Source organism: Streptomyces sp. LHD-70 (assembly GCF_031157275.1).
Lineage (GTDB): Bacteria > Actinomycetota > Actinomycetes > Streptomycetales > Streptomycetaceae > Streptomyces.
Genome location: NZ_JAVIFW010000022.1, coordinates 57,672 through 115,342 on the forward strand (window position 1 = coordinate 57,672; position 57,671 = coordinate 115,342).

At 68.1% G+C, this 57,671-nt stretch carries 44 protein-coding genes and 6 pseudogenes (2 of these 50 cut by a window edge); 33 read left to right on the top strand and 17 right to left on the bottom strand.

The genetic code is table 11. The features are described 5' to 3' along the window. The 7 genes and pseudogenes from RCO28_RS39520 to RCO28_RS32330 all read left to right on the top strand — a co-directional run. A pseudogene (locus RCO28_RS39520) lies at positions 1 to 108 on the top strand (type IV secretion protein Rhs); its annotated part reaches 561 nt to the left of the window's first position; the annotation flags it as partial. A gap of 99 nt (positions 109 to 207) precedes the next feature. Next, positions 208 to 1,953, top strand: a complete 1,746-nt coding sequence (locus RCO28_RS32305) for an RHS repeat-associated core domain-containing protein (protein WP_308944882.1) — start codon at positions 208 to 210, stop codon at positions 1,951 to 1,953. 8 nt (positions 1,954 to 1,961) lie between these two features. Continuing rightward, positions 1,962 to 2,588: a hypothetical protein gene (locus tag RCO28_RS32310; protein ID WP_308944883.1), complete on the top strand. Its 627-nt coding sequence runs from the start codon at positions 1,962 to 1,964 to the stop codon at positions 2,586 to 2,588. A gap of 142 nt (positions 2,589 to 2,730) precedes the next feature. Next, positions 2,731 to 3,111 carry a hypothetical protein gene (locus RCO28_RS32315; RefSeq protein ID WP_308944884.1) on the top strand — a complete coding sequence of 127 codons (381 nt, stop codon included), beginning with the start codon at positions 2,731 to 2,733 and terminating at the stop codon, positions 3,109 to 3,111. A gap of 217 nt (positions 3,112 to 3,328) precedes the next feature. After that, complete coding sequence (locus tag RCO28_RS32320; protein ID WP_308944885.1) at positions 3,329 to 3,691, top strand: hypothetical protein; 363 nt, start codon at positions 3,329 to 3,331, stop codon at positions 3,689 to 3,691. Between the two features lie 878 nt (positions 3,692 to 4,569). Further along, positions 4,570 to 6,101 (top strand): annotated as a pseudogene (locus RCO28_RS32325) (ISAzo13 family transposase). A gap of 109 nt (positions 6,102 to 6,210) precedes the next feature. Next, complete coding sequence (locus RCO28_RS32330; RefSeq protein ID WP_308944886.1) at positions 6,211 to 6,510, top strand: hypothetical protein; 300 nt, start codon at positions 6,211 to 6,213, stop codon at positions 6,508 to 6,510. Between the two features lie 15 nt (positions 6,511 to 6,525). Here RCO28_RS32330 and RCO28_RS32335 read toward each other — a convergent pair. Beyond that, a pseudogene (locus RCO28_RS32335) lies at positions 6,526 to 7,361 on the bottom strand (IS5 family transposase). Positions 7,362 to 7,581: 220 nt separating this feature from the next. Here RCO28_RS32335 and RCO28_RS32340 point away from each other — a divergent pair. From RCO28_RS32340 to RCO28_RS32350, 3 genes are all read left to right on the top strand, one after another. After that, positions 7,582 to 7,785: a hypothetical protein gene (locus RCO28_RS32340; RefSeq protein ID WP_308944887.1), complete on the top strand. Its 204-nt coding sequence runs from the start codon at positions 7,582 to 7,584 to the stop codon at positions 7,783 to 7,785. A 549-nt stretch (positions 7,786 to 8,334) separates the two neighbouring features. Then, positions 8,335 to 8,586: a hypothetical protein gene (locus tag RCO28_RS32345; protein ID WP_308944888.1), complete on the top strand. Its 252-nt coding sequence runs from the start codon at positions 8,335 to 8,337 to the stop codon at positions 8,584 to 8,586. Beyond that, positions 8,525 to 9,454: an amidohydrolase family protein gene (locus RCO28_RS32350; protein WP_308944889.1), complete on the top strand. Its 930-nt coding sequence runs from the start codon at positions 8,525 to 8,527 to the stop codon at positions 9,452 to 9,454. Before RCO28_RS32345 ends, RCO28_RS32350 begins: the two co-directional genes overlap by 62 nt. Positions 9,455 to 9,769: 315 nt before the next feature. Here RCO28_RS32350 and RCO28_RS32360 read toward each other — a convergent pair. Together RCO28_RS32360 and RCO28_RS32365 are read right to left on the bottom strand one after the other, a co-directional pair. Beyond that, positions 9,770 to 10,042 (bottom strand): annotated as a pseudogene (locus RCO28_RS32360) (Glu/Leu/Phe/Val dehydrogenase dimerization domain-containing protein); the annotation flags it as partial. A 131-nt stretch (positions 10,043 to 10,173) separates the two neighbouring features. Continuing rightward, positions 10,174 to 10,788 (bottom strand): SDR family oxidoreductase, encoded by a 615-nt coding sequence (locus tag RCO28_RS32365; protein WP_308944935.1) that lies wholly within the window; start codon positions 10,786 to 10,788, stop codon positions 10,174 to 10,176. Positions 10,789 to 10,796: 8 nt separating this feature from the next. Here RCO28_RS32365 and RCO28_RS32370 point away from each other — a divergent pair, with 8 nt between their 5' ends. Continuing rightward, on the top strand, positions 10,797 to 11,264 hold the full coding sequence (locus RCO28_RS32370) for a LysR family transcriptional regulator substrate-binding protein (RefSeq protein ID WP_308944890.1): 468 nt from the start codon (positions 10,797 to 10,799) through the stop codon (positions 11,262 to 11,264). A 246-nt stretch (positions 11,265 to 11,510) separates the two neighbouring features. Further along, the gene (locus tag RCO28_RS32375; RefSeq protein WP_308944891.1) at positions 11,511 to 12,827 is read left to right on the top strand and encodes an NAD(P)-binding domain-containing protein; all 1,317 of its coding nucleotides are present in this window, start codon (positions 11,511 to 11,513) and stop codon (positions 12,825 to 12,827) included. A 280-nt stretch (positions 12,828 to 13,107) separates the two neighbouring features. Here RCO28_RS32375 and RCO28_RS32380 read toward each other — a convergent pair whose 3' ends face one another. After that, the gene (locus tag RCO28_RS32380; protein WP_308944892.1) at positions 13,108 to 13,800 is read right to left on the bottom strand and encodes a GntR family transcriptional regulator; all 693 of its coding nucleotides are present in this window, start codon (positions 13,798 to 13,800) and stop codon (positions 13,108 to 13,110) included. A 91-nt stretch (positions 13,801 to 13,891) separates the two neighbouring features. On the opposite strand from RCO28_RS32380, the gene RCO28_RS32385 reads away from it, so the two are divergent. After that, positions 13,892 to 14,812, top strand: coding sequence for an ornithine cyclodeaminase family protein (locus RCO28_RS32385; protein ID WP_308944893.1), 921 nt, complete (start codon positions 13,892 to 13,894; stop codon positions 14,810 to 14,812). Positions 14,813 to 15,341: 529 nt separating this feature from the next. Next, positions 15,342 to 16,667, top strand: coding sequence for an MFS transporter (locus tag RCO28_RS32390; RefSeq protein WP_308944894.1), 1,326 nt, complete (start codon positions 15,342 to 15,344; stop codon positions 16,665 to 16,667). 236 nt (positions 16,668 to 16,903) lie between these two features. On the opposite strand, the pseudogene RCO28_RS32395 reads toward RCO28_RS32390, so the two are convergent. The 3 genes and pseudogenes from RCO28_RS32395 to RCO28_RS32410 all read right to left on the bottom strand — a co-directional run. Beyond that, positions 16,904 to 17,399: pseudogene (locus tag RCO28_RS32395) on the bottom strand (hypothetical protein); the annotation flags it as partial. Positions 17,400 to 17,905: 506 nt separating this feature from the next. Next, complete coding sequence (locus RCO28_RS32405) at positions 17,906 to 18,619, bottom strand: GntR family transcriptional regulator (protein ID WP_308944895.1); 714 nt, start codon at positions 18,617 to 18,619, stop codon at positions 17,906 to 17,908. Between the two features lie 106 nt (positions 18,620 to 18,725). Further along, positions 18,726 to 19,586: a LysR substrate-binding domain-containing protein gene (locus RCO28_RS32410; protein ID WP_308944896.1), complete on the bottom strand. Its 861-nt coding sequence runs from the start codon at positions 19,584 to 19,586 to the stop codon at positions 18,726 to 18,728. 70 nt (positions 19,587 to 19,656) lie between these two features. Here RCO28_RS32410 and RCO28_RS32415 point away from each other — a divergent pair, with 70 nt between their 5' ends. The 9 genes and pseudogenes from RCO28_RS32415 to RCO28_RS32455 all read left to right on the top strand — a co-directional run bounded on the left by RCO28_RS32415 (position 19,657) and on the right by RCO28_RS32455 (position 31,903). Beyond that, positions 19,657 to 20,253, top strand: coding sequence for a short chain dehydrogenase (locus RCO28_RS32415; protein ID WP_308944897.1), 597 nt, complete (start codon positions 19,657 to 19,659; stop codon positions 20,251 to 20,253). Between the two features lie 278 nt (positions 20,254 to 20,531). Continuing rightward, positions 20,532 to 21,776: an FAD-dependent oxidoreductase gene (locus RCO28_RS32420; RefSeq protein ID WP_308944898.1), complete on the top strand. Its 1,245-nt coding sequence runs from the start codon at positions 20,532 to 20,534 to the stop codon at positions 21,774 to 21,776. A 254-nt stretch (positions 21,777 to 22,030) separates the two neighbouring features. Beyond that, positions 22,031 to 22,948: a dihydrodipicolinate synthase family protein gene (locus RCO28_RS32425; protein WP_308944899.1), complete on the top strand. Its 918-nt coding sequence runs from the start codon at positions 22,031 to 22,033 to the stop codon at positions 22,946 to 22,948. Then, positions 22,948 to 24,051: a proline racemase family protein gene (locus tag RCO28_RS32430; protein WP_308944900.1), complete on the top strand. Its 1,104-nt coding sequence runs from the start codon at positions 22,948 to 22,950 to the stop codon at positions 24,049 to 24,051. Before RCO28_RS32425 ends, RCO28_RS32430 begins: the two co-directional genes overlap by 1 nt. Then, positions 24,051 to 25,541, top strand: coding sequence for a gamma-aminobutyraldehyde dehydrogenase (locus RCO28_RS32435; protein WP_308944901.1), 1,491 nt, complete (start codon positions 24,051 to 24,053; stop codon positions 25,539 to 25,541). The genes RCO28_RS32430 and RCO28_RS32435 overlap by 1 nt, the downstream gene beginning before the upstream one ends. Positions 25,542 to 25,871: 330 nt before the next feature. Further along, the gene (locus tag RCO28_RS32440) at positions 25,872 to 27,317 is read left to right on the top strand and encodes an alanine/glycine:cation symporter family protein (protein ID WP_308944902.1); all 1,446 of its coding nucleotides are present in this window, start codon (positions 25,872 to 25,874) and stop codon (positions 27,315 to 27,317) included. A 118-nt stretch (positions 27,318 to 27,435) separates the two neighbouring features. Beyond that, positions 27,436 to 28,212, top strand: coding sequence for an SDR family NAD(P)-dependent oxidoreductase (locus RCO28_RS32445; protein WP_308944903.1), 777 nt, complete (start codon positions 27,436 to 27,438; stop codon positions 28,210 to 28,212). Further along, positions 28,209 to 28,859 (top strand): SDR family oxidoreductase, encoded by a 651-nt coding sequence (locus tag RCO28_RS32450; RefSeq protein WP_308944904.1) that lies wholly within the window; start codon positions 28,209 to 28,211, stop codon positions 28,857 to 28,859. Before RCO28_RS32445 ends, RCO28_RS32450 begins: the two co-directional genes overlap by 4 nt. Positions 28,860 to 29,145: 286 nt before the next feature. Next, a pseudogene (locus RCO28_RS32455) lies at positions 29,146 to 31,903 on the top strand (SpoIIE family protein phosphatase). Between the two features lie 18 nt (positions 31,904 to 31,921). Here RCO28_RS32455 and RCO28_RS39525 read toward each other — a convergent pair. Together RCO28_RS39525 and RCO28_RS39530 are read right to left on the bottom strand one after the other, a co-directional pair. Then, the gene (locus RCO28_RS39525; RefSeq protein WP_374991291.1) at positions 31,922 to 32,212 is read right to left on the bottom strand and encodes a hypothetical protein; all 291 of its coding nucleotides are present in this window, start codon (positions 32,210 to 32,212) and stop codon (positions 31,922 to 31,924) included. Positions 32,213 to 32,265: 53 nt separating this feature from the next. Then, positions 32,266 to 32,688, bottom strand: a complete 423-nt coding sequence (locus RCO28_RS39530) for an aminotransferase class III-fold pyridoxal phosphate-dependent enzyme (protein ID WP_374991292.1) — start codon at positions 32,686 to 32,688, stop codon at positions 32,266 to 32,268. On the opposite strand from RCO28_RS39530, the gene RCO28_RS32465 reads away from it, so the two are divergent. The 5 genes from RCO28_RS32465 (at position 32,689) to RCO28_RS32485 (ending at position 37,183) form a co-directional block, all read left to right on the top strand. Then, positions 32,689 to 32,856, top strand: a complete 168-nt coding sequence (locus RCO28_RS32465) for a helix-turn-helix domain-containing protein (RefSeq protein WP_308944936.1) — start codon at positions 32,689 to 32,691, stop codon at positions 32,854 to 32,856. A 363-nt stretch (positions 32,857 to 33,219) separates the two neighbouring features. Then, positions 33,220 to 33,561: a hypothetical protein gene (locus RCO28_RS32470; RefSeq protein ID WP_308944905.1), complete on the top strand. Its 342-nt coding sequence runs from the start codon at positions 33,220 to 33,222 to the stop codon at positions 33,559 to 33,561. Between the two features lie 277 nt (positions 33,562 to 33,838). After that, the gene (locus RCO28_RS32475; RefSeq protein ID WP_308944906.1) at positions 33,839 to 34,297 is read left to right on the top strand and encodes a nucleoside deaminase; all 459 of its coding nucleotides are present in this window, start codon (positions 33,839 to 33,841) and stop codon (positions 34,295 to 34,297) included. Positions 34,298 to 34,661: 364 nt separating this feature from the next. Further along, complete coding sequence (pruA, locus tag RCO28_RS32480; protein WP_308944907.1) at positions 34,662 to 36,290, top strand: L-glutamate gamma-semialdehyde dehydrogenase; 1,629 nt, start codon at positions 34,662 to 34,664, stop codon at positions 36,288 to 36,290. A 449-nt stretch (positions 36,291 to 36,739) separates the two neighbouring features. Further along, positions 36,740 to 37,183 (top strand): subtilase-type protease inhibitor, encoded by a 444-nt coding sequence (locus RCO28_RS32485; RefSeq protein ID WP_308944937.1) that lies wholly within the window; start codon positions 36,740 to 36,742, stop codon positions 37,181 to 37,183. Between the two features lie 144 nt (positions 37,184 to 37,327). Here the strand turns inward: RCO28_RS32485 and RCO28_RS32490 are convergent, their stop codons facing one another. After that, entirely contained in the window at positions 37,328 to 39,760 is a 2,433-nt protein-coding gene (locus RCO28_RS32490) for a SpoIIE family protein phosphatase (protein WP_308944908.1), read from the bottom strand. 137 nt (positions 39,761 to 39,897) lie between these two features. Here RCO28_RS32490 and polX point away from each other — a divergent pair, with 137 nt between their 5' ends. Continuing rightward, a complete protein-coding gene (gene polX, locus RCO28_RS32495; RefSeq protein WP_308944909.1) occupies positions 39,898 to 41,646 on the top strand; it encodes a DNA polymerase/3'-5' exonuclease PolX in 1,749 nt (582 codons plus the stop codon). Here the strand turns inward: polX and RCO28_RS32500 are convergent. The 3 genes from RCO28_RS32500 to RCO28_RS32510 form a co-directional block, all read right to left on the bottom strand. Further along, entirely contained in the window at positions 41,582 to 43,450 is a 1,869-nt protein-coding gene (locus RCO28_RS32500; protein WP_308944910.1) for a toll/interleukin-1 receptor domain-containing protein, read from the bottom strand. The two genes, polX and RCO28_RS32500, sit on opposite strands and share 65 nt — an antisense overlap. Beyond that, complete coding sequence (locus RCO28_RS32505; RefSeq protein ID WP_308944941.1) at positions 43,344 to 43,637, bottom strand: hypothetical protein; 294 nt, start codon at positions 43,635 to 43,637, stop codon at positions 43,344 to 43,346. The genes RCO28_RS32500 and RCO28_RS32505 overlap by 107 nt, the downstream gene beginning before the upstream one ends. A gap of 62 nt (positions 43,638 to 43,699) precedes the next feature. Then, complete coding sequence (locus tag RCO28_RS32510; RefSeq protein WP_308944911.1) at positions 43,700 to 44,077, bottom strand: hypothetical protein; 378 nt, start codon at positions 44,075 to 44,077, stop codon at positions 43,700 to 43,702. A gap of 670 nt (positions 44,078 to 44,747) precedes the next feature. On the opposite strand from RCO28_RS32510, the gene RCO28_RS32515 reads away from it, so the two are divergent. The 3 genes from RCO28_RS32515 (at position 44,748) to RCO28_RS32525 (ending at position 49,558) form a co-directional block, all read left to right on the top strand. Then, positions 44,748 to 45,359: a hypothetical protein gene (locus RCO28_RS32515; RefSeq protein WP_308944912.1), complete on the top strand. Its 612-nt coding sequence runs from the start codon at positions 44,748 to 44,750 to the stop codon at positions 45,357 to 45,359. Further along, positions 45,356 to 48,247 carry a TIR domain-containing protein gene (locus RCO28_RS32520; RefSeq protein ID WP_308944913.1) on the top strand — a complete coding sequence of 964 codons (2,892 nt, stop codon included), beginning with the start codon at positions 45,356 to 45,358 and terminating at the stop codon, positions 48,245 to 48,247. The genes RCO28_RS32515 and RCO28_RS32520 overlap by 4 nt, the downstream gene beginning before the upstream one ends. A gap of 114 nt (positions 48,248 to 48,361) precedes the next feature. Beyond that, positions 48,362 to 49,558, top strand: coding sequence for a serine hydrolase domain-containing protein (locus RCO28_RS32525; RefSeq protein WP_308944914.1), 1,197 nt, complete (start codon positions 48,362 to 48,364; stop codon positions 49,556 to 49,558). Between the two features lie 133 nt (positions 49,559 to 49,691). Here the strand turns inward: RCO28_RS32525 and RCO28_RS32530 are convergent, their stop codons facing one another. The 3 genes from RCO28_RS32530 to RCO28_RS32540 form a co-directional block, all read right to left on the bottom strand. Then, positions 49,692 to 50,525 carry a PIG-L family deacetylase gene (locus RCO28_RS32530; RefSeq protein ID WP_308944915.1) on the bottom strand — a complete coding sequence of 278 codons (834 nt, stop codon included), beginning with the start codon at positions 50,523 to 50,525 and terminating at the stop codon, positions 49,692 to 49,694. Positions 50,526 to 51,878: 1,353 nt separating this feature from the next. Next, a complete protein-coding gene (locus tag RCO28_RS32535) occupies positions 51,879 to 53,468 on the bottom strand; it encodes an amino acid permease (protein WP_308944916.1) in 1,590 nt (529 codons plus the stop codon). After that, entirely contained in the window at positions 53,465 to 54,934 is a 1,470-nt protein-coding gene (locus tag RCO28_RS32540) for an aldehyde dehydrogenase family protein (protein WP_308944917.1), read from the bottom strand. Before RCO28_RS32540 ends, RCO28_RS32535 begins: the two co-directional genes overlap by 4 nt. A 613-nt stretch (positions 54,935 to 55,547) precedes the next feature. On the opposite strand from RCO28_RS32540, the gene RCO28_RS32545 reads away from it, so the two are divergent. After that, positions 55,548 to 56,930 carry a tannase/feruloyl esterase family alpha/beta hydrolase gene (locus tag RCO28_RS32545; RefSeq protein WP_308944918.1) on the top strand — a complete coding sequence of 461 codons (1,383 nt, stop codon included), beginning with the start codon at positions 55,548 to 55,550 and terminating at the stop codon, positions 56,928 to 56,930. 118 nt (positions 56,931 to 57,048) lie between these two features. Here the strand turns inward: RCO28_RS32545 and RCO28_RS32550 are convergent, their stop codons facing one another. Next, positions 57,049 to 57,671, bottom strand: partial view of a TetR family transcriptional regulator gene (locus RCO28_RS32550; protein WP_308944919.1) — the 3' portion only. The gene runs 55 nt beyond the window's last position; the window shows 623 of its 678 coding nt (coding positions 56-678); the start codon falls outside the window, past its right edge; its stop codon occupies positions 57,049 to 57,051.

Genomic DNA, 57,671 nt, shown 5'->3' on the forward strand with positions numbered 1-57,671 from the left:
GAGGCCCGCACCGAACCGGACGGCACCCGGCACGAATTCGGCTACGACACCGAGCTGCGCCTACGCCGAGTCACCAACCCCCAGGGCCTGACCTGGAATTACGAGTACGACCCCACTGGCCTCGTCACCGCCGAGACCGACTTCGACGGCCGTCGGCTCCACTACGCCCACGACAAAGCCGGCCGCCTGTGGCAGCGGTCGAACCCCATGGGGCAGACCGTCACCTACACACGCGACCCCCACGGGCGCATCACAGTCAAGAACTCCGACGGCGATGAGACGCGCTACACCTACGACCCCGCGGGTCGCCTCGCCACGGCCACGACCCTGGAGTCCGAACTCGTCCTGCAGCACGACGCCATGGGCAGGTTGTGCATCGAGATGCACGCAGGCCGCATCCTCGCCTTCGACCGCGACGCACTCGGCCGCCCGGTCCGGCGCACCACCCCGTCCGGATCCGTCACCTCCTACGCGTACGACACCGCGGGCAACCGCATCAGCCTCGACATCGACGGCCACACCCTCGACTCCACCTACGACGCCGCAGGTCGCGAAACCCAGCGACACATCGACACAGCGCTGATCTGGGCCAACGAATGGGACCTGGCCGGACGCCTCCTGAGCCGGACCGTCACCGCGGACGGCATCACGGGCGACCCACGCGCCGCCACGCACCCACACGCCACGGTCGTCCAGGAGCAGTCGTACGAGTACCGGGCCGACGGCTACCTGCTGGGGATGGGCGACCGACTCAACGGTTCTCGGCGTTTCCGTCTTGACCGTGTCGGCCGTGTCACCCAGGTCACCGGCGAGAACTGGACGGAGACCTACGCATACGACGCCACCGGCAACCTCACCCAGGCCGCTTGGCCTGCCTCGCACGGCGAATCAGCGGCCGGAGAGCGTGAGTTCAGCGGGACGCGGGTGCTGCGGGCCGGGCGCTGGACGTACCTCCACGACGAGGCGGGGCGCGTCGTGGAGCGCCGGAAGACGCGGCTGTCGCGCAAGCCGGACCTCTGGAGGTACGCATGGGATGCCGAGGACCGGCTGACCTCGTGCACCACACCGGACGGGGTGGTGTGGACGTACCGGTACGACCCGCTGGGTCGCCGGAGCGCAAAGCAGCGTCTCGACGCGTCGGGGGCGGTCGTCGAGGAGACGGTCTTCACCTGGGACGGCACACAGGTCATCGAGCAGAGCACGGAGCAGGGGGCGGGTGACGGCTCCGGTCATGGCTCCCCTTCCGGGGAACGCACTCGGGCGGTCGCCCTCACCTGGGAGTACGACGGCCTGACACCCGTCGCGCAGGCGGAACGCATCGTGGAGGCGGACAGCCAACGCACTGTGGACGCCCGCTTCTTCGCGATCATCACGGACCTGGTGGGCACTCCGACGGAACTGGTGGCGCCGGACGGCTCGCTGGCATGGCGCACGCGAAGCACGCTGTGGGGCACTACGGCCGTAGCCCGGGGCAGTACGGCACACACGCCGCTCCGCCACCCCGGCCAGTACGCCGACCCGGAGACGGGCCTCCACTACAACCTCCACCGCCACTACGACCCGGCGACGGCGAGGTACGCCAGCCCGGACCCGCTGGGCCTGGAGCCCGCGCCGAACCCGGTGGCCTGGGTGACCAACCCGCATGTCTGGGTGGACCCGCTGGGGCTGAAGTGCGAGCCGGGGGACGGTGATGCTTCGAAGTACGAGGACATCACCAAGCCAGGGGCTCGTATGCTGAACAAGCTTACGGACGTCGGCCCTCGGGAATTTGGCGAGAACCTCGAGGCAAATGGATGGACCCGCACAGACAAGGGACCGAACATCATGTACGAGAAAGACGGTGCGCGGTACTTCCTTCGCGGCAAGGCCAATAGCTACGAGGGATGGACGGCCGATTACTATAGTCCCGGCTCAAAGAAGGCGGATATCAAAATCAGACTCGGAGAGGAGTGACCCTGAGAGTGGGTTCCTTCGTGACCGGCAGTGAGCACTATGCAGAGGTCTCTTCTGCTGTGGGTAACGTATTCGATGTCGGTGCCAGGCTTCCGGACCAGGTATTCAAGCGGGTGGCCGGCGATTACTTGTTCTGCGAGTTCGATATCGTTCTGTCCCCGGAAATTTGGCCAGCGCTTACCGCAATGGCCCGATGGCACGGGGATGACAGGGTCGAGCTGTTGGCCCTGGACCCGAGTCGCGACAACTTCTACGTTCCCGACTACGGAGTGCACCCCGCTATTTCGCTGCCTGTCGACACGGACAGTGATGGCTATTGGGAAGCCATTGGATACGAACCTGGCGGCGACGTCATGGGTTCAATCGCGATCTCAGCCAATGTGGTTGCCATCGTCGGCCCTTCTGGCAATTGGGGGTGCTGGGGGGAGAGAGATGCTGAAGTAGCAGTGTTCAGCGGATTTCCCAGCGCAGCTGGTCGTGCTGAGTGGCGCGATCGGTTCGGGCCGTTCCTGGAGGCGCCAGAAGCGCTGGATTCGTACCTCTCGATGGCTTTTCGGGGGCGGACTGTTCCCGACGAGTATGCAGGCAGGTTGACGCTCAACTACGGCTGTCGATCCGATAACTCGGAGAAGTGACAGGTCGGCGGTAGTGGTGCGTGCGCTGCTCGAAGTTCGCCGAGATGGTGGAACAGGGGCGGCTTCAGGCGGTCCGAGTTGGTGAGCGAGGGACCGTGCGGTACGACCGCGGTGCCGATCCAGTGAGGAAAGGAGCGGGCCAGTGCGGCTGACGGGTTTGGACGTTACGGATGTGCGAGCGATTGTCTACGCTCCTTCCTCGGAGGGGGAAGCAGAGGCGATTGAGCTCAGAGTGGGGGAGAGGAATTCTGTCGTCATCACCTCCGGGACGGACTGGACTCTCAGGGGCGACCCGGGAGTATGGGGTGTTCTCCCTGGCTGGTGCTACCCTCCTGAAAGCTGGCGCCGGGAAGACATTCCCGAATTGGGCGGAGCCGGGGAACTCGGCCCCATCCTGGAGGAGGAAATCCTCAGGGATCCGGCTGGTGAAGCAGACGGGGTTCGACTGGGATTCAAGTCCTGCGAGTTCACCATCATGTGCGGGGATCCGTTCTCGTTTGAAATCCACCGGAAGGCAAGTTGACCCGGAAGGGTTTGGATTCTGGGTCGCCGGTGGAAATTTTGGCCGACGATCCGGTCGTGGGTCTGCTGCCACTCGAACACAGAACCCGCAAGCAGTGAGCAGCCATGCAGCCGTCAGGATCAATTCTACCTGTGTGACTACGTCGATCAACTTTGGGCGTATGTGCGTCGGGCGGCAAGGGTGAAGTTCATCCCCGGGAAGAAGTATTGCGTGAGCCGTGCCGAACAAGGAAAGGGTTGACGGCGTGCAGTACGAATCCCCCGGGGTGATCACGCCCGCCTCTGCGGCGGAGGATATTTTCCGGCACGGGCGACCGGAGGAAGTGAGCAGGGCGCTCATTACCGCAGCTCTCAGTGGTGAGAACCGGCTGTGGACGGAGCAGTGGATCATCCAACTGTCACGGCATAACGAGTCCAGCGTGCGATGCTCGTCCGCAGTCAGCCTCGGGCATCTTGCGCGCCTCCACGGAGAAGTGTCTCAAGAGGCCATGAAGGCAGTTGCCGCACTCCGCGGTGACGGCGCTACGGTCGACGCGGCGGGGAGCTCGCTGGAGGACATCGAAATCTTCTGCAGGAAATGAATTCGGGTGCCCCGGGAATTGTTACCCGGGGTGCAGTCGAGACCTCATCGCCCCACGACCAAGCGGCGCTTGAGCCGGAGACGGCACAAGGTCTCCGACAGCCAGCTCGGGCTTGCGAATTGCGAGGCATGTGGGTCGCCAGTGATGCCGTCCGCGGTGACGGTCCGGCGAAGGAGGTGTTCGGCCGCGCCGCCTCGACGCGTGCCTCACCCAGGCTATGCCCCGGGCGTTTCAACAACGCCCCGACCACACCGTGACCGGCTGCTCGCCCGGCGCGCCCGGCGCACACGTGGCTCAAGCCCCGGCCCCATGAATTCGACTCCGAACGGCTCGCACTTGGTGGGCCCCACCGATTGGCGGCGCACAGCGGGCGGGGATTCGCAATGGATTTGTGGACTTCCCCGTTAGGAAAGGAGTGCGCTCGTCTCAAGGTCGGAGGATGCCCATCGGTTTCGCCGTCGGCTCGTCCACTCGCCGCTGCGACGCGCGACGCCCGGTGGTCCGAGGTCGGCGGAGCTATCGCTTCCGTCGTCCTGATCGCTGGTTCGGACCGTGGACACCGCTTTGACCCTGGCCACTGACAACTGAAGCGCTGTAGCAGAGGGGAACGGCGTGGGTGGGAGCGGCTGATGAGATCGTGCTCGGTGCAAGTGGTCTGCCGGCGGCCAACTCAGGTGAGTTCCTTGCGGGCGGCTGAAGGCAGCCTTGAGTGGAGTAGGTTGCGGTTAACCTAAGGGCTTGCAGATCATTAACGTGTTGCTTCCCGTCCTGGGATTCGTTGAGGTGGTATGCGCATCCCGGACGAGACTCGTGCCCAACTCTCGGTGAAGTTCGCCGTGTTGTTCCCGCACCTGAACGAGCGGCAGCGGCGGCTGTTGATGGCCGTGGAGGCCCGAGGGTTGGGACACGGAGGCATCCGGGCCGTGGCGCGGGCTGCAGAGGCGAGCGAGACGACGGTCCGCAAGGGCGTCCTTGAACTCGAGGCCGGAGAAGATCCGTTGGACCGGGTTCGGCGACAGGGTGGAGGTCGCAAGCGGGTCGCTGATGTCGATCCCGGGCTGCGGCCCGCACTGCTGGCGCTGGTCGAGCCGGATGAGCGCGGCGACCCGATGTCGCCACTGCGGTGGACTGTGAAGTCCACTCGTACCCTCGCAAGTGAACTGACCCGCGCCGGGCACCGGGTCAGTGCCGATACCGTTGCCGACCTGCTGCGGGAGGAAGGCTTCAGTCTGCAGGCCAACGCCAAGACGATCGAGGGCAGCCAACACCCGGACCGCGATGCCCAGTTCCGTTACCTCAACGAGCAGGCCCGCGAGCACCGGGATGCCGGGCAGCCGGTGATCAGTGTGGACACCAAGAAGAAGGAACTCGTAGGCGAGTTCAAGAACCAGGGACGCCAGTGGCGGCCGGCCGGTGCCCCGGTGCGGTGCACGTTCATGACTTCGCCGACCCGCAGCTGGGCAAGGCCATCCCGTACGGAATCTACGATCTGGCGGCGAACACCGGCTGGGTCAACGTCGGCACGGATCACGACACCGCCGCGTTCGCCGTGGAATCGATCCGCCGCTGGTGGCGCGGCCAGGGCCAGGACGCCTACCCGCAGGCGACCCGGTTGCTGATCACGGCCGATGCGGGCGGCTCGAATGGCTACCGCACCCGCGCCTGGAAACTCGAACTCGCCCAGCTCTCCGCCGAAACCGGACTGTCCATCACTGTGTGTCACCTGCCGCCAGGCACATCGAAGTGGAACAAGATTGAGCACCGGCTCTTCTCCCACATCACCATGAACTGGCATGGCCGACCGCTGACCAGCCACGAAGTCATCCTGCAGACCATCGCGGCGACCACCACCCGCACCGGACTGCGCGTGGATGCCGCACTCGACACCAACGCCTATCCGACCGGCGTCCGCATCGGCGACGCAGAAATGGCCGCGCTGCCGCTGACCCGACACGCCTTCCACGGCGACTGGAACTACGTCCTGCATCCCCGGCCCGCCGTCCCGGCAGCCCGAACCCCACAGACGCCGGAGCCAGAGTGGGACCAGGCCCTTCTGTCGGATCCGGCACTGACCGGCATGTCCCGGCAGCAACTGGACGACCTCACCGAGACGTTGGCTGCCGACGGCGACACCCGGCGTGGCCGTCCGCCCCGGCTCTCCTTCCCCGAACAGGTCCTGGCCACCGTGCTCCACCTGCGGGTCGCCCTGGCCGCGGAACCCCTCGCCGTACTCTTCGCCAGCAGCCGCACAGCCATGCACCGCACACTCTTGAAGAACAGGCGACTACTCAAGGCGCACGGCGTCATCATTCCGCCCGCGACGACTCCACCCGTCGCCCTCTCCGCCCTCCAGGCCCGGGTCCACACCCAGACCAGAGAGTCCAACAGCAAGATCAAGACGACGAGTTAATGATCTGCAAGCCCTTAGGAGCTGTCCGGCCGATCATTGATGGCGAGCGTGCTGCTGCTTGAGATCGAAGTCGATTGCCGGGCGCCTGGTGCTGCGCGACCATCGTCGGATGAGTACGGATGAAGGTCGAAAGCTGACGCTGGTCGTGCAGACGTGTTCTGCCTGCCCATCGCAGTGGGATGCCTGGACGGCGGACGGCCAGTACCTGTATCTCCGATACCGGCATGGCGAGGGCAGCGTCGAGTGGCACCCCGGCCCTGACTTTGATGACAGTCCGGATTCTTGGAACGAGGGCCGCTCAGGGCTCCTGACCGAATGGGACGATGGTACCGGCAGCGGCGTCATCAGCCTTGAGGACTTCATCGCGGCAGCCAGCCTGGTGCTTGCGCCAGGTGCCTCGGTGGGTTGATGTCATGACACGCGGTCAGGTGCGGAGCCAGATGACAAGGGCGGCTGCGGTGACGGTGCCGAGGAAGACGTAGCCGCGCTTGTCGTAACGGGTCGCGACGGCGCGGGAGTTCTTCAGCTTGTTGATGGCCCTCTCGACAGTGTTGCGCCTTTTGTACCGCTCCTCGTCGAAGCCGGGTGGCCGTCCGCCTCGCGACCCCCTGCGCAGGCGGGCAGCCTGGCTGTCGGCCTTCTCCGGGATCGTGTGCCGGATGGCGCGCCGCCGCAGGTACTGACGGCAAGGACCGTTGCTGTAGGCCTTGTCGGCCGTGACGCTGTCGGGCTTCTTGCGGGGCCGGCCCGACCCGAGCCGCGGGACCCGGATCTTCTTCAGCACCGGAATGAACTGGGTGCAGTCGGCCCGCTGCCCCGGCGTGACGATCAGAGACAGCGGACGGCAGAAACCGTCCGCGCTCAGGTGGATCTTGCTGGTGAAGCCGCCGCGTGAGCGGCCCAGGCCCTCGACTCCCGCACCACCGCCACCAGCCGGCCGACGAGACTCTGCCACGGAGTTTCGTCCTGATGTTCCAGCCCCTCGTCCCCCTTTGAGTCGGCATGGCCCGGCGGCGGTTCGGTGCGGGCACCGGCCGCGTGCTGGTGGGCGCGCACGATGGTGGAGTCCACCGAGATGTCCCAGTCGATCTCGCCAGCCGCGTCGGCCGCGGCCTGGACCTGCTGCATCAGCCGTTCCCAGGTGCCGTCAGCCGACCACAGTCGATGGCGCTCGTAGACCGTCTTCCATGGCCCGAACCGCTCCGGCAGATCGCGCCAGTGCACCCCGGTCCGCACCCGGTGCAGAATCCCGTCGATCATAGCGGGAACAACGAGCAAATCAGGCGACGGTCACATGATCGGCCGGACAGCTCCTAGGTGGCCCTAACGGAGTTTGGCGGACACCAATAGGGATAATCCCGACCGTCAGGTTCGGTTGAGCTTCCTGGGGTGACCAAGATCATCATCCTGGGGGTGGCCGCGCATTCTCCGTACCCTGCGTGCTCGAAACGGAGACACCTTGCGCGGTACGGACCTGGAAATGATCGAACGACCCTACGACGGGTACGGAAAGTGCCTGCTCGGAGTGCGGCGGCTGTCGCGGGTGAAGGCGGCCACCTCGCCGCCGGAGCGGCAGCGGAGTGACGTTCCGACGGCCGCCGCGTCCGTGGGCGGCCACGTCGTGGACTGCCTGAACACCGGCTACAACATGCGTGATGAGGGGTGTGGTCACCTACGGGCATGACGGGCCTTGGGACCTGACCGATCCAGCGGACGAGAATCGGTTCACCATCGAGGCGTGGGGCGCACAGATGGAATTGCGTGCCATCCAGCTTCGCAGCCGTGACGCCACACGAAGAATGCGGGCAGCAGACGGCCGAAGGGCAAGCCGTCCTACGGCTATCGTTTCGTCCGCGTGCTAATGGGCGGGCCGGTCGATCATGTGGAACTGCACCCGCAGGCGGCGGAAGTGATACGCCAAGTGGCTCGGAGGATCCTCGCGGACCCGGAGAACGTGACGCCCAGCAGTGAAGCAGCCCGCCTGAACCGCCTCGGCGAGACGCGTCGCTACGCCCGCCTGGTGACGACTGCGCGCGTCGTGCCGCTGAACGGCTGCGCGAAGCGGTGCGCGCGCAACTCGACGGCTCGGGCAGGCCTCAACCCGAGCAACCCCTGGCCACCATCCCTCGACAACGCAGCCGAGAGGCCGACGTAGAGGAACTGCTGGCTCTGTCCGATGCCCTGCTCGCGTCGCCAACTGACCCACTCCGTAAGCGAAAGGGAGCTGCTGCCCATGCTGATCACCGCCGCCCACGTCCTGGCCGGAGCTGACCTGCACGTCATCTCTGATGGAGCGGTCCTCGTACGAGAAGGCGCGATCGCCGAGGTCGGGCCGCGTGAAGAGGTTCAGCGTCACGCTCGCCCTGACGAGCCGCGCCTCGCGTACCCGGCGGGCACCGTGCTGCCAGGCCTGATCGACGCCCATGTGCACCTCTGCTTCGACGGCGTCGTCCTGCCCTGGAGCGTGGCGACCGACCGCCCGTGACTTGGGTGATCGCAATTGGCTTGCTCTGCGGCTGGCCCGGGCTGTAGTCGAGGGCCAGGCCGTCGGCCCCCGCATCGTGTCGGCGGGGACTCCCGTGACGCCTCCCGGTGGGCACTGCTGGTTCCTCGGCGGCGAGGTCAGCGGGGTGGAGGAGGTACGTCGGTTCGTGCGGCGCAACGCCGAGGCCGGCGCGGAGGTCATCAAGGTGATGGAGACCGGGGGTGGGCTGACCAAGGGCGGGGCGAAGAGCTGGGAATCCCAGTTCTCCGACGAGGAGTTGGACGCACTCGTGGAGGAGGCGCGTCGTGCAGGGCTTCCGGTCGCCGCGCACGCGCACGGGGTCGACGGCATCACCGCCGCGGTCGAGGCGGGCGTCGACACGATCGAGCACTGCACCTGGATGACCGAGGACGGCTTCGACGTACGCGAAGACGTCCTCGGCCAGATCATCGAGAAGGGCATCTTCGTCTGCCCCACGGTCAGCCCGCACTGGCCGATGCTGCCGAAGTTCTTCGGTCCCGAGCGGGCCGAGGCCATGTTCGACGCCGTAAGGACGATGGCTGAGGCGGGCGCTCGCCTGATCGCGGGCACGGACGCGGGCGTACAGCGCGCCGGGTTCGATGGCCTGCCCGGCAGCCTCACGTTCTACGAGCACCTCGGCCTGGCCAACGAGCGGATCCTCGCGATGGCGACCACCGAAGCCGCCCACGCGCTGGGCCTCGGCGGCAAGACCGGTCAACTCACGCCTGGCTACAGGGCAGACCTGCTCGTGGTCGACGGCGAACCGCTCGCGGACCTCCGTGCTCTCAGGGCCGTCGAGACCGTCCTCGCGGCGGGTAGGCAGCATGAGATCGGCTCTCATGCGTAACGGGGAAGCAGGAGTTGTTCAGGGCGGACGACCGATGGATGGAGAGAGATGGCCGAGATGCCATCTCACCGGTACAGCGGCTTGTCAGGCGTAGGAGGCCCTCGCCTGGCCTGGCAGCCAGGAGGGGGCGGCCGTACGTCATTGGCGGTAGCTGCCTTGGGACACGCTAGGTGGCCCTCTGACCCTCTGTTATGAGGAGTGCTCGAACACTGTGTCAGTGGCCTCGGCGAACCTAATCCTCAAGCTGTGGGGCCTCTGTGGCGATGGTGGTGGAGGTGCCATGTCCCGTGTGGACGGCGGTTTCAGGCGTGAGGGTGAGCGGTGGAAGCGCAGGCCGCCCTTGTACGGTCCGAGCGCGGAGTTGAACTCCACCCGGAAGCCCCGGTTGACCCGCACGTGTCCGGCGTCGTCGACCCACGGGACGCGGAAGACGAGCTGCCGATCCGGCTCGCAGAGGCGCTCGAGGACGCGATGGCGCACGTACTCGGGGCGCTGGGCGGGCACGGGTTCCAAGGACTCCAGGACCTTGCGCACGGCCTGGTGGAACTCGAACTGTCCGGGATCCCGCGCTTCGATGGCGGAGTGGATCCGCCGGTCAGGCGCAGTTCCTCGGCCTGAACGGACGGACGGTCATGGACGTACCTCCGTTGTGTGGCAGGGAGATTGGCCGCGGAGGGCGCACGCTGTTGCGCCGCCCTCCGCAGTCACGCCGGTCCCGGTCAGCGGACGGTGATGCCGCCCCCGAGAACCAGCGTTTCGCCGGTCATGTACGTGCCGTGGCACAGCTTCCACACCCAGTCGGCGATCTCCTCGGGCTGGGCGGCCCGGCCCAGCGGAACGGCCTTGACCGCCTCCGCCATGCGGCCGCCGGCCCGGGTGCCAGGGGGGTCGACCCAGCCGGGGGCAACCGCGTTGACGGTGATGTCGTCAGCGGCGAGTTCATGGGCGAGGGAGCGGGTCATGCAGACCACCGCCGCTTTCGAGGCGCTGTAGACGAGCTGGCCGGGAGAGACCGCGAACGCGTCGATGGAGGCGAAGTTGACGACCGACCCGCCGCCGGCGGCCCGCAGTGCGGGGACAGCTTCGGCAGTGATGTTGAGGGTGCCGAGGACGTTCACGTCGAAGGTGCGCCGGTAGGTCGCCTCGTCGTAGTCCGCGAGCAGGGTGGGCGGGTAGACACCCGCCGCGTTGACGACGGCACGCAGCCCGTCAAGAGAGCCGAGCGCGCTGGCCACGGCGGCCCGGTCGGTGATGTCCACCGGCACGGGCCGGAAGGCGGTGCCGAGTTCGACGGCCGCCTTCGCGCGACGGCGCGCTGGAGGCGGGCCTTGTATCCCTGCCGGTGGATGACCGCGGCCTCGATGTGAGCAGCGTCGTCTGGGCGAGCGAGGCGGTCTATCTCAGCATCGACCCGTCACGCACCACGGAACCGATCACGGTTGAGCGGCTGGCGGAGAGGCCGCTCATCCTTCCCGAGGCGCGCTGGGGCAACGCCGATCCCACCCGGCGACAGCTCCTGGAGCGTGCACAGAACGCCGGCGTGTCCCTCAGCCCCGTGGTCGAGGTCGAGTCTCCCGCGCTGGCTCTCACTCTCGCCGCGCGTGGCGTCGGCGACACCGTCATCTCCCTGCCGCTCGCCCGCTCCCTGGGGCACTTGGAGAACCTGCGCTGGGTGTCACTGGACCCTCCGCTGCCGGAGACGTTCGCGTTCATCACCCGTCGCGATGCCCATCTGTCCCCGGCCACGCGCGTGTTGATGGAGCTGGCGACGAAGCATCTGGGACGACTGGAGGTCCCACCGCCGCGGTGACCGGTCCCGTACCTGAGCCGACCTCGGCTCAAGGGGAAACCTATGGGCCTGCCGAAAACCGCGTATTCACCTAGGCCAGTAGCGGCGTGAATACTTTGGTCATCCTGACGGGCCGAACATACGCCCCCTGACCGCATCTGGATGCAGCGAAGCCCTCGCGCGATCCGCGGTTACCCGCCCCGGGTCCGCGAAGCAGCCGACGAGAAGGCTTCGGTAACCCCCGCCCGGACCACGAAGGGAACCTCCATGTCCCGCTACTGCGTCATCGGCGCCGGTGCCGCCGGCGTCTCCGCACTCCAGCAACTCCGCCGACGCGGCCACACCGTTGACTGCTTTGAGAAGACCGACCGGGTCGGCGGCCACTGGCACACCGACTACGACGCCCTGCACCTCATCACGTCGCGCGACATGACGGCATTCGAGGACTTCCCGATGCCCGCCGACTACCCGCACTTCCCCCGCCGCGACCAAGTGCGCGCCTACATCGAGTCGTACGCCCGCGAGCACGGCCTCTACGACACCATCCGGTTCAACACCGCCGTCACGAGCGTCGAACCGGTCGAGGCTCCCGAGGGCGTCACGGACGCGCGGACCGGGTCGTACGGCTGGAGGGTCACGACCAGCGCCGGGCACGACGAGATCTACGACGGCGTCCTCGTGGCCAACGGCCACCTCTGGGACCCCAGAATCCCCGATGTCCCCGGCGAGTTCACCGGAACGCAGATCCACTCCGGCACGTACAAGAACGTCTCCGATCTGGAGGGCGACCGCATCCTCGTCGTCGGCGCCGGCAACTCCGGCTGCGACCTCGCAGTCGACGTCGCCCAACACCGCCTGGACGCCGACATCGTCATCCGGCACGGCTCGTGGTTCCAGCCCAAGACCTACTTCGGCGTGCCGCGCCAGGAAGTCCCGTTCCTGGCAGACTTCTCGCCGTCCGAGCAGGACCTGATCAACCGCCTCATGGCCCGCCTCTCGATCGGCGAGTGGAACGCCTACCCGGGCCTGCCCAAGCCCGAGGGCGACACCCTCGCCGGGGGCCGCGCGGTCGTCAACGACCTGCTCCTGTACTGGATCCACCACGGCCGCATCACCGTCCGCCCCGGCATCGAGCGATTCGACGGCAAGACCGTCCACTTCAGCGACGGCACAGCCAAGGACTACGACACCATCCTGTGGGCCACCGGATTCAACGTCCGCCTGCCCTTCCTCGACGACTCCCTGTTCTCGTGGACATCGGGAGCGCCTGTTCGCTACGCCGGCGGCATCCTGACGGAAGACGTCGAGAAGCTGTACTTCATCGGCCTGATCGCTCCGCGCGGCCCGCAGATCCCGATCTACGGCATGCAGTCCAAGCTCGTCGCCACAATGATCGACCTGCACGAACAGGCAGGACCGGCAGGTGCCCCGGTCGCCCGATACCTCGCCTCACTGCAGGAGCCGGAGACGGGCATCGACGTGGTCCGTGACGGCTGGCTGCGACAGATGGCGGACACGGAACGCTTGCTCGCGGCGTACGAGACGTCCACAAGGAATCCGGCGTCTTCACTCCAGCCGGCGTAGAGCGCCGACGGGTCGTCACTGTCCAACCTCGTGGCTGCCGTTGATGCCGTCACGGGCACGCGCCACGCTTGAGAGCGCTTGCCGGGAAGGCGAGAACTCTCCCGGTGACTCCGAATTCCATCGCCAACATCACGTGGGGGATGGCAACAATTCTTGACACTGCGAGAGGGGTGCCCGCGAGTCCCGGGACAGACTTTGGTTCACGACTTCGTACTGCGATGACCTGAAGCAGCAGCACGGCCCGCACGCATCCGTACGGGCCGTGCTGGTCGAGCAGCGCTCAGGCGTCGTCTTCTGGCCGTCCGGCCCAGATGCCGCGGCTGTGGGCGAGGTGCTTGCGCATGAGCTCCGAAGCGAGCTCTGTCTCACCGGACTCGATGGCATCCACGATCTCGATGTGCTCCTCGCCGGAGCGCGTCAACTCTCCCTGGTGGGCGAGCTTCTGCAGACCCTGCATCCGGGCCTGGTCGCGCAGTTGGCTGACCATCGCCACCAGCCGCCGGTTGCCCAGGAGTTCGAGCAGTCCGAGGTGGAACTGCCGGTCGAGGTCGAGGAAACTCCGTACATCGCTTTCCCTGGCGGCCTGTGTGATCTGCTCGGCGAGCTGCCGGAACTGGGGGATGGGCTCACCGTCGAGGAGTGTGGTGACCTCGGCCATGGCGGGCGCTTCGAGCATGGTCCGAAGCCGGAAGATCTCCTCCAGATCGCGATCGGTCAGCTCCGGTACGCGGAAGCCGCGGTTGCGGATGACTTCGACGATGCCGAGATTGGCGAGGTCCATGACTGCTTCGCGGACCGGCGTGACCGAGACACCGAGGGTCGCGGCCACGTTGATGACGCTCTCCACCTGGCCGGGCTCGATCTCCCCGAGCACGATCCGGGTGCGCAAGGCCTCGCGGGCCTGCTCTCGAAGGCTGACCGACTTGAGCTGGGGAGTCTGGGCGGCCCTTGCTGCCGGGCGAGTTGGAGTCACGCCTAATGCATAACACGAAACAAACAGACCGTCGACAACGGCTCGGTTTAAGGTGTAATACCTTACTGGGATCGATTGGATGGAGAGAGAGATGACGACTGTCAGCGTCACCGCGCAGGAGATCCGTGAAGCCGTGTCGATGCCTGAAGCCATCGATGCCGTGCGCAAGGGCTTCATCGACCTGGCCAACGGCGAGTTCGAAATGCCCACGCGCACGGTGCTGCGAGACGGTCAGTTCCTCTCGATGCCGGCCCACCACCGGCCGACGCGGTCCGCCATGATCAAGACGCTCAGCCTGAACTTCGAGCGCACGCCCGCCATCACCGGCACCGTCGTGTGGAGCACCCTGGACCGGAGCGACCACCTCGTCGCCGATGCGGGTCCCGTCACCACGCTGCGTACCGGTGCCGTCGTGGGTGTCGCCACCGACCTGCTCGCCGCGCCCGACGCGAGCGAGCTGACCCTGATCGGCGCCGGCGGCCAGGCCCCCGACCAGGTGCGCGCCGTCCACGCGGTGCGCCCGCTCAGTCGGCTGACCGTGGTGGACGCCAACGCGGAGCGCGCCCGTGCGCTCGCCGAGACCCTGCGCGCCGAGCTGAACGGTACGGAGGTGCTGACCGCCTCCGACGCGACCACCGCCGTGCGTGACGCCCAGATCGTCTGCTGCGCCACCACCGCCACCAGCCCGCTCTTCCCGGAGTCGGCCCTCCCGGCCCAGGTCCACGTCAACGCCATCGGCGCCTTCCGGCCCACCATGCGTGAGCTGCCCGACGAGCTGCTGGCGAACAGCACCGTGGTCATCGACGAACTCGAGGCCATCCTGGAGGAGTCGGGTGAGATCATCCACGCCCTCGAGGCCGGAGCCATCACGCGCGACGACCTCACCGAGCTGGGCTCCGCGCTCATCGCACGTCCCGCCAACCTCGGCAAGCGAACCGTGTTCAAGTCCGTCGGCGTCGCCGTGCAGGACTGGGCCATCGCCCGCCTCCTGGCGGACAAGTTCCTCTGCTGACAACCGTCGGCGAGCTCCTGGGCCGGGGCCGATCCCGGCTCCCACAGGTCGCTCGTTGCTCGATCACCTCCTGAACTCCGCTCGGTTCAAGCGCCGTTGCCCGAGCGGTACCGGCCCCGGCCACCCGCACCAAGGGTGTCCGGGGCCCATACCTGCTGTTGTTCCTCCGGTCGATGCTCAGCAAGGGCTGAGGAGTCGACGAGGCGGCGTCGGTACACACGCCGGAGTGGCTGGTCAAACCGGGGGCGGAGGAGACTGAAGTCATGGGCGCGCGCGGATCCGTCCCGAAGTGGCCACGGTTCTACCACCGGTTCGCCGAGTGCTGCGGGCGGTTCGCCCTGCGAGCGCAACCTCTTGACGCGTGCTCCTGATTGACGCAGTATCCGGAGCCCCAGGCAGTGAGGTATTACGCCTCACTCGCGCGAGTGGGTCCAGGGTGAGCGCGCGGCCGCACGGATCCCTTTGAGAAATGCAGCCGCCAACTCACGTATCGCGAGGCGGACTTCGGGTCCGCAAGGGAGGGACGACGATGACATCGAGAACCGCGCCATCGCGCAGCCAGGGGCGCAAGGTCCTGCTGTCGAGCCTGATCGGCAGCACCGTCGAGTGGTACGAGTTCTTCGTCTACGGCACCGCGGCCTCCCTGGTCTTCAGCGATCTGTTCTTCCCCTCCGCCGACCCGCTGACCGGAACGCTGCTGTCCCTGTCGACGTTCGCCATCGCCTTCGTCGCACGGCCCGTCGGCGGAGCGATATTCGGGCACTTCGGCGACCGGCTCGGCCGCAAGTCGATGCTCGTGCTGACCCTGACGCTGATGGGCGGCGCCACCTTCGCGATCGGCCTGCTTCCCACATACGAGCAGATCGGTATTGGTGCACCGCTACTCCTCGTCCTCGTACGGCTGGTGCAGGGACTCTCGCTCGGCGGTGAGTACGGCGGGGCGGTCCTCATGAGCGTCGAGCACGCCGAGCCGCACAAGCGCGGCCTGTACGGAGCGATCGTCAACACGGGTGTCGGCTGGGGTCTGTTGCTCGCCAACCTCATGTTCCTCGCCCTGGCACAGCTGCCCGACGGTGCTTTCCACAGTTGGGGCTGGCGAGTTCCGTTCCTGTTCAGCGCCGTACTCGTGGCGCTCGGCCTGTTCATCCGGATGAAGGTCGACGAGTCGCCGGACTTCGCGGCTGTCAAGCGCAGCGGTGACGTCGCCAAGGCGCCACTCATGCAGGTGTTGCGCCATCACAGCGGCCTCGTGGTGCTGATGTGCCTGGCCTACGTGGCGACCGGTGCCGTCTTCTACATCGGCACGGTCTTCTCCCTCGGCTACGGCACCGACCACCTCGGTATCGACAAGAGCGCGATGCTCGGCGCGGTCATGGCCGCGACGGCGCTCACCCTCGTGGCCATCCCGTTCTTCGGCCGCTGGTCCGACCGGTCTGTGCGCTTCCGTAAGGGCCTTTTCCTCTCCGGTGTCGCGGGCATGATCGTGTTGCCGTTCCCGTGGTTCGCCCTTTTGGACACGGGTAGTTACGCCCTGGCTCTGGTCGGATTCGTGCTCCTCTTCACCGCCTGGTCGGCGACGTACGCGGCGATGCCCACGTTCTTCGCGCACGTCTTCCCGGTCGAGGTGCGCTACACGGGCCTCTCGGCCGGCTACACCCTCGGCACCGTCCTCGGCGGCGGCTTCGCCCCGATGATCGCGACCTACTTGCTCGACCGCACCGGCCACTGGTCGGCAATCGCGCTCTACTTGATGCTGGCCGGGGTGGTCTCCTTCCTCGCTGCCTGCTTCCTGCGTGAACGCGCGGACGAGCCGGCGGTGGGCAACCTTGCCGTGAAGGCCAACGCAGTCCGTTGAATGGACTCACCGACGTGCGGGTTGGGGCGCGCCGGGGCGTCGGCGGTTCGATGTGCTAATTCCTCAGTGCTCTGGCGGGCTGAGTGGGGTGGTGAGGCGCGCGCTACTGCGGCAAGTGCCGAAGTCGTGGGATGTCGCAGCGAGTCAGGAGGTGGTTGCCGACGCCACTTGTTTTATTGCTCGTTGGAGCTGTGATGCCCAGCTCGGTGTGTGCTGCGAGCGTGATCCGGATCTGATCACCCACGGGCCGCTGAGAGAGTCGGAGTGTCGAAGAGTTCGTGTTTCGGTGGGTGCAGTAGGTGCTGGGTGATGAAGGAGCGACCGGCGACTCTGCGGTGGCGGCGCCCGTGGTGAGGGCGGAGACGGCTTGGGTCCGAAGCCGGTCAGGGCCAACAGATGTACTTCTGAGGCGAGTTGGTTGGCTCCCCGACGGTAGATGATTCGGGTGGACCAGTCGGTGTGGAGGTCCCGGCGAGGTCGTGACCTCGGGAGTCGACGTCGCCATCGATTGGGAGGCGCTCAAGCGGTGGATGGCCATCACGTTGGCGATGCAGAGGCTTCGGGAGGGATTCCACTGGCTCTGCATCCGCTCGAGGAACCGGGGAAGCCCGTAACAAGGAGGCGCATGACGCGCCAAGCCTCGTCGAAGATCCAGCGGTGTCCTTCGGCGACCGGCGTACCCACGGGATCGGTGCTCAAGCGCATCGATGCCAAGGCGGTGGAGACCCAGGCCCGAACCACGCACGACGAGTCGGACGTCGATGGCTTGGTGCCGGAGGCGGAGCCGGACGTGGTGTAGACGCCAGCGGTGACCGGAGCGCCCGATCCGACTCAGGCAGCAGCGGGTGGTTACCTGAATGGACCGTGGGACGCTACGCGCCGACCTTGCGGTGCTTGAGCCGGGCGTAGGTGCCCGTCGTCTGATTCACCTGCTCGGTGATCCGGTAGACGTCGTCCGCGGCAATGTTGTTCACGTTGGCTGCCGATGCTGAGGCGCCTTGTGCGTGGAAGCTGCGGCACGCAGTGCGGACAACAGGAAGCGGGCGTCGCGTACCGGAGTAATGGCCCGCTTCCGGTAGGCAAGAGCGAGGCCGCGGAGCGTCAAACGGCGCACCCCGGCCTCGACATGTTGGTAGCGAGCGGAGTCTCCGGAATAGCCCCGGCCTTGGCTTGTGTGGAGCAGGCGTGAACCGCGAGGGCCTCGGGTGGGCAGTGGCTGTATGTCACCGCTGGAGGCCTCACGCGGCTGGGCCCGGCCCCGCCTCGCGCTTTCGTTCGGCGATGATCTCGACGAGCTCATCAGCGCTCGCCTTTGTGTGGCGCTCCACCTCAGCCTCGATGGTTGCGGGGTCGCCACCGAGAATGGCGTCGATCAGCCGTTCGTGCACGTGCAAGGCCCGATCGGGGTCGGACCGGGTGCTCTCGTCGACGGCGATGGCGACGTTGATCTGCGCTTCCACGGTCGGCCAGAGTCGCTTCAGCATGGAGTTGCCGGAGGCGTCCCAGATGGTGCGGTGCAGCGCCACGTGGGCCTGGTGGAGGCGTGTGGCGTCCTGGGAAGCGTGCGCGGCGCGGTACTCCTGCCACGCCGTGTTCAGCCTTGCCTTGCGCGAGCCGTCGGGGTCCTCGGCAACCGCTCGCGCCGCCAGCGTCTCCAGGGCGACGCGTACGGCCGCGATGTCGGTGATGAACTTCTCGTCGATCGACGGGACGACGACCCCGCGGTAGGGCTGCTGCTCGAGGAGGCCTTCGTGGATCAGCTGGTAGACGGCTTCACGCAGGGTCGGACGGCTGACTCCGAGTTGCTGAGCGACATGCACCTCGCGCACCCGTTGGCCGGCCTTGAGCTCTCCGGCCAGGATGGCCCTGCGGAGCTCGTCGGCCACCGCGTCCCGGCGCGTCTGGGTGGTGACTGGCCTCGGGCCGACGGCCTGGTCGCCGCGCTCACTCATGGAACCTCCGCAGATTGTCAGACCACAATTCTAGGGGACGGTCGGCGGCGATGGGTTGGATCCGGGGTGCAGGAGGGTGACGGTGGTCCCATGAGCCACAGCTCAGTTACGGGGTGGTGTCGGCCGTCGTGCTCTGCAGATGCTCGAGGAAGGGAAGCGTCGCCGGGTGGCTGGGAGTGCGAGGCCAGGCCAGGCGGACCGTCACCGGGGGTGCGTCCGCCAGGGGAAGGTACTGAACCCCAGGGTGAGGGTGGCTGTGTTCCGTGCCCTCTGCCGTGACGCCCAGCGCCTCGCCGGTGGCGATCAGGGTGAGCCACTCGTCCACGTTGGCCACCTCACATGTGCGGGGGCGGCCGCCCTCGGGCCATAGCCCGGCCGTCGTGGCGGCGGTGGCGCACAGCACCACCGGCCGGTCGGCGAGGTCGGCAAGGCGTACGGTTGCGCGACGCGTCAGCGGATCGCCCTCCGATACGGCTGCCAGGCGCCTTTCCCGGTACAGCGGCAGAACACGGAGTCCGGTGCCCTTGGCGGGAGCCGTGCGCAGGAGCGCCGCGTCGACCTCCCCGCGGCGCAGCGCCGCCTCCGGATCGTCGTGACGGTGTACGCGCACCGGGGCGTCCGGACGCTTCTCGCGCCAGGCGCGGAGCACTGGCACTGTGCGGTCGCCGAGCGTGGACCAGGCGAACCCGATGCGCAGCGGCCGCTGTCCCGCCGTGGCCTCCGTCAGTGCGTCATCCAGCTGATGGAGGATCAAGTGGGCCCGCTCGTAAAGGCGTTGGCCGGAATCTGTGAGTGTCAGGGTGCGGGTGGTGCGGTCCACCAGGCGTACGCCGACCCGGCTCTCCAGCTGCTTCAGGGTGCGCGAGAGCGCGGGCTGGCTGATGTGCAGTGCGGCCGCGGCGTCGGTGATGGTGCCCTCGTCGCCGATCGCGGCCAGGGCTCTCAGGTGCCGGAGCTCCACATTCATAACCCTGGAGCATAAGTGCTCCACCACAGGCATTTCCCTGACCCATCGGGCCGCGCCTAGCGTCGACGCCATGAAGATCCTTCTCATCGGCGCAACCGGCAAGCTCGGCACGGCCGTTCACGAGGCACTGGCCGCCCGCAGTCACGAGATCGTCACCGTGGGGCGTAGCGGCGGTGATCTGCAGTACGACATCACCGACACCGCACAGGTGACGGAACTCTACGACCGGGTCGGCCAGGTAGACGCGGTGGTCAGCGCCGCAGGTGATGTGCTGTACAAGCCGGTCACCGAGATGACTCCCGATGACTACACAAGTGCCTTCCGCGGCAAGGTGCTCAGCCAGATCGACCTCGTGCGCCAGGGTGTTTCCCGTATCGCGGAGCGGGGTTCCTTCACTCTGATCACCGGTGTGCTCGCCCACGAACCGATCCCCACGGGCAGTGCGGCCTCCATGGCCAACGGAGCGCTCGAGGCGTTCGTCCGCGCCGCAGCCATCGAGATCGCCCCGCAGCGCATCAACGCGGTCAGCCCCACCGTCTTCACGGAAAGCCTCGCCAAGTACGGGGACTTCTTCCCGGGTGTGCCCTCGGTCGCCGTCGCCGACGTCGCTCAGGCCTACGTCCGTTCCGTCGAGGGCGCCCAGACCGGACAGGTCTACGCGCTGTAGTCCATCCGTCTGCGTTCTCGCAGGTCAGGGGCCCCGCATGAGTGGGGCCCCTCTTTTGCGTGCGCCTGCGGTGGGTGTCTTGCGAGCGCAGCGTGCCCCGTCGGCGACTGCGTGGAACGTCATGCACAAGAAGTTCACGCTGACTTATTGACTCGCCGCTGCGGCGAGCTTAGCGTCACTTCCATGACGCAGATTGTTTGACAATCTGCCCCGCGGGCGGGATCGCCGCCCGGTGCGAGAGGCGCCCCTCGGCGCCCTGTCAGGAGGTACACGACTCCATGCGAATCATCGTTGTAGGCGCTGGGGCGGTCGGCCTTGCGAGTGCCTACCGGTTGGCCAAGAGCGGCTGTGAAGTGGTGGTACTGGACGCCCGTCGTGCGGGCTCCGCCGCCAGCCACGGCAACGCGGCCAAGATCGCGCTGGCGGAGAGCGGCCCCGTACCGGCCCCTGGAGTCATCCTTCAGGGCCTGAAGTGGATGCTGAAGCCGGACAGCCCGCTCTACGTCAAGCCGTCACTGGCCCCCGACTTCCTGAAGTTCATGCTGAGCATGGCCCGGCACTGCACCGAGCGTGACTTCCGCGCAGGTCTTGAGACCACGCTGCGCCTGGCCGAGGGGACGATGGACCTCCTCGACGACTGGGGCAGGGACGGGATCTCCTTCGAGATGCACAAGGCCGGCGTCCTCCTCGCCTTCGAGACCCGCGAGCGGTACGAGGAGCAGTGCGCGTCGCTCGACATCTTCGAGCGGTTCGGCATGGTGCCCGAGCACCTGCACGGCGACGAGGTCCGGGAGAAGGAACCGGCGCTCAACGACCGCAACCAGCACGGCCTGTTCTTCCCGGACGACCGGCAGGTCGAGCCCGACTCCCTCACCGCGGGACTGCTCAAGCGTTGTCAGGAACTGGGCGTGGAGATCCACGAGCACACCCCGGTCCGCAGATTCCTGCGCCAGGGCGACACCGTCACCGGCGTTCTGACCGACAAGGGCGAAATCACCGGCGACACCCTGCTCCTGGCCGCGGGCGTGTGGACCGGCCGCATGAGCCGTGAACTGGGCGTACCCCTGCCCATCCGGCCCGGCAAGGGCTACAGCGTCGACTACTCTCCGGCCCCCGTCCAGCTGCGCACGTCCCTCACACTGGAAGATGCCCGGGTAGCGGTGACACCGCTCGACGGGTTCCTGCGGCTCGCCGGAACGATGGAGTTCGGCGGCCTGGAGGAGAACATCAACCCCCGCCGCGTAGCCGCAATCAAGCAGGCCGCAGCCGACGCCTTCACAGGCTGGGACAACCCTCCCGGTGAGGCCAAGCCGTGGGCGGGCATGCGGCCCATGACCCCGGACGGGCTGCCCATCATCGGCCGCCTCGGCCCACTGCCCAACGTCTACGTCGCCTCGGGCCACGGAATGCTGGGACTTACCCTCGCCCCGGCCACCGCCGAGATCATCACCGAGAGCATCACGCAGCAGCGCGTCCCGGCCGTCGCCGAGCCGATCTCACCGCTCCGCTTCACCCGCCGGTGACCCGCACCGGCCACCAGGACACCCCGTGACCAGCGTCCACGTCCGCAGCGCCACCACCGTGACGCCGGGCCCGGACGCCCCTGAACCGCCGCCGGCCCGGCCGAGCGGTCCAGCCCTGACCGAAGCGTCGGCCGGGCCGCGGCGCACCACTTCCGCAGAACGCACCACTTCCGCAGAACGCACCACTTCCGCAGAACGCGGCGCACCGGTGCCGCACCCCCTTCCGCCCACCCTCCAACTTCAGGAGACCCCTCATGAGCGCCCAGCAGTTCACCGGCATCCTCGCCGCCGTCGTCACCCCCTTCACCGCGGACGGCTCCGCCATCGACGCCGACGGTGTGAAGCGCCAGGCCGAGCACATCATCGGCGGCGGCGTCCACGGCCTCGTCCCCGGCGGCAGCACCGGCGAGTTCGGCGCCCTGACCGTCAACGAGCGCAAGCAGACGACCGAGTTGTACGTGGAGGCCGCCGCCGGACGCGTCCCGGTGGTCGCCGGCACCGGTGCGCTGAGCACGGCCGAGACCGTGGAGCTGAGCGTCCACGCGGAGAAGGCCGGTGCGGACGCCGTGATGATCGTGCCGCCGTTCTACGACGCCCCGTCCTTCGAGGAGCTCCTCGCCTTCTACGGCGACGTCTCCGAGGCGATCGACATCCCGATCATGTACTACAACATCCCCTCCGCCACCGGCGTCCACCTCACCCCCGAGCAGCTCGCGGAGCTGGGCCGCAAGACCCGCGTGACCTCGTACAAGGACACCGGCGGTGACTTCGCCTGGTTCTCGGCCGTCAAGGAGCAGCACGCGCCGGACATCACGGCCCTCAACGGCTGGGACACCCTCACCTTCGCCGCCCTCGCGAGCGGCGCGAAGGCCGGCGTCTGGGGCACGGCGAGCGTGATCCCGCGCCTCTGCGCCGACCTGTACGAGGCCGTCGCCGTCCGCGGCGACCTCGTGGCCGGACGGGAGCTGTGGTCGAAGATCTTCCCGATCTGCCGGTTCCTGGAGTCCCACAACTACGCCTGCGGCATCAAGACCGGTGTCGAGCTCGTCGGCGTGAGCGCAGGACCGACCCGTCGCCCGGTGCTGCCGCTGGCGCCGGAGCACCGCGAGGAGTTCCGTGCGCTGCTCGCCGCCGCGGGCGTCGAGACCGTGGCCGAGCAGGTGGCCGCGTAATGTCCGCGCAGCGCGTCCACGCCATCGACGTCCACGCGGAGGGCGAGCCGGGCCGCGTGCTGATCGGCAGCCATCTGCACGTCAAGGGCGCCACGATGGCCGAACGGCTGCACTACTGCGAGAAGCACCTCGACGGGCTCCGCCGCCTGCTGCTGCGCGAGCCGCGCGGCTACCCCGCACTCTGCGGTGTGCTCGTCCTGCCTCCCGCCGATCCGTCCGCCGACTTCGGCATGGTCGTCCTGGAGCAGGGCGGGTTCCGTCCGATGTCCGGCTCCAACCTGATCTGCGCCGTCACCGCTCTCGTGGAGACGGGCGCGGTGCCGGTCAGCGAACCGGTCACCGATCTCACCGTCGACACCGCCGTCGGACTCGTCCGCGTCCGAGCCGACGTCGAACGGGGCAAGGTCACCCGCGTCACGTTCGCCAACGTTCCCGCCTTCGTCCTCGCCCTGGACCACGTCCTGGAGCTGCCGGAATACGGACCGGTCCCGGTCGACATCGTCTTCGGCGGGCAGTTCTACGTCCAGGCACGCGCCGTGGACCTGGGCATCCTGAGCCTGGACCCCTCCGGGGCCAAGGAGTTGGTGCGTGCCGGAGCGGTGCTACGTACGGCGGCACAGCAGCAGTTCCCGGTCAGCCACCCACAGAACCCCGGCATCAACCAGATCGCCCTCACGATGATCCACGGCCCCTCGCCGACCCCGGGCGTCGACGGCCGGAACACCGTCGTCCTGCCCAACGGCGAGGTGAACCTGGCCGATCCGAGCACCTGGACCGGCACGCTCGACCGTTCCCCGTGCGGCACCGGCACCAGTGCTCGGATGGCCGCGCTGCACGCGCGGGGCGAACTCGCCCTGAACACACCGTTCATCCACGAGTCGATCATCGGCACCACCTTCACCGGCACGCTCCTGGACACCACCGGGATCGGCGGACACGAGGCCGTGCTGCCGACGATCAGCGGCCGCGGCTGGATCACCGGCTTCAGCCAGCTCGTCCTGGACGAGACCGACCCCTTCCCGCACGGCTACACGCTCGGAGACCTGTGGGGCGACGAGGCCGCCCCGACCGCCGGGCCGACCGAGACCGAACTGGAGCACTAATGGAAACCACCGGACTGCAGTTCATCGGCGGCAAGCGCCGCCCCGGCACGTCCGGCCGGCAATTCTCGGTGACCAACCCGGCCACCGGCGAAGTCCTGGCCACCGACACCCTGGCCGGCCCCGAGGACGTCAATGAGGCGGTCGAGGCCGCCCGCTCCGCCTTCGCCGTATGGTCGCGGACCACCCCCGCTGAACGCTCCGAGGCCATGCTGCGCTGGGCGGACATCCTGGAGTCCCGCGCCGAGGAACTCGCCCAGGCCGAGAGCCGGATCGGCGGCAAGCCGATCAAGCTGACCCGCGGCTTCGACATCCCCGGCTCGATCGACAACGTCCGCTTCTTCGCCGGTGCGGCCCGCAACCTGGAAGGCCGTGCCTCGGCGGAGTACTCCGGCGAGCACACCTCCGCCATCCGCCGCGAACCCATCGGCGTCATCGGCTCCATCGCCCCCTGGAACTACCCGCTCCAGATGGCCGCCTGGAAGATCCTCCCGGCCGTCGCCGCGGGCAACACCATCGTCCTGAAGCCGGCCGAACTCACCCCGATCACCTCGGTGTTGTTCGCCGAGGCGGCCCAGGAGGCGGGCATCCCGGACGGCGTCATCAACGTCGTCACGGGCGCCGGTTCCGTCGCCGGTCAGGCCCTGATGGGTCACCCCGACGTCGACATGGTCTCGTTCACCGGCTCCACCGCGGTCGGCCGCCAGATCGCCGCGACCGCCGCCGGGGACGTCAAGCGCGTCCACCTCGAACTCGGCGGCAAGGCCCCCTTCGTGGTCTTCGACGACGCCGACGTGGAGGCCGCGGCCCGCGGTGCGGTGGCCGGTTCCCTGATCAACAGCGGTCAGGACTGCACCGCCGCGACCCGCGCGTACGTCCAACGCCCCTTGTACGAGGCGTTCGTTCAGCGAGTGGCACAGCTGATGGACGGCGTACGGCTCGGCCCGGTCGACGACCCGGACACCGACATGGGGTCCCTGATCTCCTTCCAGCAGCGCGACCGCGTCGCCGCCATGGTCGACGAGGCCCGCGAGGACGGGGCGACGATCGTGCGCGGCGGGAAGATTCCCGACGGCCCGCTGGGCCAGGCCGCGTACTACGAGCCGACGCTCATCACCGACGCGGCGCAGGACTCCGCGGTCGTTCAGCAGGAGATCTTCGGCCCGGTCCTCGTCTGCCTGCCCTTCGACAGCGACGACGAGGCCATCGAGCTGGCCAACGACACCCCGTACGGCCTCGCCGCCTCGGCCTGGACGACGAACGTCTACCGCGCAGGGCGCGCCACCCGGGAGATCCAGGCGGGCTGCGTGTGGGTCAACGACCACATCCCGATCATCAGCGAGATGCCGCACGGCGGATACAAGGCGTCCGGCTTCGGCAAGGACATGTCCGCCTACTCCTTCGAGGAGTACACCAACGTCAAGCACGTCATGACCGACATCACGGGCGACCAGCGGAAGTCCTGGCACGACGTGGTCTTCAGTAGCCGCTGACCTACGCGGCGCGGCGCGCTTCGCGCATCTGAGCGGGGGCGGCCCCGGCAAGGCGGCCGCCCCTCCCGGACGCACCCGTCCAACGGCCCCTACTTTCCATACTCCCCATGAGTTCTGGGCCACCGACCCTGGGGCGGACCCGTGGACACCCCCACCGATCCCGCGCCGAACAGCCCATGAGCAGCGGACAGCGCCCTCGGGCCCATGCTCGATCACCTTCCTTGAGCAACTGGCTGCCAGAGCTGAGCCGATGCATTCGCGGCGCTTCCGTGACAGGACGGGACGCCTCTCAGGAGACAAGGACGTCTCCGCACGCAAAGGGAGCATCACATGGAAAGTCTCCTCAGCACCATCTATGACCTCATCTGGAATCCACTGGTCTACGTCACGCTGGTGACTGGATTCGTCTACACCGTTGCTACACGGGGCGTGCAGGTGAGACATCTGCCAGGAATGGTCAAGTGCCTCTTCGGACGCGCTGATTCGGATACCGGTACTTCTTCCTTCCAAGCTTTTGCCATGGCGCTGGGCGGCCGGGTCGGCGTGGGCAATATCGCGGGTGTCGCCACCGCGATCGCCGCCGGTGGACCTGGTGCGCTTTTCTGGATGATCGCCACGGCCGTTCTCACTGCCTCCAGCGCATTCATCGAGGCCACACTCGGCCAGATATACAAGGTCAAGTCCGAGGGTGAGTACCGCGGTGGTATTCCCTGGTACATCGAAAAGGGCCTCGGGCTGAAGTGGCTCGCGGTCGCGGCCGCCGGCGTGGCAGTCCTCTGCTACTCGCTGCTGATTCCCGGTGTGCAGTCCTCCACCATCGTCACCTCCCTGGACGCCTCGTTCGGCGTGCCGACATGGCTGTCCGGACTGATCCTGGTCGGGCTCCTGGGGTTCGTGGTCTTCGGCGGTACGAAGCGCATCGCCGCGTTCGCGGAGAAGGTCGTCCCGATGATGGCCGCCTGCTACGTGCTGCTCGCCGTCATCGTCCTGTCCGCGAACTTCGGCGAGATCCCTGAGGTCGTACGCGTGGTCATGGCCTCGGCGTTCGGAACCGACGCCGTCTTCGGCGGGATGATCGGCGCCGCCGTTGCCTGGGGCGTTCGCCGCTCGCTCTACTCGAACGTGGCAGGTGTCGGCGAGGGCGGCTTCGCAGGAGCTGCCGCCTCGGTCTCCCACCCGGTGAAGCAGGGCCTGGTCCAGTCGTTCTCCGTGTACATCGACACGCTGCTCGTCTGCACGGCAACCGGCGTCATGATCCTCTCCACCGGGGCGTACAACATCCTGCCCGAGGGAAAGCCGCCGCTCGTCGAGAACCTGCCGGGTGTGGAAGCAGGTGCGGGCTTCACACAGGCCGCTATCGACAGGGCCCTGCCGGGAGCTGACTTCGGCTCCGGCATCGTGGCCATCGCCATCTTCTTCTTCGCCTTCACGTCGTTGATGTCGTACTTCTACTACGGCGTGACGAACATCGTTTACCTCACCGGCAGTTCGCGAGGAATTCCGGCCCGCATCGTGCAGGCCGTGGTCCTTCTGTCCGCTTACCTCGGTACGGTCCGCAGCACCGAACTCGTCTGGCAGCTCGGCGACATCGGATATGGACTCATCGCCTGGTTCAACATGATTGCCATAGCCCTGCTTCTGCCCATCTCGCTCCGTGCCCTGCGGGATTACGAACGCCAGAAGAAGGACGGTCTTGACCCGGTCTTCGACCCGGTCCGCGCCGGCATCAAGGGAGCATCCTTCTGGGAGTCCAGCGATGCCCCGGTCAGGCGGTGACCGCTCACATGAACGTTGAGGGAGCTCGCGTCCTGAGCAGCAGGACGCGAGCCCTCCCGGTGTCAGTCCGACGGTCCGTGAATCTGGAACGACCACGGAGGAAAGGATGGAGAAGAGCATGACGGACAGCGCACTCACAGGCTCACCGTTCGCCGGACGGGCCTGTCTCGTCACTGGGGCGGGAGGCGGCATCGGCTCCGCCATCGCGCGCCGGCTGGCTCACGAAGGAGCCACCGTCGTCGTGGCCGACATCGACGAGACCGCCGCGAAGGCGGTCGTCGAGGGCATAGCGGCGGACGGCGGTACAGCCGAGGCAGCACACTTCGATCTCGGCGACGGGGAGGCGTGCCGACAGGCCGTGGACGATGCCGTGGCCCGCTACGGACGACTGGACGTCCTGGTCAACAACGCGGGCATCAACCGGCGGGGCAATCTGCTCGACCTCTCCGCACAGGACTGGGAGGCCAGCTTCGCCGTCAACGTGCATCCGCTGTTCCACCTGTGCCGGGCCGCGCTGACGCACATGGCTGCCCAGGGCGGCGGGGCGATCGTCAACACCGCTTCGCAGTGGGGGCTGCAGCCCGCGGCCGACTACATCGCCTACAACGTCACGAAGGCCGCGGTGGTCGCCTTCACCCGCAGTCTCGCCCGCGATCACGCGCATCAAGGAGTACGGGTCAACGCCGTATGCCCGGGAGAGATCCGTACTCCCATGCTGGAAGCGGGACTTGCGAGTTCCGGGCGCACTGTCGCCGAACTCGACTCCTTGGTGCCGTTCGGCCGGATCGGCACCCCCGAGGAGGTTGCGGCACTCGTCGCGTTCCTGGCCTCCGACGAAGCGCCGTACATGTGCGGATCGATCGTGGAAATCACCGGAGGGCAGGCCGTCGCATGAGTACGAACACGCCTTCACAGCAAGGGCTTCTCACTGGGAAGACCGTTCTCGTCACGGGTGCCTCGCGCGGCATCGGACGTGCAACCGCACTCGCCGCCCACCGGGAAGGCGCCCACGTCCTGGCCCACTGGGCGAGCGACAAGGGGGCGGCGGACGAGCTGCAGGACCTCCTGGGAGACCGCGGTCACTTGGTCCGCGCCGACCTGCGACGGCCCGACGAGACCGAGGCCCTGTGGCGCCAGGCGCTCGCCTGGCGCGGCCGCATCGACGTACTGGTCAACAACGCGGGAGCATGGCTGAGTTCACCTCTGGCCGACCGAGCAGAGTGGGACCGGGGCTGGGTCGACAACCTGGCGCTCAACCTCACCGGCCCGGCAGACCTCAGCCGCAATGCCGTGCTCCACTTCCGCGAACACGGCGGCGGCACCATCGTGAGCGTATCCAGCCGCTCCGCCCATCGCGGCGACGACGCGGACCACCTGGCCTACGGCGCCGCGAAAGCGGGACTCCTCGCTCTCACCAAGGGCATCGCGCGCGGCTACGGGCCGAGGGGGTTCTCGCGTACGCCATTACCCCCGGCTGGGTGGCTACCGACTTGGCAGCGGCCGGTACGGCGGACGCCTCCGGCGTGCCCCTGGGCGAGGTGACGCCTCCGCAGGACGTAGCGGAGATGATCACCTTCCTGGCCTCCGGCCGCTCGCGGCACACCACGGGGGCGACCATCGACATCACGGGCGCGGACTACGTCCGGTGACTGAGCTCGCGTGACCGGGCTGGGCTGCTGAGTTGAACCGCCGACGCGGTGAGCCGAGTGCGGTTGCTCCTGAGGGGTGGGCTTCGGGCCGTGCGGCTCGAAGCCCACTCACCTGCGTCCTGTGCCAGACCTCGTCGGCGCCACCACCCGAGCCGATCCCGCGGTGGTAGATATAAGTCATGAACAGCACATTTGGTCGAAATCTCCCTCGATCATTGCTGAACCTGCGCAGTGCCGCCGGACAGGTATTCCTGTTGCAGATCGTGATCGTGGTGCTGTTGGTCGCGGCCGCGGTGACGGCCCAGGTGCTCCAGGCGAGGAACGACGTCGCGCGGGAGGCCCGGCAGCGGTCGGTGTCCGTGGCGCAGACGTTCGCGAACGCCCCGGGCACGGTCCAGGCACTGGACAGTGCGGACCCGACGGCAGTGCTGCAGCCGCGCGCCGAGGCGGCCCGGAAGGCGGCTGACGTCGACTTCGTCGTCGTCACGGACACCGAGGGAATCCGCTACACGCAGCCCGATCCGAGTTTCATCGGAAAGAAGTTCATCGGCACCATCGAACCGGCCCTCGAAGGCGGCGTCGTCGTCGAGGACACCGCCGGACCCGTGGCAAGCGGATGGACCGAGTCCGTCCAGGCCGTGGTCCCGGTGTTCGGTCCCGGCGGTTCGGTCGTCGGCCTGGTCTCCGCCGGAGTCACGGTCGGAAGCTCCAGCGGCCTGGTCGAACGGCAGATGCCGATCATCCTGGGCACCGGTGCGGCCGCGCTTGCAGTGGCGACCGGCGGGGCAGCCGCGATCAGCAGGCGATTGCGCCGGCAGACCCACGGCCTGGGGCCGGCCGAGATGACGCGGATGTACGAGCACCATGACGCGGTGCTGCATTCCGCACGGGAGGGAGTGCTGATCGTCGACGCCGACGGTCGGCTCCTCCTGGCCAACGACGAGTCGCGACGGCTCCTGGACCTTCCGGCGGACGCCGAACAGCGGCCCGTGACAGACCTGGGACTGGACGAGGAGATGGCAGGGCTGCTGGCGTCGGGGGAACCGGTCACGGATGAGGTGCATCTGGCCGGGGACCGGTTGCTGGCCGTGAACATCCGGCCCACGAAGCCGGCCGGCGGCCCAGCCGGCAGCGCGGTGACACTGCGGGACACCACGGAACTGGCGACGGTCACCGGGCGGGCGGAAGTGGCGCGGGAACGGCTGAAGCTCCTGTACGACGCGGGGTTGCGGGTCGGTACCACGCTGGACGTCGTGCGAACGACGGAGGAGCTGGCGGAGGTCGCGGTGCCGCGGTTCGCCGACACCGCCGTCGTGGACCTCCTGGACGCCGTCGTACGGGGACAGGAACCGGAACGGGAGGCGCGGCAGCGGATGCGGCGTACGGCGGTCAGCGGCGACGAGCGGACGCTGCCCCTCTATCCGGTCGGAGAGCTCATCACCTTCCTGCCGTCGACTCCGCAGATGCGCGCCATGGAGTCGGGGCGGGCGGTCCTGGAGTCGGATCTGCGCCGCGCGAAGGGCCTGCGGGAGCAGGACCCGGAACGGGCGCGCAAGGCTTTCGAGTACGGGTTCCACTCGCTGGTGACCGTTCCCCTGCAGGCCCGCGGGGTGGTGCTCGGGATGGTGAGCTTCTGGCGGGCCGGGGATGCGCCGCCCTTCGAGGAGGAAGACCTCTCCTTCGCCGATGAGTTGGCGGCGCGGGCCGCGATCTGCGTCGACAACGCGCGCCGGTTCACACGGGAGCACGCCACGGCCGTGGCGCTCCAGCGCCGGCTGCTGCCTCGCGGACTGCCCGAACAGGACGCTGTCGAGGTTGCCTGGCGGTATCTCCCCGCTGAGGCGGGAGTGGGCGGCGACTGGTTCGACGTCATCCCGCTGTCCGGAGCCCGGGTAGCTCTGGTGGTCGGCGACGTGGTCGGCCACGGTCTGCACGCCGCCGCGACCATGGGACGGCTGCGCACCGCCGTACACAACTTCTCGGCCCTGGACATGGAACCGGGCGAACTCCTCGCCCACCTCGACGACCTGGTCACCCGGATCGACAGCGAGGAGAACACCGTCGACGGCACGGAGGGCCGGGAGTACGAGCAGGTGACCGGCGCGACGTGCCTGTACGCGATCTACGACCCGGTCACCGGACTGTGCACCGTGGCCCGCGCGGGACACCCGGCCCCGGCCGTGTCGTATCCCGACGGCGCAGTCACGTACCCCGACGTGCCGGCCTCGCCGCCGCTCGGCGTGGGCGGGCACCCCTTCGAGGCAGTCGAGCTGCGCCTGCCCGAGGGCTCACAACTGGTGCTCTACACGGACGGTCTGGTGGAGAGCCGCGACCGCGACATCGGCACCGGCCTCGACGTGCTGCGGGCCGGCGCTGGAGAGCGCGGTGGGCCGTACGCCGGAAGAGACGTGCCGCGCGGCGATCGAGGCGACGTTGCCGGCCCACGCGACCGACGACGTGGCCCTGTTGGTGGCCCGGACGCGCCTGCTCGAGCCGTCCAAGGTGGCGGAATGGGATGTGCCGCAGGATCCCGCGGAGGTGGCGCCGGTGCGTGCGCAGTGCGTGGCGCGCCTGCGGGAGTGGGGCCTGGAGGACATCGGGTTCGCCGCGGAGCTGATCCTCAGCGAGCTGATCACGAACGCGGTCCGGTACGGAGCCCGGCCGATCAAGGTGCGGCTCCTGTACGGCCGCACCTTGATCTGCGAAGTCTCCGACGGCTCCAGCACATCCCCGCACCTGCGCCTGGCCAAGACCACGGACGAGGGCGGGCGCGGGCTGTTCCTGGTGGCCCAGTTCGCCCGTCGCTGGGGAACCCGGTACACACCGGCCGGCAAGGTCATCTGGACCGAACAGCCCCTCCACAACGGCGCATCCGCCCCCGCGAGCGACACCCCGGCCGACGTCCTCCTCGACCAGTTCGACGACCTCGACTTCTGACGAGGCACAGGAAACGACCTAGCTCAGGTCGTCCTTGCGTACGCCCTGGATCAGGGAGTCCACGCGGCTGAGGACCTGGTCGATGATCTGCAGCCCCTCGCGGGCTTCGGACTCCGTGATCGTGCAAGGAGGTACGAGGTGGATGCGGTTGGAGTTGGTGAACGGCAGCAGGCCGAGCTGCTTCGCGGCCCGTACGGCCTCGGCCATCACCGGACTGCTTCCGCCCGTCGGCGCCACCGGCGTCCTGGACTGCCGGTCGGTGACCAGCTCGATCGCCCAGAAGACGCCGCGCCCGCGGACCTGCCCCACGCTGGGATGCCTTCCGGCCAGCCGGACGGGCTCGGGGCCGATCACCTCGGTGCCTACGCGCCGGGCGTTGTCGACGATGCCGTCCCGCTCCCTGCGGTGATGGCGGCGGCCGCCGCCGCGCAGGCGAGGGGGAGGCCCGAGTACGTGGGCCCGCCGGGGTAGGGGAGGTGCGCGAGGTGCTCGGCGACCCGGTCCCCGATGACGACACCACCGAGCGGCACGTAGCCCGAGTTGACGCCCTTCGCGAACGTCAGCAGGTCCGGGACCACACCTTCGTCGGCGCTGACGAACCAGGAGCCGGTGCGGCCGAAGCGCGTCATCACCTCGTCGACGATGAACACGATGCCGTAAGGGGACTTGTCCCCCTGCTGCGCGACGACCACCGCCTGCAGGCGTTCGCGGAGACCGAGCTGGGACGCCTGCTCGACCACGACGCTCGCACCGGCGACAACCTTCTCAACCTGCTGCGCACGCACCTGGACTGCTCCGGCGCCAAGACACACACCGCACGCCGCGCAGGCCTGAGCCGCCCTACCCTCTACAGCCGACTCGGCGCCATCGAACGCATCCTGGGCGTCTCCCTCGAATCCGCCGAGTCACGCACCTCGCTCCACGCCGCGCTCATGGTGATCGACGCTCGCTGAGTCGTCGGGATCTCCCTCGCCCAAGGAAGCGTTCTCAGTTGTGCGTTGCGTTGTGGGTGTGAGGAGACCCACCTCAGCGTCGAGGGGGCTTGCCCTCGACAACTGCCGGCCTGACGACAGCAGGCTGGGACGATGATGATCTGCGGGACCGCTGCGCGTGCCCGGTCCCAGGCGTCGATGTGGACGATCAGGACCTGCGCCAGTTCGGGATTGCGGGGCGACGGGTGCCGTGGTCGAGGGCGGTCGGGGTGACTTCGATGCGGCAGACGCGGTCGGGCACAGTTTTGGATATCGGTTGCCGCAGATGCAGGACTGTATGTACCGCGTCGCGATCTACTGGTTGAACCTGAAGAAAGGCTGACTGTGTCCGACCTGACTCAACTCATGTCGCAGGTCTCGACGGGTGGGGTGAGCGGCGGTGCCATGGACATCCCGGTGGAGGTCCGGCGCTTCATCGAGAAGCTGGCCTTCGCAGATCCTGAGGAGATCTGGCAGTCGCTGCAGGAATCGCTGGCTGAAGACTGGGTGGCACTCCCGGTCTGGGCGCGGAACCTGGCTTTCCGCCTGTTGTGCCTGCAGCGGCCTGACGATGCTGAAATCCTCGGGCAAGCCGGTTCGGATCTCCTGAGCTTTGGTCCGGACTGGGACGACTTCGCCGAGGAACTGCTGGCTCGATCGCAGGAACTCAAGAAGGAGGAGTCCTGAGCGTTTCGAGGCGAAGTGGGGACCGGCAACGAGGGTCGTGGTGCGGCCGCACAGGGCGCCGGTGATCGGCTCCTTGTGCGTCGCTGTCCCAGCAATGCGGCCGAGTCGGCTCCTCGTGACGGCCGCAGCGAAGCCCCACCCGGATGAGCCACCTCTTGCTTGCGGCTTCAGACGGGATGCTGTTCTACTTCCCTGAACCCTGCGACGGGACGGGGAACACATCTCTGATGCGCACCGATTCACCAGATCCAACGAGCGGTTTCCCCGGGAGACAACAGTGTCTGAATTTGACGAACTGATGAAACACGCGATCAAGCAGGCGCGCCTGGGTGGTGCCGAGGGTGGGATTCCGATCGGTGCCGCACTCGTTTCGGGCGACGAGTTGCTGGCCGCGGGACGCAATCGTCGCGTCCAGCAGGCGAGTCCGACCCTGCATGCCGAAATCGACTGCCTGGAAAGGGCCGGGCGGCAGCCAGCCTCTGTTTATCGGCAAGCGACCCTCTTCACCACGCTGTCGCCGTGTTTCCTCTGCACGGGAGCGGTACTGCTCTACGGGATTCCTCGCGTCGTCATCGGCGAGAATCGCACGTTCTCGACGAGTGAAGACTTGTTGCGCAGCCATGGCGTGGAGGTCGTCGTCCTCGATCTCGACGAGTGTGCCGAGCTGATGCAGGAATTCATCGCTGCCCGGCCTCAGCTGTGGCACGAGGACATCGGGAACGACTATCAGGGCTGATTCCGCCGCCTGAACCGGGCGAGCTACCAGGGCGGCGGCCCGTTGCGTGTGCTGCGTGCGAGGGAACCGTGTCGCCGTCTCGAGCCGTAGCGCCGTAGCGCCGTAGCGCCGTAACGCCGTAACGCCGTACGCGGAGTGTCACCGCATGGCGAGTTCCTGTGAACGACACTGCGGTGGTGCGTCGCCGAGTTCGCCGAGGCGAGGGACGCCGGCCTCGACGAGCCACCGGCGCGGTAGGCCAGGGGCTGCCATGCTGGTCCTGACAGGTGCGGACGTCGAGCGGCGCACCGCTGCCGACGGCCTCCTCCCAGCCTTGGCCACCGCGAGACCGAGCTCTCGGACGCCCGTCCCAAGGAGGACCCTCATGGACGCCATCACTGCGGTACCGGAGCCCCACAACGAACCCATCAAGGGATACGCGCCCGGCTCGGCGGAGCGGGAGTCGCTGCAGCAGCGGATCGCGCAGCTGAAGTCCGAGCGCATCGATCTCACGCAGACCATCGGCGGCGTGCAGCGGCGCGGCGACGGCGAGCGGTTCGACGTGGTGCAGCCGCACGACCACCGTCACGTCCTCGGCACCGCCGCGCAGGCCACCTCCCAGGACGTGGCCGATGCCGTGCAGGCGGCCAAGGACGCCGCCCCCGACTGGGCCGCGATGTCCTTCGACGACCGTGCGGCGATCCTGCTCCGCACTGCCGAACTGCTCTCCGGGCCGTGGCGGAACACCATCAACGCCGCCACCATCCTGGGCCAGTCCAAGTCGGTGCAGCAGGCCGAGATCGACGCCGCCTGCGAACTCATCGACTTCCTGCGGTTCAACGTGCACTACGCGCGGCAGATCATCGCCGAGCAGCCGCGCTCGGCCCCCGGCGAGTGGAACCGCATGGACTACCGGCCCCTGGACGGCTTCGTCACCGCGATCACACCGTTCAACTTCACCGCCATCGCGGGCAACTTGCCCACCGCCCCCGCGCTGATGGGCAACACGGTGGTGTGGAAGCCGACGCCCTCGCAGCAGTTCGCCGCACACTTCACGATGCGGCTGCTCGAAGCCGCCGGGCTGCCCGCCGGCGTGATCAACCTCGTCACCGGCGACGGCCGGGCCGTCAGTGAGGTGGCGCTCGCCGACCCGGGCTTCGCCGGCCTGCACTTCACCGGCTCCACCGCCACGTTCAAGAAGCTGTGGCGCACCATCGGCGACAACCTCGACCGCTACGGCAGCTACCCGCGCATCGTCGGCGAGACCGGCGGCAAGGACTTCATCGTCGTACACCCCTCGGCCCACCCGGCCCCGCTGGCCACCGCGTTCGCGCGCGGAGCCTTCGAGTACCAGGGCCAGAAGTGCTCGGCGGCGTCCCGCGCGTACGTGCCGAGATCCCTCTGGGACGGCGGCCTGCGAGACGAGCTCGCCGACCTGACCCGCTCCATCCGGTACGGCGACGTCAGCGACTTCTCCTTCTTCGGCGGCGCCGTCATCGACGCCCGCGCCTTCGCCAAGCACAAGACGGCCCTGGACCGCGCGGCGCGCACCGGCTCCATCGAGGTGCTCGCCGGCGGCGGCTGCGACGACTCGACCGGCTACTTCGTCGAGCCCACCGTCCTTGTCTGCGACGACCCGGCCGACGAGGTCTTCACCACCGAGTACTTCGGGCCGATCATCTCCGTGCACGTCTACGAGGACGCCAAGTACGCCGAGATCCTCGACGTGGTCGACTCCTCCAGCCCGTACGCGCTGACCGGCGCGGTGTTCGCCACGGACCGCGCCGCGATCGACCAGGCGCACCGGGCGCTGCGCGGCGCGGCCGGCAACTTCTACGTCAACGACAAGCCCACCGGCTCGATCGTGTCCCGCCAGCCCTTCGGCGGCAGCCGGTCCTCCGGCACCAACGACAAGGCCGGGTCGCTGATGAACATCCAGCGCTGGACCAGCCCGCGGGCCATCAAGGAGACCTGGAACGCCCCCGTCGGCATCGACTACCCGCACATGGGCTGAGCCCTGAGCAACGCGCCACCGCTCAGCGGATGCTGATGGCCTCGACGGCCTGCTCGACACGTTGTTCGTCAGAGCCCGATTCAGTCCTCACCGAGCGCAGGAGCACTTTCCGGTCGTTGACGGTGACAGCTGGTTGACGCGGTTGAGACGTGAACCTCTGTCTCCCCAGGTCAGGCTGTCGTTATGCGTTGAACCACCGGGTGGCACCCGCATGTTGGGGGCGCGGTCAGCGCCTTGCCCTCCGTGCTGGCCAGCGAAGTTTGCCGCTTGCTCACCGTTGACCGAACAGAGCCGTCCGGTAGTCGACGCCCAAGTGGCGCTCACTCTCCGCACGGGCAAGACTCCTCACCGCGACGAACGAACACCCGCGTCGTCCGTACGAGAACTCCGCGGGAACCCCGCGGAGTTCAAGGAGAGAGGGAACCCTCATGCGTCATGCACTCGGAACGATGGCCGCAGCTGCCACCGCCGCCGCTTGTCTGTTGACCGCGACGGCCGGAACGGCTGTGGCGCAGGATCGTTCTGACCGCCCCTCAGTACCGGCCGGGGAAGAGGGGCTCTACGCACCGACGGATCTCGTCTTGGCCGTGGGCCGGGGTGCCGACGCCACGACGATCGCAGTGGAGCGCTCAGCCACCCTCACCTGCTCCCCGCGGCCCTCCGGCACCCACCCCGACGCCCAAGCAGCCTGTGCCGAACTGAAGGCTGTCGACGGCCGGTTCAGCGACCTGGCGCGCCCGACCACGAACGCCATGTGCACCAAGCAGTGGGCGCCCGTCACGGTCTTCGCGACGGGGGTGTGGGAAGGCAGACGGGTCGGTTGGTCGGCCACGTTCGCCAACGGCTGCACACTGCACGCGGTTCTCGCGAAGAGCGCGGCCCTGGCGTTCTGACGCAACGGTCCCAACTCCGGCGGGCGTTCGGCTGTCCGAACGCCCGCCGCAGCATCGAAAGCCATCCGGGTACGTCATGCCCTTCCTCTCAGCCGACCCGGAACTGTCCGCCTGCGGAAATCGCTCGCCCGTCTGCGGCCCGCATCACATCGCAGGAAGGGCCTGCTCGGTCCAAATGGTCTTGCCGGAGCGGGTGTAGCGGGTTCCCCACCTCTGGACGAGTTGCGCGACGATGAACAGGCCGCGCCCGCCCTCGTCCTCCTCGCCGCTGTGGCGCAGGTGCGGTGAGGTGTGGCCCCTGTCCGCGACCTCGCACAGGAGGGTGCGGTCACGGATGAGGCGTACCTGGATCGGCCCTTCCGCGTACCTGACCGCGTTGGTCACCAGCTCGCTGACGACGAGCTCGGTCGCGAAGGACAGCTCTTCGAGGCCCCAGTGGTGCAGCTGTCGAGTGGCCAGGTCCCGGGCGCGGCCCGCGGCGACACGTTCCGCGGGCAGCTCCCATTCAGTGACCTGCGAACTGTCGAGTTCGCGGGTACGGACGAGCAGCAGGGCGGTGTCGTCGGCGGCCCCGCCGCCGGGCAGCAGTTCCGCCACGGCCCGGTCGCACAGTGCTTCGAGCGACGCGTTCCGGTCGCTGAGTACCTGTCCCAGGATTTCGAGCCCGTGGTCGATGTCGCGGTCGCGGGCCTCGACCAGGCCGTCGGTGAAGAGAGCGAGGAGGCTGCCCACCGGCAGCTCGATCTCCAGCGACTCGAACGGCAGGCCGCCGATTCCCAGGGGCGGCCCCGCCGGCAGCAGCGGGAAGGACAGCCGGCCGTCCGGGTCGACGACCGCCGGCGGCAGGTGCCCGGCCCTGGCCATGACGCAGCGCCTGGAGACCGGGTCGTAGACCGCGTACAGACAGGTAGCCCCGGTGGTCACATCGGCGTAGGTGCCGTCGGACATGCCCTGCTCGCCCCGCTGCTCCTCCACCGACTGCGCCACCAGATCGTCGAGCCGGGACAACAGCTCGACGGGATCCAAGTCCATCTGGGCGAACGCCCGTACCGTCGTACGCAGCCGTCCCATGGTGGCGGCTGCCTGCAGACCGTGGCCGACGACGTCCCCGACCACGAGTCCTACCCGGGTTCCGGACAGCGGGATGACGTCGAACCAGTCACCGCCGACGCCGGTCATGTCGTCCGAGGGCAGGTAGCGGTAGGCCAGGTCGACCGCTGACTGCTCCGGCACGTGCTGCGGCAGCAACTGGCGTTGGAGGGCCAGGGACGCGGTGCGCTCGCGGGTGAAGCGGCGGGCGTTGTCGATGGACACTGCCGTACGGGCGGCCAACTCGTCGGCCAGCGCTACTTCGCCGCTGTCGAAGGTGGCTGAACCGGTGCCGCGCATGAACGTGACGAGTCCAAGGGTGCTGTTCCCGGCGCGCAGCGGCACGACCAGGGCCGTGCCGTCGAGCACGAGACCGCCCGAGGAGAGGCTGCGATACTGCGGCGAACCAGCCGGGTACTCCACGAGTGAATCGCTCACGGCGCTCACGGCGCTCACGGCGTTCACCGGGGGAGGGGGCGGAGGCTGCTGTCCCGGCCGCCCGGCGCGCGTCTCCTGGTCGGCTTCCTCGGACGGGCAGCGGGCAACCCGCACCAGGGACATCGCCGCCGAGCCGCCGGCGGTCGGCACCTCGCCTTCCAGAACGGCCCTCGCAAGGTCGACCGTGACCGTTTCGGCGAACTCCGGCACCGCCACCTCGGTGAGCTTCTCGGCGGTGACCGTCACATCGAGGGCGGTTCCGATACCGCGGCCTGCCTCGACGAGCAGGGCGAGCCGCTGTTGCGCCTTGTAGCGATCGGAGATGTCGAATGCGTCCTCGCACACTCCGATGACGTGCCCGTCGGCGTCCTGGAGCCGGTAGTAGGCGCAGGACCAGACGTGGTCCGTCTCCGGGTCGCTGGGCGGCCGTCCCTGGAAGTGCAGGTCCAGAAATGGCTCTCCGGTATCCAGTACGTGGTGCATGACCTCGTCGAGAGTGGGGGGATGCCCGGTGGTCACGAACTTTCCCTCGAAGTACAGCTGATCGGCCCGAAGGCCGCGGAACTCGGCGAACGGCCGTCCCATCTCGCGTTCGTACATCGCGTTGCACCAGGTCAGGCGCAGTTCGGTGTCGTAGATGGCCAGGCCGAGGGGTGACTGGGTGGCCAGTCCGTGCAGGAGCGCGAGGCGGGATTCCCACAGCCGGAGATCCTGCAGCTCCGTCGCGACGAGGACGCGCGCAGCGGTGCCGGTGCCCGGCAGGGGACACATGGCGATGGCGACGATCAGCTCACGCCCGTCCCGGTGCCGGGCGATACGGATCTCGTTTCCCTGGAAGGGGAGAGGGAGCACGGAGGGCGTCGGGCCGGGTGACAGGAACGTGGCCAGGGGCCGGCCGACGATGTCCTGCGGCTGGTAGGCGAGGAGCCGCTCCGCCGCGGGGCTCCAGCCGATGACCGTGTCCTGGGCGTCGACGACCAGCGTGGCGGCCCGGGTGACGTCGAGCGGACCACGAAAGTCAGCGCTTTGCTCCGCGTTCGGTACGGTCATGGCGCCAGATCAGCCCCGTTCATCCCCTACAGAATCAGCCGTCCCCGGGACCGGCACAACCGTGGTACGCCCAGGTGACGTGCCGGAGCGACGGCACCGCATGCATGAACGGGGCGTCGCCTGCCTACTCGGACGGCATGACTCGGTCCAACGACGAGGTCGCGGAGCTGCTCAGGGAGTACGCGGACCTGATCTCGATCACCGGCGGAGAGGCCTTCAAGGCGCGCGTCTACGAGAGGGCCGCCCGCTCGATCGGCGGCTACGACGCCGACGTGTCCACCCTCGACGCCAAGGGCCTGCGGGAGATCCCCAACGTCGGCAAGTCGATCGCCGAGAAGATCGTCGAGTACGTCCGCAGCGGCAGCGTGTCCGAGGTCGAGGCGCTGCGGGCGAAGATCCCCGCCGGCGTCCGGCGGCTGACCGCCATCCCCATGCTCGGCCCGAAGACGGCCTGCGTCCTGTACGAGGAGCTGGGCATCTCCTCCGTCGAGGAACTGGCCGACGCCATCCACAAGGAACGGCTGCGGGACCTGAAGGGGTTCGGCCCGAAGACGGAAGAGAACATCCTCCACGGCATCGAACTCCTCCAGTCCTCCGGAGAGCGGGTCCTGCTCGACATCGCCACGGACCTCGCCGACGACATCGTCACCGAGCTGTCCCAGGTGACCGGCTGTCGGCGCTGCACCCACGCGGGTTCGCTGCGCCGCTTCCGCGAGACGATCGGCGACATCGACGTGCTCGCCGCAGCCGGCACCTCCGCGCCGCTGATGCGGGCGTTCACCGAGCTGCCGTACGTCTCGGAGGTCATCGTGCACGGCAGGAAGAAGACGTCCATCCGTACCACCAGGGGCCTCTCCGCCGACCTGCGCGTCGTACCGCCGGACTCCTGGGGAGCGGCACTGCAGTACTTCACCGGCTCCAAGGCGCACAACATCCGCACCCGGGAACTGGCCGTCCACCAGAAGCTCAAGCTCTCCGAGTACGGACTGTTCGACGCCGAGACCGAGGAGAAGATCGCCTCCGAGACCGAGGAGGAGGTGTACGCGCGGCTCGGCCTGCCGTGGATCCCGCCCACTCTGCGCGAGGACCGCGGTGAGATCGAGGCCGGGCTGCACGACGAACTGCCCGACCTGGTCGAGGAGGAGGACATCCGCGGCGACCTGCACACGCACACCGACCTCACCGACGGTCTCGCCCCACTGGAGGAGATGGTCGCCGCGGCCGCGGAACGCGGCTACGCCTACTACGCGATCACCGATCACGGCCCGGACCTCTCCATGCAGCGGATGACGGACGAGCGGATGCTGGCTCAGCGCGCACGCGTACGGGAACTCGACGGAACCTACGGCGGCAAGGGCGGCACGGGCATGCGGCTGCTGCACGGCGTGGAGCTGAACATCGATACCCACGGCGAGGTGGACTGGCCGGAGGAGTTCCTGGCCGGGTTCGACGTGTGCGTGGCCTCGGTGCACTCGCACTTCAACCAGGGCCGTGAGGCGCTGACCAGGCGGATCGTACGGGCCTGCGAGAACCCGTACGTCAACGTCATCGGCCACCCCACCACCCGCATCATCGGCAAGCGGCCGCCCGTCGACGCCGACCTCGACGAGATCTTCGCCGCGTGTGCGCGCACCGGCACCGCCCTTGAGATCAACGGCCATCCGGCCCGGCTCGATCTGCGCGACGAGGACATCCTGCGGGCCCGGCGGCACGGAGTGAAGTTCGCCGTCGACAGCGACGCTCATTCCGTCCTCCACCTGGCCAACATCCGCTACGGCGTGGGGATGGCGCAGCGCGGCTGGCTCACCAGGGACGACGTGATCAACACCTGGCCGCGGACCCGCCTGCTGGGCTTCCTGCGCAAGGGAAGAACCGGTCGGAAGTGAGCGAGGGTTCACCCCCTGCGGCCAGCAGGCGGCTGTCCGGGCCGAATGCGGGCGGAAAGGTGCCCTCGGTCGGCAGCGTCGTGGACGCGGAGGTCCGCTCGTTCCCCGACACAGCCCACAGCCGCAGGGCGGTGTCGCTGCTGAGACCGAAGGCGTTGTCGACGCCGAACGCAGCCATGGTGTGCCCGTCCGGGCTGAAGGAGAGGCCGCCCACCGTCGTCGCGCGGCCGCTCAGCCGAACTCCGGAGCGAGGGCGTAGGGGGTCGGACACGTCCCAGAGGGAGACCGTGCCGTCGCTGTCCCCAGTCGCCAGAGTGGTCGCGTCAGGAGACAACGCTACGGAATGGATACCGAAGCGGCTCAGCGCGGACAGCTTCGGTCTTGCGGCCGGACGGGCGGGGTCGGCCACATCCCACAGCCGCACCTGGCTGTCGTTACCGGCGACAGCGAGCAGGCGCCCGTTCCGGCTGAAGACCGCACGCTGCGGCGCTGCGGAGCTATCGACCTGAGGTGGTGAGACGACTGTGGCGACCGGGCGCGGCCGGGCGGAGCCCGACACGGTCGACAACCGCAGGCGTCCCAGGTGTCCGCCCTTCTTGCTTCTTTCCTCCGAGACCACCAGATCGCCCCTCGGGCTCACTGCCACCGGATGGTCGGGCAGGGAAGCGAGGGACCTCGGACGTGCGGGGTCCGAGACGTCGAGGGCCGCACCGGCCTTCCCGGTCATGACGAACAGTCGACCTCTGGAGGTGAGAGCGAGGACAAGAACCTCCTTGCGGCCGGCCACAGCTGAAACAGCCCCAAGGTTCCTGGGGTTGTCGCGGTCCGTCACATCCAGCATCCGCACGCTGCCTGCGGCGTCGCCGAGCGCCAGGAGCCGGCCGTCGGGACTGAACGCGACTGCGGTCAACCGGCGTTCGGCGGACTCCGTGAACACCGGCTGTGTCCCGCGGGCGGGGGCGAGGAGCCGGATGCCGCTGTCATCGGCCACGGCCAGCAGCCCTCGGCTGCTGTACAAGGCCGCACGCACCGGACCGCGTCCGTGGATCACCCGGGGCATCGCCTGGCTCTCGACAAGCGCGCCCACCGCCTCGGCCGTCGGAGCGAGCCGGTACGCCTGAACCATCAACTGGCGGCGACGGCGCTCATGGTCGCCGATCAACTCGTCCTTGGACTTGCCGGTCAAAGGCGCCACGAACTCCGCGACGCATTCGACCAAGCGCGGGTCGGCTGCACTGGCTTGCTCCGGACCACGCAGCCAACGCAGGTCGACCCAGCGGGGTTCCGCGTCGAACGCCTGGTCCCTCTCCTCCTGCGGCAGGGCATCTGTCCGAGGCCAGTCGAACGCTGACCTGGCGGAATCCCATACCAGTGTGCCGTCGGTCCAGCCGATGAGCAGCGTCTCGGCCGACCGGTGGGTGAGCCACCAGCGGATCTCCTGCCGTACCCACGGGGACGCGGCTGCCTGCGGGCTCGCCATCACCACGAGCCACCGCGAGCGGGACAGCCCCTCCTCGATCTCCTGCCACAGGTGGGGACTTGCCGCGAGGTTGGTCTCGTCCCGGAACGGCTTGAGGCTTCGTGGCCGGTACCAGGGGCGGTCGAAGCTCTGCAACGCGCTCTGGAAGGCCTTCGCGATGTCTTTGTCCCAGACGTGGCTGTACGAGATGAACGCCCGTAGCCGCCTTCTGGGACAGTCACCGCGCGACCGGACCGTTGCCGGCCGCAGGCATCGTGCTCCCCTCGGGTCTGCCGTCGGAGGCTCGGGGGGCGGGGACGTATCGGACGAGGGGCTCTGGTTCACGGACCCCGGCGAGGCGGGCGAAGCCGATCGCGTAGTCGTGGATGGCGTGCTGCACCCGCTGGAGTTCGGCCCGGCAGGCGGCGTTGTCCGGCCAGTCGGATTCCGGGCTGTCGGGGTGCGCCCGTTCGAACTCCCGTAGACGTGGGTGCCATTGGGACAGGAACGGCCTCAACTCCCGGTTCAGCATGGTGATAGCGAGGTACTCGACCGTCTGCCCGCCCGGGACCGGGGCGGAGGGGCGGGCGGCCTTCAGCGTCTCCCGCGCGTGGCGAACAGCCCGTACAACGAGGTGAGTGCCTCCCGGAGAACGCCCACATCGCCGACGAGCGGCTGCGTCGAGACCCGGGTCACGGTCTCGACGAACATGCGCCAGGCGACCTGGCGGGAGTCGTTGTTGACGGCGAAGGTGAGCTCGCTCAACTGCGGGATCGTGACCTTCACCTCGGTGAGCTGGGCGAGCCGCCGGTACCACTGCACCGCGAGGACCGTCACAGCGCCTACGACACCGCCCGTGACGACGAACAGGATGCGGCTCGTCACCTGCGTCAGGCTGAAGACTCCCAGCCCCGCGAGCGAGCCGACGGCCGTTGCCGCGACGAGCCGAGCGATCATGCTGCCGCTGCTCATCCAACGACGTTCCTGCCCGGCGCCAGCGCCAGGACGGCCTAAGGGTCCACTCATCCGCCCGTTCGCCCCCATCGTTCGCACGCGTCACCAGTCCGGTGGAGAAGAAAATAGCGCCACAGCAACGATCGGAGTAGACGGCCCCGAGGCTCGGACGATCATCGATCGCCTGCACCACGATGTCCGAGCGAATGGGACGACAGGGCAGGCGACTTCGACTGGCAGAAGACCACCTGCGGGACGACGCCAACCCCGAAAGCATCGGACGGCAGTCTGCTGATACAGGGCTTCAGCACCGAGACCGACCGGGGTGTCCTGGACGCGGGCACCGGCGACCAGCTCGACGTCTGGACCACGGCCCGGACCGCAAGGTCGTCCGCCGCACGGTCGGCGTGGAGGCGTGGCGAGACCTGCTGTGCGGCCTGCTCACACTGACCAGCCGTTACCGGACAACCTTAAGCGGCGACGAGCCTCCGGTGGCCGGATTCCAGGGAAGCCATCCCCATGACACATCCACCTGGGTAGACTCCCGCGTTGCTGTCCAGCCGATCGGCCTTTCGGGCACAGGGGGAATTACATGCCTGCCAGAACTTCCCAGGGTTTACGTCGACAGCTTTCAGGTAGGAAACGCGGCGCGGTAAAGGCTCGGATCGCGATGTCAGCCTTGGCTCTGATGATCGTGTTTGTCAGCGGGTGCACGGACGGCACAGACGACACGGACGGTAAGGGCAGGTCGAGCAGCTCGGCGAAGGAAACTCCCTCACCCGTCTCTTTTCCTTCCAGCCCGCCGGATTCCGCTAAGTGTCCGGGAAAAGTGCTCGATCACCGGGACATCAAGCACCCGAACCTCGGACCAGTCCGAGTATTTCTGGTCCGCCGGTCCGGTTCCCAGATGCCCAGCGGCTGCATCGCGGCGGTCACAGGTAGAGGTCATGTGCTGGAACCGATCGGCGTGGACGTCTACGAGAACGAACTGCGCTTCGCCGACCCTGCCTCCGATACCACCAGGAATACCTTCGTGCTCTACAACCCGGGGCGCTATGACGGAGTGCTGGTTCTCGTGCCCGACAAGGACGGGTTCGAGGACGTCGACTGGGCAGGCCCGGAGGAGCACTACTCCGGTGGGAGGCTTGCCTATTACTATGCGCGGCTCTCCGGCCCCGGCGAAGACGGCCGGTACGCGATCGTCAAATCCGAGAACTCCTGCGACCCCACTTGCGCCGAGGGCACAACTTCGAACGTCACGCTGCACTGGAACGGCCACGCGTACGTGCCGGCCGCATGAAACGGCTGCGCTTTCCCGCTCGGTTTCAGCGTCGACCCCGTGTGCGGAAACATATTCAGCTACGGAGGATCGGCCCGGCATTCTCCTGGTTGCGGTCACTCAAAGCCCGCCGTAGGCGGCCAGGGCGGATACGGACAGAACTCGGCTATGGCGTCTTTCTCTCCTACAGCGGAGATCGCGACCGGCGATGGCTGCCGCACCTGCAGCGGGCCATCGAAAAGCAGTCCCGCCCCTGGTACAAGCCGCCGCGGATCAGGGCGTTCCTCGATGCCAGTGGAGTATCGATCGGACCGCAGCTCTGGGGAAAGATCGAATCCGGTCTCGCCCGCTCCGAGTGGCTCGTCGTCATGGCATCACCCGAGTCGAGAGATTCGTCATGGGTAGACCGGGAGATCGAGTGGTGGCTGAAACACCGGTCGGTCGACACCATCCTGCTCGTCGTGACCGCCGGACAACTCGTGTGGGACGAGCAGCGGGGTGATTGGGATGCGGAACTCTCGACGGCGCTCCCTGCCCGCTTGTCCGGACGATTCGAGCAGCAGCCGGTCTGGAAATCCGTACAAGACCTGCGTCCCGACAGCAGCGGCGATACGGGACCGGATGTCGATGGAATCGCGCTCGGAATCGCGTCCGTCGTGCGCGGCCTTTCCGAGGACGACCTGAAATCGGAAGGCATGCGAGACACCCGGCGCAACCTGCGAACAGCCAGGATCATCGCGGGCGTGCTGGCGCTGTTCCTGCTCATCACGAGCACCGTGTCGGTGATCGCCCTGGTCCAACGCGCCGAGGCCACCCGCCAGCGTGACCACGCCGTCGCGCAGCAGTTGATCGGCCAGAGTTCCTTCCTTGCGACCCGCGACCCGTTCGGCGCCCGACTGAAAGCATTGGCCGCATGGCGGATCGACCCGACTCCGGAATCCCGCCTCGCCGTTCTCAACGCCGCCGTCAACCCCGCGAGCGGACTGCTCGCACATTCCTGGCCCACGAAATCGGTGGCTTACAGCCCGGACGGCAGGACCATTGCTTCCGGAGGCGGCGACGGCATCGTGCGGCTCTGGAATGCGTCCACGCAGCAGAAGATCGGTGACCCGTTCATCGGGCACAACCGAGCCATCACATCCGTAGCCTTCGCACCGGACGGCAAGACTCTGGCCAGCACGAGTCTCGACGGCACTGTCCGACTCTGGAACGTCGCCGACCGCACTCAGATCGGTGACGTACTCAACCCCCGCGCCGGAATGGTCTATTCGGCCGCTTTCAGCCCTGACGGCAGGACGCTCGTGACCGGTGGCGAAGGCGAATCGGGCGGAGCCGTGCGGCTGTGGGACGTGACGGCACATCGTCAGATCGGCAAGCCACCCGAAGGCCGCACACTGGCCGTCAACTCGGTGGCCTTCAGCCCGGACGGCAGAACCTTCGCCACCGGAGGCAGCGCCGGCCTGCAGCTCTGGGACGCCAACTCCCGTACGCCCCTTGGTAAAAGACTGGGGACCGGGGGCTACGGCATCGGGTCGGTCTCCTTCAGCAAAGACGGACGGACCGTCGCGGCAGGCGACGCCGACGGCGGCGTCCGACTCTGGAACACCGCCACCCGAGAAGCGCTCGGGAAGCCGTTGACCGCCGCCACCGGCGCCGGCTCGGTCGAAGCGGTGGCGTTCAGCCCCGACCGTACGATGCTCGCCGCCGCGTACCAAGACGGCAGCGTGCAGCTCTGGAACCTCTCGCGGCACCGTCGGATGGGAGCAGCCTTCACCGGCCATACGAGCACGGTCTGGGCCGTGGCTTTCAGCCCGGACGGGTCGACTCTGGCAACTGCGAGCAACGACACCACAGTTCGGCTGTGGGACGTCCGCACACAACGGCAGGTCGGACCGGCCTTCGACACCCCGAGCATCAGCGCGACAGCACTCAGCCCCGATGGCCGGACCCTGGCTGTCGCTGAATCCAACCAAGCTGTGCGCTTCTGGAACGTTGCCGCACGCCGCCAGATCGGCGAGCCGCTGATCTACGGTGACCCGGGATTCAGCTCCCCGATCTCCTTCAGCCCCGACAGCACTGTGCTTGCGACGGCGCCCCGACACGGAGCAGGAACCAGTGTGCAACTCCGGGACGTCAGAACCCGCCGCCAAGTCGGCAGGTCAATGCACGAACAAACCGGCTACGGCGGCAACATACTGGCCATTTCCTTCACTCGTGACGGCAGGATCCTCGCCACTGCCGGCGAGGACTCCGTGCGCCTATGGAACGTGGAAACACAGCGTCAGATCGGCAAGGCCCTCGACACCCGATCGACCATCCTCGCCTTCAGCCCTGACAGCCGCACTCTCGCCACCACCGCCGAGGGCAACACCGTGATGCTGTGGGATGTCGCCACGCATCGCCGTACAGGCGGGACCCGGCCCGGCCACACCGCGCAGATCAACGCTGTGACCTTCAGCCCCGACGGCACGATGTTCGCCACCGCGAGCCGCGACAACACCGTCCGGCTCTGGAACGCGGGTACGCGGAAACAGATCGGGGAACCGCTCACCGGCCATCGCAGCGGCGTGAACTCCTTGGCGTTCAGCCCCGACGGGGCGACGCTGGTCACCGCCGGCATGGACCGGACGGTCAGGCTCTGGGACGTCGCCACCCGGCGCCCGATCGGCGAACCGCTCGAGGGGCACAGCGACACCGTCACCGGCGTGGCCTTCGGCGCTGACGGCAGGACGATCGCCAGCTGGAGCAACGACAGGACCGTGCGGCTCTGGGATGTCGACGCGTCGGTGGATCCGGTGCACTCGCTGTGCGCGTGGGCAAGCGGAGCCTTCACCGCCGACCAGTGGCGCGCTTACGTACCCCCGGGCCCCGCCTACCGGCCCCTGTGTCCGGAGGCCGGACCAAATTGACCGTGGCGCCGAACGAGTGGACTTCTTGACGGGGACGGGCGGTCGGGCCTGCTTCGCGGGCCCAGGCGGTGATGTTCGTGACGTCCGCCCCCCTGTCTGGAAGAGGCGCCCCGAATGAGACCTTCCACCTCCCGCCGCACCCTCTGCGCAGCCCTGCTCGTCGCGTCCCTGTGGGCGCCGACCGCTGCCCATCCCGCCGTGGCCGAACAGCGGCCGATCGCCGCCCACCCCGATAAGGGCGACTGCCCGAACAGCCTGGGACGGGGACTCACGTCCCGCCTCGACAAGGCCATGAACGACGTCGGACGGAAGGCGGACATCCCCGGGGCCGTCGTCGGTCTGTGGATGCCGGGCAAGGGCTGCTACGTCCGGTCCATGGGCGTCGCCGACACCCGGACCGGTGAGCCGATGTCCGCCGACTCGTTCGTCCGGATCGGCAGCGAGACCAAGACGTTCACCGTCACCGCGCTGCTCCAGCTCGTGGACGAAGGCCGGGTCAAGCTGGACGATCCGATCTCCAAGTACGTGAAGGGCGTGCCCAAGGGCAAGCGCATCACGCTGCGCCAGCTCGCGGGGATGCGCAGCGGTCTGTTCCCCTACACCGAGGACGCCGACTTTGTACGCGACCTGCTGAGCGACCCGCAGCGCACCTTCACCCCGCGCCAGTCCCTCGCGTACGGCTTCAAGCACCGCAACACCTTCGCCCCGGGCAAGAAGTTCCAGTACTCCAACACCAACCTCGTCCTGCTGGGCCTGGTCATCGAAAAGGTGACCGGCCGCCCGCTCGCCGACGTCATCCACCACCGCGTGCTGCACCCGGCGCACCTGCGCAACACCCTGTTCCCGCAGGGCAACGAATTCCCCCACCCGCACCCGCGCGGCTACACCAACCAGACCCTGAGCGGTGAGGTCGCCGACGCGACGGACTGGAACCCCAGTTGGGCCTGGGCGGCGGGGGCGATGATCTCGAACCTGCACGATCTGCGGCTCTGGGCCAAGTCCGTCGCCACCGGGCAACTGCTCAGCCCCAAGACCCAGAAGCAGCGGCTCAAGACACTGCCCACCGGCTTCCCCGGTACCACGTACGGTCTCGGCATCCTCAAGACCAACGGCTGGATCGGCCACAACGGCTCCATCCCGGGCTACGAGACCGTGACGGTCTACCTGCCCTCGAAGAAGGCCACCCTGGTGATCATGATGAACACCGACATCACGAGCGAAGGCCAGGAGCCGTCCACCCTGCTCGCCCGAGCGATCACAGCGGTCGCCACCCCGAAGAACGTCTACGACGGTTCGGCCACCGCGCCCTAAGCAGAAGCAGAAGCAGAAGCAGAAGCAGCAGCAGGTGAGGCACCTACGAAAATTCGTAGGTGCCTCACCTGCTTCCTGCTGTTTCAGAGAGTCGCGGTCGTGGGCTTCCCGGGCCCCGGCCGGGCGGGCCGGATCAGCGCAGTCCGGCGAAGAGGTCGTTCTCGGGTACGGGCGCGCCGGTGGCGTCCTTGACGCGTACGAAGGTCTCCATGCCCATCAATTCGCCGAACCTCTCCTTGCCCATCTTGAGGAAGAAGATGTTCTCGCCCTGACTGGCGTGCGCGGCCAGCGCGTCGAATTTCTGACCGCTGAACGCGGTGGTGTCCACCCACGTGGTGATCTCGTCGTCGGGGAGTCCTATCTCGGCCATCGCGGCGGCCTCGGCGGGATCCGGCTCGGGCATGTCCGGGTGGAACTCGCGCATGATCTCCCCGAACCGCTGCATCCCCGAGCGGGGCATCGTCGTCCAGTACACCTTCGGTGTCAGCGTGGTCATCTCCAGTGCCGCCATCGTGATGCGGTGGGCCTGGATGTGGTCGGGGTGGCCGTAGAAGCCGTTCTCGTCGTAGGTGACGACCACATCGGGCTGGTAGTGCCGCATGAGTTCCGCGAGTCGGGCGGCGCCCTGCTCCACGGGGGTCTGCCAGAAGGAGTCGGGGGCGTCGTTGCTCGGCCAGCCGATCATCCCGGAGTCGGCATAGTCCAGCACCTCCAGATCGCTGACCTTCAGGACGCCGCAGCTCGCCTCGAGTTCTTGACGGCGCATCAAGGCGACGGCCGCCGGATCGTGTTGAGGATCGCCCGGCTTGACACCTCCCGGTCCGTCACCGCATCCGCCGTCGGTACAGGTCACGAGAACCGTGCGGATCCCTTCTGCCGCGTACCGGGCGAGGACTCCGCCGGTTCCGGTGGCCTCGTCATCGGGGTGGGCGTGTACTGCCATGAGGGTCAAGGGGCGGTCAGTCATGAAAAACAGTCCTTCTGCAGAAAAATACGTGTAGGTCGGAGTGTGCGGCCCGTCCGAGGCGCCGGTCCTCGGGTCATGCAACCGCACAGGCAGGACCGGCTGTTCCCGGAACGGCCAACCGTGCGTTCGAGCGTGAGGGATCCCCTCTAGTGACGAAGGAGCGCTTGATGGGTGGCAACACCGCATCCGCCGACTCCTGGACGTGACGGACCACAGCCTGCTGACGGTGCTCTCGCCCCTGCTCGCCGCCGCGGTCTTCTACGTCGTACCGCAGTTGCCCATCGGCTCGTAGGCGGGGCTCGGCACGGCGGACGACGCGGAGTCTCGAGCCGCCCGCGCGCCGCCGACCTGCGTCGTACCGGCGGTTCCAGCGTCACGACCTCCTCGTCGTGACGACGACCGGAAGCGGCTGGGGCGATCCCGCGGCCGTGGACAGCTTCGAGTACCTTCGCAGGGCTGATCCCGATCTCGACGCTGCGTTGCCGCCCAGGACCGGCCGAAAAGAGCGGCGTGTCGTGCCGTCGACGGCAAGCGCACGGAGGCCGGCGGCCTCGATCTTCGCGGCAGCCGTGGAGGGTGCCGGACAGCCAGGGGCCCCGGAGCCGCGGCTGGGCCCGACATCATCAAAGTGCGGCCCGCGAGCTCATCCGGTGATCTGCATTCCGAAGTTGGTGCGAGCGATGACCTACTTCAGAACCTCGTCGGTGCCCTCGTAGATCTCCCCGATCTTGCTGTTGCGGTAGATCGCCTCGACCAGCCCCCGTGTGCGTCGGCGCTGAGCTCCCGAGCGAAGCCGAGCACGCCGAACGCCTGGACGGCATCGCACGCCATGCCGACCGCCGGCCGGCTTCCGGCTCGGGGAACACCTCGCCTGCGTCGAGGCGCAACGCCTTCTGGTCGGGCTCGCCGACTCGCACTCCGGGCAGGGAGGTGTCGACGATGAACAGCGAGAGCATGCCAGGATCGATGGCGACGGCGGTCGCCCTGACCGGGGGAGCCAAGCCGTTCCCGCCGCCCTCGGATGCGTAGGGCACGCCGAAGAGACCGGCGTTGACGAGGGGGTCGAACACCTCCCGTGGAGCGAGTTGTTCTCGGCGATCGCGTAGCGGCGGCCACCAGCGGCGAGTGCGGTCGATTCACGCTCGAAGTGTTCGCCCACGGCGGCGAGACCTGCCTCGACGGCATGCGGCGTGCCGGGTTCACGGCGACCGTCCTGGCGCACGCGTCACCCCTTGCGGCTGTGGTGGCGGTCCGGCAGGCGGGGGGGCGTCACCGGGAGGCGTCACCGGGACGCGTCCATGGCCGAGTAGGTGCCATCCACCTACGGGGGAGCGTCCCCGCGTTGCCGACTCCTCAGGGGAGGTTGCCGGGAGTCGGTGGGGTCGGTGGGGTCGGCGCCTCGAAGCGGTGCTCGGCGAGGACGCCTGTCTTGTGCCGCTGCACGAACCAGTAGTAGGCGAAGCCGCCGAGCGCGACGATGCCGATGAAGAGGAACGCGCCCCACCGCAGATACCAGTGCTGCGGTCCGGTCGCGTTGTACACCTCGGCGCGCGGCCAGGCCAGGTTGATGGACATGGCCGTACCCCAGAGGACGGCCAGGATGTTGATGGGCAGACCGAACTTGCCGAGCGAGAACTTCCCCTGGGCGGGCTGCCATTGGCCGCGCAACCGCTTGAGCAGCATGGGCACGGTGACCATCAGGTAGGCCACGTAGATCATGATGATCGCGATGCTGGTGATGACCGAGAAGATCTGCGGCTGGTTGATGTTGATCACCAGGATGACGACACCGACCACACCGATCAGCACAGCGGGGATCACGGGCGTCTGGAAGCGCGGGCTGACCTTGGCGAGCACCGAGCCCGCGGGCAGGTTGTTGTCCCGGGCCATCGCGAACATCAGCCGGATTCCGGCGGCTTGGACCGCCAGGACGCAGACCGTGATGGCGACGACGACGCACCACAGGAAGATCTCGCCGATCGTCGAACCGAGGGTCTCCAGGACCACGTACTGCAGTCCGCCCGAGGACAACTCCTCGGCCCCCAGGTCCGGTACGGCCAGCAGAGCGAAGAGCAGGATCAGGCCGCCGATGAGGAACGACGCGATGAGGGCGCGCAGGATCGCCCGGGGCGCGTTGCGGCTCGGGTCGTGGGACTCCTCCCCGAGGGACGACGCCGTGTCGAAGCCGTACATCACGTAGGCGGAGGCCAGCGAGGCGGTGAGGAACGCTCCCAAGTACCCGAGGTTCTGGCCGCTGCCCAGTCCGTACGTCTCCGTCAGTGCGGTGCTGGGGCCGCGGGTGATGTGGGCCGCGAGGAAGACGATCAGCGCGACGGCGGCGATGAGTTCGATGAAGACGCCCGCCGAGTTGATCCGGGCCATGAGCTGCACACCGAAGGCGTTGACGAGGGTGGAGAAGAGGATGAGTACGGTGCCGAGCAGGACGGCGTTGGCCGCCGCGTCGTTCTTGCCGGTGCCGTCACCGACGAACTGGAACCAGTCGGAGATCTGCGGCAACGTGATCTGGTAGGCGAGCGCCACGGCGGACAGGGTCACCATGGTGGCCGTCATCATCATCCAGCCGCCGAGCCAGCCCACATGAGGGCCGCCCAAGGTCTTGGCCCAGTTGTAGATGGACCCCGCGACCGGATAGCGGGCGGCCAGCTCGCAGAAGCAGAGGGCCACCATGAACTGGCCCACAAAGACCATCGGCCACGACCACCAGTACGCGGGACCGCCGAAGGTGACGCCGAAGTAGAACAGCTGGAAGGTGCCGGTCAGGATCGAGATGTAGCTGATCCCGGCGGCGAAGGTGTGGAAGTTGCCCAGGGTCCGCTTGAGTTCCGGGCGGTAGCCGAGCTCGCCGAGCGCGTCGTCGTCGTGCTCGCCCTGGCTCTTGCCGGGCACGGCCGGGCCGGGGCGGGAACCGGAGTCCGTACTCATTCGAACCACCTCTGCGGAGTCGGGGACAGATTGCGCCAGACGTGCTTGGCCTCCTGGTACTCGGCCAGGCCCGCCGGGCCCAGCTCGCGACCGAAGCCCGACTGCTTCATTCCGCCCCATTCCGCCTGCGGCACGTACGGATGGAAGTCGTTGATCCATACGGTTCCCGCGCGCAACCGGTTCGCCACCCGCTGGGCCTTTCCGGTGTCCTGCGACCAGACGGCGCCCGCGAGGCCGTAGACCGTGCCGTTGGCGAGCGTCAGCGCCTCCTCCTCGTCCCGGAACCGCTCGACGGTGAGCACCGGGCCGAAGGACTCGTCGGCGACCACCGACATGTGGGGCGTGCACTCGTCCAGGACCGTCGGCAGGTAGTAGTAGCCGTCCCGCAGTGCCGGATCGTCGGGGCGGGCGCCGCCGCAGCGCAGCACCGCACCCTCGGCGAGGCCGGCCGCCACGTACGCCTCGACCTTGTCCCGGTGCGCGGCGGAGATCAGCGGGCCGGTCCGGGCGTGCTCGTCGAAGGGGCCGCCGAGCGGGATCCGCAGGGCCCGCTCGACCAGCGCGTCGACGAACGCGTCATGCAGTTCGTCCTGGACGAGGAGCCGCGCCCCGGCCGAGCAGACCTGCCCCGAGTGCAGGAAGATCGCCATCAGGGCGTAGTCGACGGCCGCTTCGAAGTCGGCGTCGGCGAAGACGATGTTGGGGTTCTTGCCGCCCAGTTCCAGGGCGACCTTCTTCACCGTCGGCGCCGCGGCGGCCATGATGCGGCGTCCGGTGACCAGCCCGCCGGTGAACGACACCAGGTCGACCCGGCGGTCCTCGCTGAGCGGTGCGCCCGCGGTGGGGCCCGCGCCGAGGATCAGGTTGGCGGCCCCGGCCGGCAGCCCCGCCTCGGTGAGCAGCCGCATCAGGATGATCGCGGTGTGCGGGGTCAGCTCGCTGGGCTTCAGGACGAACGTGTTGCCCGCGCCGATCGCCGGGGCGACCTTCCAGGCGGTCTGCAGCAGCGGGTAGTTCCACGGGGTGATCAGCGAGCACACCCCGACCGGCTCGTGCACCACCCGGCTGTCCACCTCCGGGCTGCCGGCGTCGACGATCCGGTCGCTGCCGCCCGCCGCCGTCAGGTTGCCGAAGTAGCGGAAGCAGTTGGCGATGTCGTCCATGTCGTACTCGCTCTCCACGAGCCGTTTCCCGGTGTCCAGGGATTCGGCGCGGGCGAGCGCAGCCTTGTCGCGTTCCAGCAGGTCGGCGACGCGCAGCAGCAGGCGGCCGCGTTCGGCGGCCGGGGTGTCGGGCCAGGGGCCGTGGTCGAACGCCTCGCGTGCGGCGGCGATCGCCGCGGCGGCGTCCTTCGGTCCGGCCTCGTCGACGGTCGCGACGAGCGTGTTGTCGGCGGGGCAGCGGATCTCCCGCACCTGCCCGTCCACAGCAGCGGTCCACTTACCGCCGATGAACAGCTCCGGCATGACGTTCCTCCGAGGTTCGGATACGCGGAGTCGATCCGACCGCATCGGCCGGATCGACTCCGTGCACACCCGTCGGCGGAACGTGCTCCCTCACCAGACGATAGGGAGAGTGGGCCTCCTGCGCATCACGGAAGCCGCGCGCTGCCGCCGCTCAGGGGGTGTCTCTCCGATCTTCGGGAGTCCGCGAGGTTTCCCCGGCCTCCGGCCGGGAGGCACCTCCACTGGCGCATGCCGCATCACCCAGTACGTCACGTACGAGGTGATCCGAGAGCACTCCGATGCCTGGCGCCGGCCGCCGGTCACGTGACGCGGTGTATTCGTCTCCCACTCTTGCCGGACGAAATGTATGGGGCTCCGCCATGGTGTGGCGCCGACCTGCCCGTCCACGATGTCCGTCATGGGCATGAGGGGCACCCAGCTCAACTAACAACTACCGCCACCTCGAGGCCTATTGGGCGGTCCCGTTGCCTGAGGAGGTGCACGTCGCCTGAACCGAGGCCGCCGTCCTGAACCGCGGCCGCCGTCCTGAGCCGAGAGGTCCGTAGCGTCCCGGATCAGTCGACACCGTCCGTACCGCCGATCGTTCCTCACCGACCCACCAGGGGAGAAGCCCATGCGTCTGAGAGCAGGCGTCACCGTGCTGGCCAGTGTCCTGCTGCTGGCCGCGAGTTCTGTGAGTTCCGCCAGTTCCGCTCCCGCCGGGCAGCCGGTGAGCCACTCACGTACCTGCGAAGGCCAGCGAGATGTCCGGGTGCCGGGGGCACAGCACCAGACCTCGGCGTGTCTGCCCGATCTGACCACGTCCGCGCTCACCGGCACCCGCTACACCGACCGGTCGGACTGGATATCGCTGCAGGCCAAGGACACGAAGAACCCCTCCGGCGTGCCGGGCGTCCAGGTGGACGGCTACTTTCCCGACACCTCGCGCCTGAACGCCACGCACGGCTGGAACCACGACTCCCAGTTCGTGATCCGGCTGCCCGAGAACTGGAACGGCGGCCTGATCGTCACCGGTGCCCCGGGGGTGCGGAAGCAGTACTCCCTCGACTCCCTCATCTCCGACTGGGTCCTCGCCCAGGGCTACGCGTTCGCCGCCACCGACAAGGGCAACAGCGGGCCGGACTTCTACACCGACGGGACCCGGCCCGGCGACGCGATCGTGGAGTGGAACCGGCGCACCACGCAGCTCACCAGGGCCGCGAAGTCGGTGGTCGCGCAGGCCTACGGCAAGGCCCCGCGCCGCACCTACATGACCGGCATCTCCAACGGCGGCTACCTGACCCGCTGGCAGTTGGAGAACCACCCCGAGCTGTACGACGGCGGAGTGGACTGGGAGGGCACCCTGTGGACCGCCCGGGGTGCCAACATTCTGCGCCAACTGCCCACCGCCGTGGCCCGGCAGGAGGGTCAGGCCACGGATGACGACATGTACCGCGTGGGCTACGCGCGCGGCAGCGAGTTCCTGTGGCCCTACCACGAGAAGGCCTACTGGGGCTTCACGCAGAAGACGTACCGAGCCGAACTCGACCCCGGCTACGACCGTGCCTGCCCGGGACCCTCGGCCGGCACGACGCCCGAGGAGATCCTGGCGCCCTGCGCTTCGGACGCCGCGTACGACTACGCGGACCGGCCGGCGTCCGTGCACCGGGCCGTGGAGCGGATCGCGCTGACGGGCCGGATCGGCAGGCCGATGCTCACCCTGCACGGAGACCTGGACGCACTGCTCCCGATCGCCACCGACTCCGACGTGTACACGGACATGGTCGCCGAACAGAACCGGGACCGGTTGCACCGCTACTACACGGTCGAGGACGGCACCCACGTGGACAGCCTCTACGACACACACCCGGAACGGCTGCGGCCCATGCTGCCCTGCTACCGGAGCGCCCTCGGCGCACTCACCGCCTGGGTCGAACACGGCGAGGCTCCGCCCGCCGACGGCACCGTCGAACGCCCCGCCACCGGCGATGTGGTGAACACCTGCTCCCTGGACTGACCGCTGCTCGCTGCTTGCTGACCGCTGCTTGCTGACCGCTGACCGCTGACCGGTGGCCGACGATGGGTGCGGATCCTCAACGGAGACGAGTTCTGCACCCCCGCCGGAGTGGGCCCTTCTATCCGTCCTCGACGAGGCGCCGTAGCGTGGGAAGCAGCGCGTCGAGGTCTTGTCCCGTTCTGAACGCCACGACGGTGGAGCCTTGTTGGTCTTCGGCCGAGGGGGCGTCGGGTGTGGGGAACAGTCTGAGCACCTCACGCATCGCCTCGTCGACTTCTGCGACAGGGTCGGCGGAGTCCCCCCTGAGCCAACGGCGCAGCACGTGGTTGTGGGCGGCGGCGACGGACGCCGCCATGAGTTCGGCCCTCAGGGATGCCGCCTCCGTGGGGTCGCCCATCCAGTCCGCGATGAACTCACGGAACAGCCGCTGGTAGCGCGCCACACTGGCGATTTCCCGGTCCCGGAGCGTGGCCACTTTGCTGGTCAGGGCGTACCGCCTGCGCGCGAGCTCGCCTTCGTCGATGTAGTGCAGCAGCACCAGTCGGACAGCGTCCGAAACGGCGACCAGGGCCGTGCTGTGACTTGAGGTCGCCAGGCGGTCCCTGATCAGTTCGAGCAGCCGATCGTGGTCAGGGAAGATCACCGCTTCCTTGGACCGGTAGTGCCGGAAGAACGTGGTACGCCCAAGCCCGGCCCGCTCGGCGATGTCATCAACGGTCGTCTGCTCGTAACCACGCTCGT

Bases quoted from the DNA above. Each gene is read 5' to 3' on its own strand.
- RCO28_RS32535 (WP_308944916.1), bottom strand. From the start codon at position 53,468: ATGAGTACGGACTCCGGTTCCCGCCCCGGCCCGGCCGTGCCCGGCAAG.
- RCO28_RS32440 (WP_308944902.1), top strand. From the start codon at position 25,872: ATGGAAAGTCTCCTCAGCACCATCTATGACCTCATCTGGAATCCACTG.
- polX (WP_308944909.1), top strand. From the start codon at position 39,898: ATGACTCGGTCCAACGACGAGGTCGCGGAGCTGCTCAGGGAGTACGCG.
- RCO28_RS32520 (WP_308944913.1), top strand. From the start codon at position 45,356: ATGAAACGGCTGCGCTTTCCCGCTCGGTTTCAGCGTCGACCCCGTGTG.
- RCO28_RS32530 (WP_308944915.1), bottom strand. From the start codon at position 50,525: ATGACTGACCGCCCCTTGACCCTCATGGCAGTACACGCCCACCCCGAT.
- RCO28_RS32340 (WP_308944887.1), top strand. From the start codon at position 7,582: ATGATCGAACGACCCTACGACGGGTACGGAAAGTGCCTGCTCGGAGTG.
- RCO28_RS32510 (WP_308944911.1), bottom strand. From the start codon at position 44,077: ATGAGCAGCGGCAGCATGATCGCTCGGCTCGTCGCGGCAACGGCCGTC.
- RCO28_RS32525 (WP_308944914.1), top strand. From the start codon at position 48,362: ATGAGACCTTCCACCTCCCGCCGCACCCTCTGCGCAGCCCTGCTCGTC.
- RCO28_RS32425 (WP_308944899.1), top strand. From the start codon at position 22,031: ATGAGCGCCCAGCAGTTCACCGGCATCCTCGCCGCCGTCGTCACCCCC.
- pruA (WP_308944907.1), top strand. From the start codon at position 34,662: ATGGACGCCATCACTGCGGTACCGGAGCCCCACAACGAACCCATCAAG.
- RCO28_RS32505 (WP_308944941.1), bottom strand. From the start codon at position 43,637: ATGCTGAACCGGGAGTTGAGGCCGTTCCTGTCCCAATGGCACCCACGT.
- RCO28_RS32435 (WP_308944901.1), top strand. From the start codon at position 24,051: ATGGAAACCACCGGACTGCAGTTCATCGGCGGCAAGCGCCGCCCCGGC.
- RCO28_RS32485 (WP_308944937.1), top strand. From the start codon at position 36,740: ATGGCCGCAGCTGCCACCGCCGCCGCTTGTCTGTTGACCGCGACGGCC.
- RCO28_RS32375 (WP_308944891.1), top strand. From the start codon at position 11,511: ATGTCCCGCTACTGCGTCATCGGCGCCGGTGCCGCCGGCGTCTCCGCA.
- RCO28_RS32410 (WP_308944896.1), bottom strand. From the start codon at position 19,586: ATGAATGTGGAGCTCCGGCACCTGAGAGCCCTGGCCGCGATCGGCGAC.
- RCO28_RS32305 (WP_308944882.1), top strand. From the start codon at position 208: ATGGGGCAGACCGTCACCTACACACGCGACCCCCACGGGCGCATCACA.
- RCO28_RS32385 (WP_308944893.1), top strand. From the start codon at position 13,892: ATGACGACTGTCAGCGTCACCGCGCAGGAGATCCGTGAAGCCGTGTCG.
- RCO28_RS32540 (WP_308944917.1), bottom strand. From the start codon at position 54,934: ATGCCGGAGCTGTTCATCGGCGGTAAGTGGACCGCTGCTGTGGACGGG.
- RCO28_RS32405 (WP_308944895.1), bottom strand. From the start codon at position 18,619: ATGAGTGAGCGCGGCGACCAGGCCGTCGGCCCGAGGCCAGTCACCACC.
- RCO28_RS32345 (WP_308944888.1), top strand. From the start codon at position 8,335: ATGCTGATCACCGCCGCCCACGTCCTGGCCGGAGCTGACCTGCACGTC.
- RCO28_RS32415 (WP_308944897.1), top strand. From the start codon at position 19,657: ATGAAGATCCTTCTCATCGGCGCAACCGGCAAGCTCGGCACGGCCGTT.
- RCO28_RS32515 (WP_308944912.1), top strand. From the start codon at position 44,748: ATGATCGTGTTTGTCAGCGGGTGCACGGACGGCACAGACGACACGGAC.
- RCO28_RS32545 (WP_308944918.1), top strand. From the start codon at position 55,548: ATGCGTCTGAGAGCAGGCGTCACCGTGCTGGCCAGTGTCCTGCTGCTG.
- RCO28_RS32490 (WP_308944908.1), bottom strand. From the start codon at position 39,760: ATGACCGTACCGAACGCGGAGCAAAGCGCTGACTTTCGTGGTCCGCTC.
- RCO28_RS32450 (WP_308944904.1), top strand. From the start codon at position 28,209: ATGAGTACGAACACGCCTTCACAGCAAGGGCTTCTCACTGGGAAGACC.
- RCO28_RS32430 (WP_308944900.1), top strand. From the start codon at position 22,948: ATGTCCGCGCAGCGCGTCCACGCCATCGACGTCCACGCGGAGGGCGAG.
- RCO28_RS32350 (WP_308944889.1), top strand. From the start codon at position 8,525: ATGTGCACCTCTGCTTCGACGGCGTCGTCCTGCCCTGGAGCGTGGCGA.
- RCO28_RS32445 (WP_308944903.1), top strand. From the start codon at position 27,436: ATGACGGACAGCGCACTCACAGGCTCACCGTTCGCCGGACGGGCCTGT.
- RCO28_RS32330 (WP_308944886.1), top strand. From the start codon at position 6,211: ATGAGTACGGATGAAGGTCGAAAGCTGACGCTGGTCGTGCAGACGTGT.
- RCO28_RS32420 (WP_308944898.1), top strand. From the start codon at position 20,532: ATGCGAATCATCGTTGTAGGCGCTGGGGCGGTCGGCCTTGCGAGTGCC.
- RCO28_RS32390 (WP_308944894.1), top strand. From the start codon at position 15,342: ATGACATCGAGAACCGCGCCATCGCGCAGCCAGGGGCGCAAGGTCCTG.